Raw genomic sequence first — 57,671 nt, forward strand, 5'->3', positions numbered from 1 at the left:
CCCATGCCCGGCCTCGCGGCCCAGCGTCGCAATCGTTGTGGCAAGCGCATCGCCGCAGCCAAATGCACTGCGCAGGACAGCCAGCGGATCGGGCCGATCAGTCATCCTTGGCCGCCCGTGCCACACCTGCTCGCCGGCCGGCATATCCTGTGAGTGCCCAAGTGTGACATTGGTTCGATTTCCTCGCGCCGTCAGACCGATAGCCGTCGGCCCAAACTGGTGCCACGCAACACCGGGATCGGCAATCGGCAATCGCGCGGCCAGCCGCGAGAAGCAATCTCCACCTGACGTTGTTGATACTTATCAATTACACAGCGCCCAAATCACCTATCCATGCGGCATGAATCAAGCCAAACTCAAGTTCGCCCTGTTTCTCGCCACCGCTCTTGGCGCCGCTGGTGCTGCCCAGGCTGACACGGCCAAGCCGCTGACCCCTTATGCCGATATCCGTTACCGGCTTGAGATTGTCGATCAGGCGGGCCTGCCCAATGATGCCACCGCATCGACCCTCAGGCTGCGTGCCGGGGTTCGAACCGCCGAATGGAACGGGCTTTCGGCCGTGGTTGAGGGCGAGGCGATCGCGGTGCTGGGCGCCGCGAGTTACAACGACACCGTCAACGGCAAGGTGGCCTATCCGATCGTCGCCGATCGCGGCGATGTGGTGCTCAACCAGGCCTTCCTGCGCTGGCGCCCGGTCAAGCAGGTCGAACTGACCGGAGGACGGCAGGCGATCAACCTCGATAACCAGCGCTGGGTCGGTTCGGTCGGCTGGCGCCAGAACGACCAGACCTTTGACGCCGGACGCCTGGTGATGAAGCCGGTCAAGGACCTGTCGATCGACTATTTCTATGCCTGGCGGGTCAACCGGGTGTTCGGCCCGGATTCGGCCCAGGGCATCTGGCGCAACACCGATATCCATTCGGTGCGCGCCGCCTATGCGATCAAGGACGTCGGCACGCTGTCGGCCTATGGACTGTGGCTGGATATTCCCTCCTCTCCGGCCAACTCGTCACGGACCCTGGGCGTGCGGATGGCTGGCGAGCGTAAGGTCGGCAAGCAGGCCAAGCTGCTCTATGCCGTCGAATATGCTCGTCAGCAGGACTTCGGAGTCAATCCGGCCAGCTACGACCTCTCGTACTTCCTAGCCGAACCAGGTCTGGGTTATGGACCCTTCACCCTGAAGGGCGGGTTCGAGCGGCTGGAAGGCAACGGCAGCGCGGCGGTGCAGAGCCCGCTCGCCACGCTGCACGCCTTCAACGGCTGGGCCGACAAGTTCCTGACCACGCCGACGCGCGGCCTGCGCGATATCTACCTCGATGCCAGCTGGAAGGCTGCCAAGGGACCGTTCAAGGGACTGGGGCTGCGCGCCGCCTGGCACGATTACAATTCGACAGTCGGCAGCCTCAACTATGGCCAGGAATGGAACGGCCAGATCAGCTATCCGATCGGCAAGCACCTGACCGTGCTGGGCAAGGTCGCGCGCTATGACGCAGATGCCTTCGCCACCGATACGACCAAGTTCTGGTTCAGCCTTGAGGCGAAGTTCTAGTCCATATCATCGCGGACCGGATCGGGCCGCGAGAATGCTTCGAGCGCGGCGCGGTCGGTGATTGCCACTGTCGCGCCGTCAACCTCCAGCCCATGCCCGCCCAGCACAGCAAAAGCGCGCGACAGGTTTTCGGGCGTCATGCCCAGCAGCGATGCCAGCAAGCGCTTTTCGGCCTTGAGCTGAACCCGCCCGGTTCCGCCCTGGCGGATCTCCTGCTGCAACAGCAGGTTGCCCAGCCGCTCGGCCGATTGGCGCAGCTTCATGTCGGTCAAGGCCCGGACCAGGTCGCGATAGGCCAGCGCCAGTTCGCGCATGGTCGCCTGCATCAGCGCGCAGTCTTCCTTCACCACTTCGCGCACCAGCGCGGCCGGAACCAGCAGGATCCGAGAAGAGGCCAGCGTGCGCGCCGACATCAGATAGGGCATGTCGGTAACCACCGCGGCCAGGATGAAGCTGGTGACCGGCTCGACGATCCGCATCGTCGTGTCGCGGCCCGCGCTGGTGGCATAGAGTTCAGCCAGACCATCGACCAGCACGTGCAGGAAATCCGGCCGCTGGCCCATTTCGAACAGTGTCAACTGGGGCGGAAAGACCTGCAGGAACGATCCTGAAAAGATCCGTTCGCGCTGGGCATCCTCCATTTCGCGAAACAGCGGAAGATGAGCAATTTCAGGCTTTTCACCGGGACGCACGACTGGCTTGGCTCCTTGAACAGAATGGCCTCTTAGCGCCTGACTTGATGTTCATCAATCGAACTCTTGATCTCCATCGCGGCGGGCGATGCGCCAGATCATGCCAGTTGCAGATTGGTCTAACTGCCCCGGGCAATTTGATCCCGATCAAGCCTATCGTCACCGCACGGTTCATGCCGGTGCCAGACACATGCAACAGGCGGGGAATTGCCATGCCACTTCAGCAGACAGTCAGCACCGGACAGCAGAACCGGGCGCTCGGACTTAGTACATTCGCTTTCACGATCTGCTTCGCGGTCTGGACGATCTTTGCGATCATCGGGATCGAGATAAAGACGGAGCTGGGGCTCAACGATACCCAGTTCGGGCTGCTGGTCGGCACCCCGATCCTGACCGGATCGCTGGTCCGCCTGTTCCTGGGGGTCTGGACTGACCAGTACGGTGGGCGGATCGTCTTCGCCCTGACCATGCTGGCCTCGGCGATCTCAACCGTGCTGCTGAGCCAGGCGACGACCTACCCGATGATGTTGCTGGCGGCGCTCGGACTGGGCCTGGCCGGCGGCGGTTTCGCGGTCGGCATTGCCTATGTTTCCAAGTGGTACCCGCAGGAAAAGCAGGGTTCCGCGCTCGGCTTCTTCGGGATGGGCAATGTCGGTGCGGCGATGACCAAGTTCGTCGCCCCCTGGGTGATGGTGGCCTATGGCTGGACCATGGTCGCCCAGATCTGGGCCGTCGCGCTGGCCGCAACCGCGGTGCTGTTCTTCCTGTTCGCCAAGGACGATCCCGATCTTACCGCCCGCAAGATCAGCGGGGAAAAGCCCAAGGGCCTGAAGGAACAGCTTGAACCGCTCAAGAACGAGCAGGTCTGGCGCTTTTCGCTCTATTACTTCTTCGTGTTCGGCGCCTTCGTTGCGCTGGCGCTGTGGCTGCCCAAGTACCTGATCGGCGTCTATGGCGTAGATGTGAAGGTTGCCGGCATGCTGGCTGCCACCTTCTCGCTCTCGGCCTCGATCTTCCGGGCCTATGGCGGCGTCCTGTCGGACCGCTATGGCGCGCGCAAGATCATGTACGCCACCTTCGGCGTCTCGATGCTGCTGCTGTTCATGCTGTCCTACCCGGCGACCGACTATGTGATCCACGGGGTCAAGGGTGACATCCACTTCTCGACCTCGATGAGCCTGGTGCCCTTCGTACTTGCGATCTTCGTGCTGGGCTTCTTCATGAGCCTGGGCAAGGCCGCAGTCTACAAGCACATCCCGGTCTACTATCCCGAACACGTCGGTTCGGTTGGCGGGCTGGTGGGCCTGGTCGGCGGGCTCGGCGGTTTCGTGCTGCCGATCGTGTTCGGTGCGGTCAGCGATCTGACCGGGATCTGGACCAGCTGCTTCATGGTGCTGTTCGCGCTGGTCGCGGTGGCGCTGGGCTGGATGCACCTAGCAATCCGCCAGATGGAACAGAAGGCTGCGGGCATCGATACCCGTTCGCTACCGCAGTTCCCCGAAATGGCCGACATCCACGACGCCGAAGTTCATGCCGCCCATGCGGTCAAGGACAAGGTTCTGACCGACTGGCGGCCTGAAGACTCCGCCTTCTGGGAGGAAACCGGCCAGAAGATCGCCAATCGCAACCTCTACATCTCGATCCCCGCGCTGTTGCTGGCCTTCAGCGTGTGGATGGTCTGGTCGGTGGTGGTCGCCAAGCTCCCCCTCATTGGCTTCGACTATACCACCGACCAGCTGTTCTGGCTGGCCGCACTGCCCGGTCTGTCGGGCGCGACCTTCCGGATCTTCTATAGCTTCATGGTGCCGATCTTCGGCGGGCGGCTGTGGACCACGCTCAGCACCGCTTCGCTGCTGATCCCCGCTTTCGGGATCGGCTATGCAGTGCAGAACCCGGATACGCCCTACTTCATCTTCCTGGTGCTGGCGCTGCTGTGCGGCTTTGGCGGCGGCAACTTTGCCTCGTCGATGTCGAACATCGGGTTCTTCTTCCCCAAGGCGAAGAAGGGCCACGCGCTGGCGATCAACGCGGGCCTGGGCAACCTGGGCGTCTCGGTGATGCAGTATGTGGTGCCGCTGGTGATCACCGCAGGCGTGTTCGGTGCGCTGGGCGGCGAAGCGCAGGCAACCAAGGAAGGCGGCGCGCTGTGGCTGCAGAACGCCGGCTTCATCTGGGTGCCGTTCATCATCGTCAGCACGCTGCTGGCCTGGTTCGGGATGAACGACATCGCCGATGCCAAGGCGAGCTTTGCCGAACAGTCGGTGATCTTCCAGCGCAAGCACAACTGGCTGATGTGCTGGCTCTACACCGGAACCTTCGGTTCGTTCATCGGCTTCTCGGCCGGGCTGCCCTTGCTCGCCAAGAGCCAGTTCCCTGATGTCAACGTGCTCAAGTACGTGTTCCTCGGGCCGCTGGTTGGTGCGATCAGTCGGGCTGCGACTGGTTGGGTGTCCGACCGCTGGGGCGGTGCGCGGGTGACCTTCTGGGTGTTCCTGGGCATGATCGTGGGTGCGATCAGTGTGGTCCACTTCCTCAACACCAAGGACTTCATGGGCTTCCTCGGCAGCTTCGTGTTCATGTTCTTCGTGACCGGGGTGGGCAATGCCTCGACCTTCCAGATGATCCCGAACATCATGCGTCAGGAAGTGCCGCGGCTGATGCCCGAACTCGATGCGGCCCAGCGCACCCGCCAGGCTGAAAAGGAATCGGCGGCAATCGTCGGCTTCACTTCGGCCATCGCCGCCTACGGCGCCTTCTTCATCCCCCGTGCCTTCGGGATGTCGATCAGCGCCACCGGCACGCCGCACGCCGCGCTCTATGGCTTCATCGCCTTCTACGCGAGCTGCGCCGCGCTGACCTGGTGGGCCTACACCCGCAAGGGTGGCCTGCTGCACGATGTTGAACGCGGCACCGCCGCAGTTGCCCCCACTGCCCAAGGAGCTACCGCATGAGCCACCTCCTCGACCGCCTGACCTTTTTCACCCAGAAAAAGGAGCAGTTCTCCGACGGTCACGGTGTTACCACCGCCGAAGCCCGCGATTGGGAGGACGGTTACCGCAAGCGCTGGCAGCACGACAAGATCGTGCGCAGCACGCACGGGGTCAACTGCACCGGATCGTGTTCGTGGAAGATCTACGTCAAGGGCGGGATCATCACCTGGGAAACCCAGCAGACCGACTATCCCAGGACCCGCCCCGAACTTCCCAACCACGAACCGCGCGGCTGTCCGCGCGGGGCGAGCTACAGCTGGTACATCTATTCGGCGCAGCGGCTGAAATACCCGCTGATCAGGAAGCGGCTGGTCAAGCTGTGGCGCGAGGCGCGCAAGGGTCTGCCGCCGATTGCCGCCTGGGCCTCGATCCAGGCCGATCCGGACAAGCGCAAGAGCTATACCGCGATCCGCGGCCATGGCGGCTTCGTCCGCTCGACCTGGGACGAGGTGAACGAGATCATCGCCGCCGCCAATGCCTATACCGCCAAGGAATGGGGACCGGACCGGGTGATCGGGTTCAGCCCGATCCCGGCGATGTCGATGGTCTCCTATGCCGCAGGCTCGCGCTATCTATCGCTGCTCGGCGGGACCTGCATGAGCTTCTACGACTGGTACTGCGACCTGCCGCCCTCCAGTCCGATGACCTGGGGTGAGCAGACCGACGTTCCCGAAAGCGCCGACTGGTACAATTCGGGCTTCCTGATGATGTGGGGTTCGAACGTGCCGCAGACGCGCACGCCCGACGCCCACTTCATGACCGAGGCGCGCTATCGCGGCACCAAGGTCGCGGTGGTCAGCCCCGACTATGCCGAAGCGACCAAGTTCGCCGACCTGTGGCTCAACCCCAAGCAGGGGACCGACGCGGCGCTGGCCATGGCGATGGGCCACGTGATCCTGCGCGAATTCCACCTCGACCGGCAGGTGCCTTATTTCGAGGACTACTGCCGCAAGTATTCGGACATGCCGATGCTGGTCCGGCTGGTCGAAAAGGACGGCCAGCTGGTGCCGGAACGCCTGCTGCGCGCCAGCGATTTCAAGGACGAGCTGGGAGAAAAGAACAACCCCGAATGGAAATGCGTGGCGATCGACGAGGCGAGCGACGAAGTCGTCACGCCTACGGGCAGTGCCGGCTTCCGCTGGGGTGAAAAGGGCAAGTGGAACCTCGAGGAGAAGGACGGCAAGGGCAGCGACGTCAAGCTGCGGATGACCGCGATCCTCGACAAGGACCACGACGAAGTAGTGGATGTCGCCTTCCCCTATTTCGGCAACCGCGAGCATGATCATTTCCAGGGCACCGACCATCCCGACGTGCTGCTGAAGCGCGTGCCGGTGCGCGAAATGGAGCTGAAGGACGGCCGTGCCTTTGTCGCCACGGTGTTCGACTTGTTCTGTGCCAACTATGGTCTCGACCGGGGCCTTGGCGGTGAACACGTCGCCCGCGATTTCAACGATTCCGCGCCCTACACCCCGGCCTGGGCCGAAAAGATCACCGGCGTCCCTGCCGATACGATCGTCACCGTGGCGCGCGAATTTGCCAGCAATGCCGAAAAGACCAACGGCAAGTCGATGGTTATCCTGGGGGCCGGGCTCAACCACTGGTACCACATGGACATGAATTACCGGGGGATCATCAATCTCCTGGTGATGTGCGGCTGCGTCGGCCAGTCGGGCGGGGGCTGGTCGCACTATGTCGGCCAGGAAAAGCTGCGCCCGCAGACCGGCTGGCTGCCGCTGGCCTTCGCGCTCGACTGGAATCGTCCGCCGCGCCAGATGAATTCGACCAGCTTCTTCTACGCGCACACCGACCAGTGGCGCTACGAGACGCTGGGCGTGGGCGAAATCCTGTCGCCGACTGCGCCCGACGGCGATTGGGATGCCAGCCTGATCGATTACAACGCGCGGGCCGAACGGATGGGCTGGCTGCCTTCTGCGCCGCAGCTCAAGACCAATCCGCTGGAAGTGGGCAAGGCGGCCAAGGCCTCGGGCATGGAGCCCAAGGACTATGTCGCCCAGGCGCTCAAGGCCGGCGATCTGGAGCTGTCGTGCTTCGATCCCGACGATCCGGCCAACTGGCCGCGCAACCTGTTCGTCTGGCGCTCAAACCTGCTGGGCAGCTCGGGCAAGGGGCATGAATACTTCCTCAAGCACCTGCTGGGCACCGCGCACGGCGTACAGGGCAAGGACCTGGGCGCCACCGACGGGCAAAAGCCCAAGGAAGTGAAGTGGCACGACGAGGCACCGCAAGGAAAACTGGACCTGCTGGTCACGCTCGACTTCCGGATGTCGACCACCTGCGTCTATTCGGACATCGTCCTGCCGACCGCCAGCTGGTACGAAAAGGACGACCTCAACACCTCTGACATGCACCCCTTCATCCACCCGCTGTCGGCCGCGGTCGATCCGGTGTGGGAATCGAAGAGCGACTGGGAAATCTACAAGGGGATCGCCAAGACCTTCTCCGAAGTGGCACCCGAAGTGCTGGGGGTGGAGCAGGACCTGGTGCTGGTCCCGATCCAGCATGACAGCCCCAACGAGATCGCCCAGCCGTTCGACGTGGCCGACTGGGGCCAGGGCCAGGTTGAGCCGATCCCCGGCAAGACAATGGCCAATGTTGCACTGGTTGAGCGGGATTATCCGAACCTTTACAAGCGCTTCACCGCGCTTGGGCCGCTGATGGACAAGCTTGGCAACGGCGGCAAGGGGATCGCCTGGAACACCGCGCACGAGGTGGAGAACCTGCGCAAGCTCAACGGCACGGTGCTGGAAGATGGCCCGACCAAGGGCATGCCCCGGATCGAGAGCGCGATCGATGCGGCCGAGGTGCTGCTGATGCTGGCGCCGGAAACCAACGGCGAAGTCGCGGTCAAGGCCTGGGAGGCGCTTTCGGCCAACACCGGGCGCGATCACACGCACCTGGCAAGGCCCAAGGAAGAGGAAAAGATCCGCTTCCGCGACATCCAGGCCCAGCCGAGGAAGATCATCTCCTCACCCACCTGGTCGGGGCTGGAAAGCGAACATGTGTGCTACAACGCAGGCTACACCAACGTCCATGAACTGATACCCTGGCGTACCCTGACGGGTAGACAACAGCTCTACCAGGATCACAAATGGATGCGCGCCTTTGGCGAAGCGTTCTGCGTCTATCGCCCGCCGATCGATACCAAGGCGGTCAAGCCGATGCTCGACCAGGCCGATGGCCAGCCGCACGTCATTCTCAACTTCATCACCCCGCACCAGAAGTGGGGGATCCATTCGACCTACACCGACAACCAGCTGATGCTGACCCTGTCGCGCGGCGGGCCGATCGTATGGATGAGCGAGAAGGACGCCGCCAAGGCCGGGCTGGTCGATAACGACTGGGTCGAGACCTTCAATTCGAACGGCGCGCTGGTCGCCCGCGTGGTGGTTTCGCAGCGGATGAAAGAGGGCACCCTGTTCATGTACCATGCCCAGGAAAAGCACGTGAACGTGCCGGGCTCGCCGCTTACCGGCCAGCGCGGAGGGATCCACAATTCGGTGACCCGCGCGATCCTGAAACCCACCCACATGATCGGCGGTTACGTACAGCAGGCCTATGGCTTCAACTACTACGGCACCGTCGGTTCCAACCGCGACGAATATGTCATCGTCCGCAAGCTCAGCAAGGTTGACTGGCTCGAAGGCGAGCTGGCCAGCGGGGAGACCGCAGCATGAAGGTCCGTGCGCAAATCGGCAAAGTCCTCAACCTCGACAAGTGCATCGGCTGCCATACCTGCTCGATCACCTGCAAGAACGTCTGGACCAGCCGCGAGGGCGTTGAATACGCCTGGTTCAACAATGTCGAAAGCAAGCCCGGTGTCGGCTTTCCCAAGGACTGGGAAAACCAGCAGCGCTGGAACGGCGGGTGGGAACGCACTCCGTCCGGCTCGATCCGGCCCCGGATGGGCGGCAAGTGGCGGCTGCTGGCGAAGATCTTCGCCAATCCCGACCTGCCCGAGATCGACGACTACTACGAACCCTTCACTTTCGATTACGGCCACCTGCAATCGGCGCCTGAATCGAAGGCCTTCCCCACCGCGCGGCCGCGCAGCCTGATCACCGGCGAGCGGATCGAGAAGATCGAGAACGGGCCGAACTGGGAGGAAATCCTGGGCGGCGAGTTTTCGAAGCGTTCGCAGGACTACAACTTTGAAGGGGTCCAGAAGGAGATCTACGGCGAGTTCGAGAACACCTTCATGATGTACCTGCCAAGGCTGTGCGAGCACTGCCTCAACCCGACCTGTGTCGCGGCCTGCCCCTCAGGCTCGATCTACAAGCGCGAGGAAGACGGCATCGTCCTGATCGACCAGGAGAAATGCCGCGGCTGGCGGATGTGCGTATCGGGCTGCCCCTACAAGAAGATCTACTTCAACTGGAAGACCGGCAAGAGCGAGAAGTGCATCTTCTGCTATCCCCGGATCGAGGCCGGCGAGCCGACCGTCTGCAGCGAAACCTGCGTCGGGCGGATCCGCTATCTGGGCGTCATGCTCTATGACGCCGACAGGATCGAGGCGGCGGCCAGCACCGAGAATGTCGAGGACCTCTATCAGGAACAGCTCGACATCTTCCTGGATCCCAACGATCCCGAAGTGATCGCGCAGGCCCGCAAGGATGGCGTGCCCGAAAGCTGGCTGGAAGCCGCGCGGCAATCGCCGGTTTGGAAGATGGCGATGGAATGGAAGGTCGCCTTCCCGCTCCACCCTGAATACCGCACCCTGCCGATGGTCTGGTACGTGCCGCCGCTTTCGCCGATCAATTCGGCGGCCAGCGCCGGCAAGATTGCCGCGCACAACGGCATGCCCGATGTCCGCAGCTTGCGCATCCCGGTGAAGTACCTCGCCAACCTGCTGACCGCAGGCAAGGAGGCCCCGGTGATCGAGGCGCTGGAACGGATGCTGGCGATGCGCGCCTACATGCGCGGCAAGACCGTGGACGGCGTGATCGGTGAGGAGATCGCCCGCGAGGTTGGCCTGACCCCGGCCCAGATCGAAGAGATGTACCACGTGATGGCAATCGCCAATTACGAGGACCGCTTCGTGATCCCCAGCGGTCACCGCGAGGATGTGGAAGACATGTACGCCGAAAAGGGCGGCTGCGGCTTCTCGCTGGGCAATGGCTGCTCGGGCGGAACCAGCAGCGCCAACCTGTTCGGCGCACCGGCCCGCAAGAAGCTCCAGACTCCGACGCCCCAAATTTCCGGGGAGGTTTTCTGATGCGCCTGACCCTACGCGTCCTATCCGCACTGCTGCGCTATCCCGACGAGGGTGTGCACGGCGGAACCGCCGAACTGGCCCAGGCGCTGGCCGCCGATGGGCTGATCTCACCCGATCAGCGCGCCAGCCTGACCCCGCTGTTCGAACGCCTTGCCGCGTCCGACCTGCTTGATGCGCAGGAAGACTATGTCGTGCTGTTCGATCGCGGACGGGCGGTATCGCTGCACCTGTTCGAACACGTCCACGGCGAAAGCCGCGACCGCGGCCAGGCGATGGTCGATCTGCGTGATCGCTATGAAGCGCAGGGGCTGGAAATCACGGCCAGGGAACTGCCCGATTACCTGCCGCTGTTCCTGGAATACCTCTCGATCCTGCCGCCGGAACAGGCGCTGGAGGAACTGGCCCAGCCGGGCGTGATCCTGTCTGCGCTGGCCGAGCGGCTGGAGGAAAAGGGCACGCCCTATGCCGCGCCGCTGCGGATCCTGGCCGACCTGGCCGGCGCCGGGGGCGAGGCCTTCGAGATCGCCCCCGCCGACGATCCGGACAACCTCGCCCAGCTCGATGCCGCCTGGGAGGAAGAGCAGGTCCGCTTCGACGCGCCGCTCGCGCCAGGAACCGCCGATTGCCCTCAGGTCACCGCAATGGTTGACCGCATGCTTAGCCAAGAACCTGTCAGGAGCCCGATCCATGGCTGATTTCCTTCACCACCTGTTGTTCGGGATCTATCCCTATCTTGCGCTGGCCGTGCTGGCGGTCGGATCGGTAATCCGGTACGATCGCGAACCCTATTCCTGGCGTGCCGGATCCAGCCAGCTGCTGCGCCGCAAGCAGCTGATCGTCGGGTCGGTGCTATTCCATGTGGGCGCGCTGGTGATCTTCCTGGGGCATGTCGGCGGGCTGCTGACCCCGATCGCGATCTGGGATGCGCTGGGCGTGCCGCACGGGGCCAAGCAATTGCTGGCAATGGTTGCCGGCGGGGTGGCCGGGGTGATGGCGATCATCGGTGCCACCTTGTTGATCCATCGCCGCTTCTTCGATTCCCGGGTACGCGCCGCTTCCAGCTTCAGCGACAACATGGTGATCGTGCTGCTGTGGTGCCAGCTGGCACTGGGGCTGGCGACGATCCCGGTATCGGCCCAGCACCTTGACGGCCATGAAATGGTCAAGTTCATGGAATGGGCGCAGGGCATCTTCACCTTCCGCGCCGGCGCATCAGACCTGATCCGTGATGTCGCCCCGGTGTTCAAGCTGCACCTGTTCCTGGGCTTGACGATCCTGCTGCTGTTCCCGTTCACCCGGCTGGTTCACATGCTGAGCGCGCCGGTGCGCTATATCTGGCGGCCCGGCTATCAGGTGGTCCGTTCGCGCAGGCTCGCCTCGTGAACGCCGAGCCGATCCTGGTCGGCGGGCACGAGATCCCGGCCGAGGCCATCGCCGCCGAGGCGCAGAACCATCCCGCGCCCAGCGCCGAAGCGGCCTGGGCCGCGGCTGCCGAGGCACTGGCGGTGCGCCAGTTGCTGCTGGACGAAGCCGAGCGGCTGGAGCTGGAGCCGGGCGATCTGCGTGATGCGGCCGGACAGGCCCTGACCCGCGAGGACGCGCTGATCGATGCGCTGCTGGCCCAGACGATCCAGACCCCCAAGGCCGATGAGGAAAGCTGCCGCCGGTTCTATGCCAGCCATCCCGAACGCTTCACCACGCCGCTGCTGGTCGAAGCCGCGCACATCCTGATCGAGGCCGATCCGGCTGATGAGTTCGCGATGGGGCTGGCCACCGGCGATGCCCGCACGCTGATCCGCCAGCTCCAGACCGATCCGGCCCGCTTTGGCGAACTGGCGCGCGAGCATTCGGCCTGCCCATCGCGGCAGCAGGGCGGGATGATCGGCCAGGTCCAGGCCGGGCAGATGGTCAAGCCGTTCGAACAGGCACTGTTCGAACTGCCCGCCGATACCCTGTGCCCCAATCCGGTCCGCACCCGCTTTGGCGTCCACGTCATCCGCAGCGGCCACCGCACCGAAGCCCGGCAATTGCCGTTCGAGGCAGTGCAGGCGCTGATCGGCGAATATCTGGAAGAGGCCAGCTATCGCCACGCAGTGGCGCAATACATCGCGATCCTGGCCGAACAGGCCGGGGTCAGCGGGGTTGAACTGGCGAACTGATCTGCCGGCTCGTCGCCGGCAGCCAGCGCATGCGCAACCAGCTGGGTGCAAGATATCCTTGCCATCCTGAGGCCTGGCGTCATCTAATTGCGGCGCGTCCTGTTCTCGCAGGATTCTCTCGCCGCTGATCCAGGAACCGATCCGATGACCGCGCATGCCAAGTACCCGCACGTATTCTCTCCGCTCAAGGTGGCCGGGACCACGCTCAAGAACCGGATCCTGATGGGATCAATGCATACGGGCCTGGAAGACCTGCCCGATGCGGCCGAGCGGCTGTCGGCCTATTTCGTCGATCGCGCCCGGGGCGGCGTAGGGATGATCATAACCGGCGGGATCGGCCCACACCCCACCGCCGGGCATGGCGCCAAGCTGCTGAACGACGAAGACGCGGCAATGCACAGGCAGGTGACCGACGCGGTTCATGCCGCCGCGCCCGACGTGAAGATCGTGATGCAGATCCTGCACACCGGGCCACTGGCCGGGACGCCCGATTGCGTTGCGCCATCGCCGGTCAAATCCCGGATCGGACGGTTCGCGCCCAACGAACTGACCGAAGAAGGGATCGAGGAGCAGATTGCCGCCTTTGCCAATTGCGCGCGGCTGGCCAGGCAGGCCGGCTATGACGGGGTCGAGATCATCGGTTCGGCGGGCTATCTGATTTCGACCTTCCTGGTCGAAAAGACCAATCAGCGCAGCGACCAGTGGGGCGGATCGTGGGAAAGCCGGATGCGTTTTCCGGTCGAAGTGGTGCGCCGGGTCCGTGCGGCCGTTGGTCCGGACTTCATCTTCGTGTTCCGTATCTCGGCGATGGACATGCTGCAGGGCGGGCTTGCCTGGGATGAGGTGGTCAGCCTCGCCAAGGCGCTCGAGGCCGAAGGGGTGGACGTGATCTCCACGCATTTCTGCTGGCACGAAAGTTTCGTCCCGACGATCGCCACCATGGTCCCGCGGGCGGCCTTTGCCCAGGTCACCGGGCGGCTGCGCAAGGAGCTGACCATCCCGCTGATCACCAGCAACCGGATCAACATGCCCGATGTGGCCGAAGAGGTGCTGGCGCAAGGCCACGCCGATCTGGTTTCGATGGCCCGGCCGATGCTGGCCGATGCCGATCTGGTCAACAAGGCCTTCGAAGGCCGCGAGGACGAGATCAACACCTGCATCGCCTGCAACCAGGCCTGCCTTGACCACACCTTCACCGGCAAGCTGACCAGCTGCCTGGTCAACGCCCGCGCCTGCCGCGAGGTGGACATTGCAATCACGCCCGCCGCCACGGCGAAGACCATCGCCGTGGTCGGCGCCGGGCCAGCCGGGCTGGCCTACGCCACGATCGCAGCCGAACGCGGCCACCGGGTGACACTGTACGACGCGGCCCAGGAAATCGGCGGACAGTTCAACCTTGCCAAGCGGATTCCCGGCAAGGAGGAATTCCACGAAACGCTGCGCTATTTTGCCCGGATGATCCAGCTGCGCGGGGTGACTCTGCGGTTGGGAACGCGGGTCGATGTAGCCTTGCTCAAGCAAGCCGGTTTTGACGAGGTCGTGGTCGCGACCGGGATCAATCCGCGCACGCCGGCGATCGAAGGGATCGGTCATCCCAAGGTGGTCCGCTACATTGATGTGATCGCTGGCCGGGCCGAAGTGGGGCAGAAGGTTGCGATCATGGGTGCGGGCGGGATCGGGTTCGATGTGGCCGAACTGATCACCCACGCCGGGATCAGCGCCTCGCTCGATGTGGATACCTTCGCGAAGGAATGGGGGATCGATTTCAGGAACCACCCGCGCGGCGGCGTGACCGGGATCGAACCGCAGGTTGCCAGCAACGGCCGCGAGGTTACGCTGTTGCAGCGCAAGGCCACCCCGGTCGGCCAGGGCCTGGGCCGCACCACCGGCTGGACCCACCGCCTGACCTTGCAGCGCCGCGGCGTGAAGATGGTTTCGGGGGTCGAATACCACAGCATCGACGATCAGGGCCTGCACTGCACGATCGGCGGCGAACCCCAGCTGCTCGATGTCGATACGGTGATCCTGTGCGCCGGGCAGGAAAGCGAACGCAGCCTTTATGACGCGCTGCTCGCCGAAGGAATCAAGGCCCAACTGATCGGCGGCGCCTTTGAAGCCAGCGAACTCGACGCCAAGCGTGCGATCCAGCAGGCGACCGAACTGGCGGCGGCGGCATGAGCAGCGACCACGCTTCGCCGCCGCTCCTCAGGCACGATCGGGACGGGGTTGTAACCCTCGAAATGAACCGGCCGCAGCAATACAACGCCTTGTCAAATGCGTTGCTGGAGGCGCTGCAGGGCGAGCTGGACGCACTTCGCGCGGATGCAACCGTCCGCTGCGTGGTCCTTGCCGGCGCAGGCAAGGCCTTCTGCGCGGGGCACGATCTGCGTGAAATGCGGCAACAAGCCGGGATTGACGATCATCGCGCCCTGTTCGCGCGCTGCAGCAAGGTCATGGAAGCAATCCGGACCCTTCCGGTGCCGGTCATCGCGCGCGTTCACGGCACCGCGACCGCCGCGGGTTGCCAGCTGGTGGCAAGCTGCGATCTGGCGATTGCCGCGCAGTCGGCCCGGTTCGCGGTTTCGGGCATCAATCTGGGACTGTTCTGCTCAACCCCAGCTGTCGCCCTGTCGCGCAACGTCCTGGCCAAGCGGGCGTTCGATATGCTGGTGACAGGCCGGTTCATCGATGCCCCCACCGCCGCCGAATGGGGTCTGATCAACGAGGCCGTCGCCGACAGCGACCTTGACGCCGCAGTGGGCCGGCTGACCGCCCAGATCACCGCCAAAAGCATGGCCGCAATCCGCCACGGAAAGGCCTTGTTCTACAGACAGCTGCCGATGGACCTGAGCGAAGCCTATACCTGCGCCGGAGAGGTCATGGCCCAGAACATGCTGGAGCCCGACGCCTGTGAGGGAATAGACGCCTTCATCGAGAAACGCCCACCGAACCAGACGCGCTAGAGCATCAAGTCTGGGGAGGGAAAACGCGAAACGCCCCCAATCAAGGCCACCGCAACAAACCAGGAAAAGCGCCAAAGCAACACACGCACAACTTTATCGCTCAGAAACCAAACGATAAAGTTGAAGTATGGTGCCCAGAAGAGGACTCGAACCTCCACGCCGTTTCCAGCGCCGCCACCTGAAGACGGTGCGTCTACCAATTCCGCCATCTGGGCACGGAGGCAGCGGGCCATGTCGCCTGCTGCCGGGGTAGGAGCGCGCCACTAGCCGGGCGATGCGGGGGTGTCAACGCCCTCTTGAGCATTGGGGCGCAGATTGTTGCTGCCAGCCCGCTCAGGCGTTGAGATCGGCGTAGTGGCTGGGCGGCTGGATTACTTCCATGCGCTCGGCCAGCAGCGGACGGAAGCTGGGGCGGCTCTTGAACACGGCATACCAGGCCGCAGCCTGTTCGTGCCCTGACCAGTCGAGCCCGCCAAGGTAATCCGCAACCGAGATCTGGGCGGCGGCGGCGAGGTCGGCCAGGCTCATCGTTGCGCCGGCCAGCCACTGGCGGTGATCGACCAGATGATCGATGTAATAGAGATGCTCGTGCGCCAGCTTCATTGCTTCGCGCAGCACGCGGCTGTCAGGCGACATCCGCCAGACCAGCCGCTTCTTCATCCGTTCGTGCAGCAGCGGCGCGGTGACATCGCCGAAAAAGTTCTCATCGAACAGCGCGACCAGCCGGCGGATTTCCGCGCGGTTGGCCGCGGTGCCGTTGATCAACGGCTGCTTGTCGACCGTTTCCTCGAAATATTCGCAGATCGCGCGGCTATCGACCAGGGTCAGCCCCTTGGACGGATCGTGCAGCACCGGGGTGCGCCCGGCTGGATTGAGTGCCAGGAATTCGTCGCGGGCTTCCCACGGGTTTTCGCGCCACAATTCATAGGGCACGCCCTTTTCGCTCATCAGCAGGCGAACCTTGCGGCTGAAGGGGCACAGGGGAAACTGGTAGAGCTGCCACATGACACCGCCATGACGCAGCGCGAATCGGGGTTCAACCCGCTGCAAGACCGGGCGGGAAATTAATCAGGTGGAAAACTGTGCTCAGCGGTTAGCCAGCAGACCTTCACGCAGCCCCGCACGGGTCACGCTGAGACTGGCGGGCTGCAGTTCGCCGACCAGCGCCACCAGCAGGGCCGCGGCATGTTCGAGCTGTGCGGCGCGCGCAGCGTCGATCCCGGGCAGTGCAGCCAGCCGCTCCGGTCCCATCCGGCGGGTATAGGTTTTGAGCCGCCGCGCCTCTTCAGGCGCGAAGGCGGCAGCCGGATCATGCTTGCCCAGCCTGGCCTCGATCTTGGCCAGGCACCGCCACGAACCGCCAACCAGATAGAGTTCCTGACCCTGGGCCGGCGGGATCCAGTCGAGCGGGGCGAGCAACTTCTTCACCGCCTTGCGCAAACGCCCGCGACCTTCGGCGCGGATCGCCGCGACCCGCATCACGCCCAGCGGGAACGAGACGCATTCGTGCACCGCGCCGCCCGCAACCCTGGCCAGTTCGAGACTGCCGCCGCCCAGATCGGCAACGATCCCTTGCGCCTTGGGGAAATGCGCCAGCACCCCCCGAGCCGAGGCGCGCGCCTCATTCTCGCCCGAAAGCAGCTCGGCTGGCAGGCCCAATGCACTGACCGCCTTGAGGAACTCACGACCGTTAGCGGCCTCGCGCACAGCCGCAGTGGCAACGACACGCAAATGTTGGGGCTTGATCAGGGCGACCAGCGCTGCGAAGCGCTTGAGCGTAGCGAGTGCCAAAGCGCGCGCCTCACGGTCGATTCGACCGGTAGCCACGACACCTCGGCCCAGCCCGGCCAGGACCTTGTCGTTGTACAGCACCTCGCGATCCGGGCCGAACACGACCAGCCGGACCGAATTGGAACCGATATCAATGATCGCTTGACGAAAAGGCGCCCTGGACATGCCAGAGCGCCTAATCCGAAACTGCCGCGATGGCCAGTGTCAGTCGAGCCGGCGGAAATCGCGTTCCATCTGTTCGCTGATCGCTTCAAGCTGGGGCATCATTTCATCGAGCATGCCGGTCATCGATGCCATCGCCGTCATCATGCCGGGAACCCGGCGCTTGATTTCGCGGGGCATCTGCCGCGCTTCGGGGCCAGCCAGATCGCCCAGCGTAGCGCCGCGCGGAATGCGCCGCGCAGCATCCGACTCGCCCATCGCCTCCATTGCCTTGGCCAGCGGTGCGGCCTTCATGTTGAGCATCATCCCGAACATGGCGCCCATGGCATTGGCGACAGCCTGCTGGTTGCGGGGATCTTCCAGCTGGCGCGCCATCTCCGCGCCTTCATGCGATTGCTCGCGGGCCATGGCCGGAGCCGGCACCAGCGCGAGTGCAACGAGCGGCGTCAGGGCCGCAGAGACGAAACGCTTGGACATCGAATCAACCCTCCAACCCGAAAGCGGGTGCGCATGGGGCAATAGAGCGCCCGCGCTTGCGCGCGGCTGAACAGGGCGTGCAGCCTGCGCTAAGCCGTGGCTGTCTGACGGCCGAACAAAATCGCGCCCGCGCGCGGTGCGGGGACGCGCTCGGCCAGCTTGGCTTCGATGCCGCTGTACAAACGCTGAAGTGCGCGCGCGGCATCGCTGAGCGGCGCAAAGGTCCCAAGCGGTGCGCGTTGGACCGCCACCTGTTCCAGTTGGGTCGCATGAGGCACAATCGGCCAGCTTGCAGCCTGGCCTTGCCGCACGGCACGGTGCAACGGCCTCCGCCCGTTATAGAGCGAAAGCACCGGCAACAACGGTGGATGGCGATGGTGGTGTCTGGCCAGTTCGCTTCGCAGCATATCCAGTGCACGAGCAGAAAGCGGACTGGGGGGCAGCGGTACAATCAGCAGATCCGCTGCCGCGATCACCTGGTCCGACACTTCGTTCAGCCCGGCCGGGCAATCAAGCACGATCCGTTCATGTTCACGCCCGAGCAAAGTCGCCATCTGAGCCAGCCGCTTGCGCTGGCCAAGCCGGGCCAGCTGTCCTGGCAAATGGCGCAGGCTTTCGTCCGACGGCAACAGCGAGAGGCGTTTGTAGGCGGTTGGCTCGATCAGCTGGCGTGGCTTGCCTTCGCGTTGGAAGATTGCTGCGGCCCGCCCGCCCGGTACCGGTTCGCGCCCCAACAGGAACCCCGCCCCGCCTTGCGGGTCAAGGTCCCACAACAGGGTATTGCGCCCGCCAAGCGCGGCAAACCGCCAGGCAAGATCCACTGCCAAGGTGGTTTTGCCGACACCGCCCTTCATGCTGTAAATGGCGACAACCGCCATGTGCGCGACCCCAGACCCCTTTTCGAAGTTGGGTTCAGAATGCAGCAATCCATCCGATTCGCAATCAGGGCAATTGCGCTACCCCCAGTCCAGAATTGAACCAGTCTCGGGTCATATCTCGAGAGGGTCGGTGGAAGATTATTTGACCTGGCTGGCCGAAGGATCAGCCAGATAGTGACGGCAAGCCTTGAAGGCGGCATCAAAATGAGCCTTCGGATCCTTCGCTTCGATAATTTCGCGCTGAAATTCGCTGACCTGGACCTTGAACATTGCGCGCATGGCGGGCTCATCCAATTTACGCTCTGCGAACAGTCGCTGCCCGGTTGCAACGAAAAACGCCCTGCCTGGCCCCTCCATTGAAGGATAGGCATCGGCCCCCGGTTGCTTCGTAAGCTGATCGCGCGCCAGCACCGAAAAGACCGCCGCGCAGCGAACCCGCGTGTCGAGATCGTCGCTCTGTGCTTCATCGGCCAGCACGGCGGCGGGGCTGGCAGCGACGGCCAGGGCGAACAGGCATATCGAGCTTTTGCGCATGAGCTGCCTTTTAAGGTCGCGGAGCTGAACCGCAACTACCGCGCACGATTGACCCGACGCGACCAGGCGATACACGTAGCGAATCGCAACTGATGGAGAGAGCGGCATGTACAGTCACAACATGGTCGGGTCGAACGACCTGGCCAAATCGAAAGCCTTCTATGACGCCACATTCAAGGCGATCGGCGGCAACGAAGCGATCCAGGATGACAAGGGTCGTCTGATCTACATGCACAATGGCGGGATTTTCCTGGTCACTGCTCCGATCGATGGCCAGCCGGCCTCTGCCGGCAATGGTTGCACGATCGGCTTTGCGATGGACAGCCCTGAACAGGCCGATGCCTGGCACGCGGCCGGCGTCGCCAATGGCGGCACTGCGATCGAAGATCCGCCGGGCGTTCGCGAAGGCGGGATGGGCGCGCTCTACCTCGCCTACCTGCGCGATCCCGACGGGAACAAGCTCTGCGCGCTCAAGCGGATGTGAGCGAGACCTTTGAAGTAAAGCCGGACGGCACCCGCCGCGCAATCACGCGCGCGTGGGTGCCCGAGGCACCGGTGGCGCTGGAATTCAACGGTCTGTCCTATGCCGTGATGATGGCCAGCCCCTCCGATCTGGAGGATTTCGCCACCGGCTTTGCCCTGAACGAAGGGCTGGCAGCCGCACCTGCTGACATTTCCCACATTGCCGTGGCCGAGGTCGAGAACGGCTGGATCGTGCGCGCGCACCTTTCGGGCCTGGGGATCGACAAGCTGACCGAACGGGTCCGCAGCCGCGTCGCGGAATCGAGCTGCGGCCTGTGCGGGATCGACAACCTGGCCGAAGTGGCCCGCGCGCTGCCGACAGTCGCTCCGCATGCGGCGATCGAGCCTACAGCGGTATTTGCGGCGCTTGGCGCGATGCGCCCCCTGCAACACCTCACCCACCAGACCGGTGCGGCCCATGCCGCAGCCTGGGCCAGTGAGGCCGGCGCAATCGGCCTGCTGCGCGAAGACGTGGGACGGCACAATGCACTCGACAAGCTGGTTGGTGCCATGGCCCGGGCCGATCGGCCGCTGTCACCCGGCTTCGTGCTGTCGACCGCGCGTTGCAGCTATGAAATCGTCGAAAAAGCGGTGCGCGCCGGAGCGACAACGCTGGTCTGCGTTTCGCTGCCCACCTCGCTTGCAGTGGATCGCGCCCGAACGGCAGGACTCAGTCTGTGGGCACTGGCGCGCGATGACAGCGCCTTGCTGGTGAACGACGCCTCAGCGTGACAGCAGGAACACCGCGTGTTCGGCGCGCCAGGCGGCAGCAGCAGGGCCGATCCGCTTGTCACCCGAGAGGAACCATTCGCCTTCAACGCGGTAGCCCTTGTCGGCCACCAGCAGCCGGAAATCGCGCACCGTGACGTGATGGATATTGGGGGTTTCATACCAGGCGATCGGCAGCAAGCGCGTCACCGGCATCCGCCCGTTCCACAGCAGACTGGCGCGGACTTTCCAGTGCGCGAAATTGGGGAACGAGACAAAGGCCTTGCGCCCGACCCGCAGCAATTCGTCGAGCACCATGTCGGGACGCTTGGTGGTCTGCAGCGTCTGGCTGAGGATCGCATAGTCAAACGCCGCGTCGGGATAATCGGCCAGGTCGGTATCGGCATCGCCCTGCATCACCGACAGGCCTTTGGCGACGCATTCCGCAACCCCGTGCGGATCGAGTTCCATCCCCCGCGCATCAACCTGCCGCCCATCGCGCAGCACCGCCATCAGCGCACCGTCGCCGCAGCCGACATCGAGCACGCGAGAACCGGCCGCGACGTTTTCGGCGATAATCGCCAGGTCGGGACGCAGCGCGGTCATTGCGAGAGGAACCCCTGGATCACCCGGTCAAGCGCGGGAACATCGAGCAGGAAACTGTCGTGGCCGAACGGCGCAGAGAGTTCGACGAAGCTGACCGGTGCACCCGCGGCGTTGAGCGCGTGAGCGATCGTGCGGCTTTCACTGGTCGGATAGAGCCAGTCGGTATCGAAGCTCACCAGGCAGAACCGCGCCTTGCTGGCACGGAACGCATCGGCAAGCCGCCCGCCGTGTTCTTCGGCGAGGTCGAAATAGTCCATCGCGCGGGTGATGTAGAGGTAACTGTTGGCATCGAACCGGTCGGTAAAACTCAATCCCTGATGGCGCAGGTAGCTCTCGACCTGGAAATCGGCGTCGAAGCCGAAGGTCTTTTCGGTCCGGTCCTGCAACTTGCGACCGAATTTCTCGTGCATGCCCTCTTCGGACAGGTACGTGATGTGCGCCGCCATCCGCGCGACGGCCAGCCCGTTTTCGGGGCCCTTGCCCGATGGGTAATAGTCGCCGCCCTGCCACTTCGGATCGGCCATGATTGCCTGGCGGCCAACTTCGTGGAAGGCGATGTTCTGCGCGGAATGGCGCGCGGTGCTGGCGATCACCAGCACGGCACGGGTCCGTTCGGGCCAGTTGGCGGCAAAGCTCAGCGCCTGCATTCCGCCCATCGATCCGCCGACCACGGCATGCAATTGCTCGATCCCCAGCGCATCGAGCACCGCCACCTGCGCGCGGACCATGTCGCGGATCGTGATCACCGGAAAACGCATGGCATAGGGCCGGCCATCGCCGTCGCTGCTGGCCGGGCCGGTCGAACCATAGCAGCCGCCCAGCACATTGGCGCAGATCACGAAGAACCGGTCGGTGTCGATCGGCAGGCCCGGTCCGACCATCCGGATCCACCAGCCAGGCTTGCCGGTGATCGGGTGCGGGCTGGCGACGCATTGATCGCCGGTCAGCGCATGGAAGATCACCAGCGCGTTCGACTTGTCGGCGTTGAGCGTACCATAGGTCTCATAGGCCACCCGTACACCCGACAGGCTCTGCCCACCGTCGAGCGGCAGCGGAGCGGACAGTTCCAGCACCTGGCTGGCTGTGGTGATCGCCGGTTTGGCCATGGGCCGCGATTGGGGGACTACAAGCGGGCTGTCAATCGGCGAAAGGCCTGCTAAGGGCAGGCCCGCAATGGCCAGCAAGCCCACCCCCAAGCCGTGGATCGCAGGAATTCACGCCTATGTCCCCGGCAAGTCCGGTGGTGATGGTATGCCCACGGTCAAGCTGTCCGCCAACGAGAACCCGCTGGGCTGCAGTCCGCAGGCGCTCGACGCGCGGGCCAGCGCGGTCCATCCCTCACGCTATCCCGATGGTGACAGCACTGCGCTGCGCGCCGCACTGGGCAAGTTGCACGGGATCGATCCGGCTCGGATCATCATGGGGGCGGGATCGGGCGAGCTGCTGTACCTCGCCGCCAGTGCCTACGCCGGGCCGGGCGACGAAGTGCTGTTCTCTGAGTTCGCCTTTTCGCTCTATGACATTGTCGCGCGCCGCGCCGGTGCCGTTCCGGTCGAGGCTCCGGCCCGGGACTACGGCACCGATGTCGATGCACTGCTGGCCGCCGTCACCGAGCGGACCAGGGTGGTGCTGGTCGCCAATCCCAACAATCCGACCGGCACCTATTTGCCGAAGAGCGAGATCGCGCGGCTCCATGCCGGTCTGCCGGCCGACGTGCTGCTGGTGATCGACCTGGCCTATGTCGAATATGTCGATCCGGCGGACGATGACGGATCGATGGCGCTGGCCGCCACTGCCCCCAACGTGCTCGCCACCCGGACCTTCTCCAAGGCCTACGGCCTGGCAGGCGAACGGGTTGGCTGGGGCACCGGCAGCACCGAGTTAATCGAGGTGCTCAACCGCCTGCGCGGCGCCTTCAATGTCTCGAACGAGGCCCAGGCCATGGCCTTGGCCGCGCTGGAGGACCAGGCGTTTGTCGAACAGTCGCGCGGGCACAATGCCGCGGTGCGCGCGCGTTTCGTCGAACAGGTCGAGGCGTTGGGCAACCATGGCCTGCGCACGGTGCCGAGCGAGGCCAACTTCGTGCTGGTGCTCTTCGAAGGCAAGCTGACCGGCAGGGCCGCCTATGACGGGCTGGCCAGCGCCGGATACATGACCCGCTGGTTTTCTGTGCCGGGCTTAGATCGCGGGGTGCGGATCACGATCGGCACGCAGGACGATATGGACGCGGTTGCCCGGATCCTGCGCGAACTGGCGGAGACTGCGTGATGGGCTTCGAACGGGTTGCGATCATCGGCCTTGGCCTGCTTGGCGGCTCGATCGGGCTGGCCGTCAAGGAATTCCTGCCCGGTGCTATCACCACCGGCTACGACGCCGATCCCGCCGCGCGCCTACGCGCTGCAGAGCGCGGGCTGGTGAGCCGGGTCTGCGACGATCCCGCCGAAACCGTGCGCAATGCCCAGTTGGTGATCCTTTGCGTGCCGGTCGGCGCGATGGGCGCGGCAGCACGCGAGATCGCTCCGCACCTGCCTTCAGGTGTGGTGATCAGCGATGTCGGCTCGTCGAAGGAAAGCGTCGCCAAGGCCCTGGCCGAAGCGCTACCCGGCCATGCGGTGATCCCCGCGCACCCGGTTGCCGGGACCGAGCGCAGCGGGCCGGATGCGGGCTTTGCCAGCCTGTTCCAGCAGCGCTGGTGCATCATCACCCCGCCCGAGGGGGCTGACCCGGAAAAGGTCGCAGCACTATCTGCCTTCTGGGAAGCGCTGGGGGCCAGGGTCGAGGTGATGGATGCGGCCCACCACGATCTGGTGTTGGCGGTAACCAGCCACCTGCCACACCTGATTGCCTATACCATCGTCGGCACCGCATCCGACCTTGAAGGGGTGACCGAAAGCGAAGTCATCAAGTATTCCGCCGGCGGTTTCCGCGATTTTACCCGGATTGCCGCGAGCGATCCGACCATGTGGCGCGACGTGTTCCTGTCGAACAAGGACGCGGTGCTGGAAATGCTGCAGCGCTTCACCGAAGACCTGACCGCGCTGCAGCGCGCAATCCGGGTCGGCGATGGCGAACAGTTGTTCGATCATTTCACCCGCACCCGCGCGATCCGGCGTTCGATCATCGAACTGGGCCAGGACGACGCGCGGCCGGACTTTGGCCGCAGCGATCACCAGGGCTAGGACAGCAGGAATACCCCTGCGACCAGCCACATCACCGCAGTCGAAATCCAGCCACCAATCTCAAGTCTGCTTGAGATTGCAAATTCTCCCATGATTTTCCGGTTCTTGGCGATCAGCATCGTCACCACCATCAGCGGCGGGGCAAGCAGGCCATTGACCACGGCGGCCCAGTAGAGCGCTTTCATCGGATCGATCTGGACGAGGTTGAGCGCGATTCCAGCCAGCGTTGCAGCGGCGATCGCGCCGTAAAACGCCTTGGCTTCGCGCGGTTTGCGGTCGAGTCCCTCGGTCCAGCCAAAGGTCTCGCTCACCGCGTAGGCCGCACTCCCTGCCAGGATCGGGACCGCCAGCAGGCCGGTGCCGATGATCCCCAAAGCGAACAGCGCAAAGGCGAAATCACCCGCAATCGGGCGCAGTGCCTCGGCCGCCTGGGCGGCGCTTTCGATATTGGTCACCCCGTTGGCGTGGAGCGTGGCAGCTGTGGCGATGATGATGAACAGTGCGGTGAGGTGGGAAAAGCCCATGCCGACCAGAGTGTCGGTGCGAATTCGCCGCAGTTCCGCGCCGGCGCGGCGCGGCGAGACGTGCAAGGGCTTGATATGGCGGCGATGTTGTTCTTCGACTTCCTGTCCTGCCTGCCAGAAAAACAGGTAGGGGCTGATCGTGGTGCCGAAGATCGCGACCAGCGCCATGGCATGTTCGCGGTCAAAGGTGAACTGCGGGATCAGGATGTCCAAAATGGCGGTTTTCCAGGGCACATCGGCCACGAAAACCACCCCGATATAGGCGAACAGCGACAAAGTGGTCCACTTGAGGATCCGCTCATATCGAGCGTAACTCAAGAACACCTCAAGCAGCACTGAAAGCACCCCAAAGGCGATGGTAAAAGCCAGCACAGGGCCCGGAACAACCAGGGCCAGCACCGCCCCCATCGCACCCAGATCCGCCCCCAGGTTGATCACGTTCGCGACCAGCAGCATCACCACCACCACCCTGAGCAACCACGGCGGATAGTGCTGGCGCAGGTTCTGGGCGATCCCCTTGCCGGTGGTCGCGCCGATCCGCGCACAGATCGCCTGGATCGAGGCGAGCAGCGGGTAGCCGAAGAACATCGTCCAGCCCAAAGTAAAGCCGAACTGCGCGCCGACCTGGCTGTAGGTCCCGATGCCCGAGGGATCATCGTCGGCCGCGCCCGTCACCAGCCCGGGCCCCAGCACCTCAAGCGGTGACCGGCGAGGCTGCTTGCCGCTCACACCGGGTTCTGGGCGTTGATCGCGGCGTGCACCCGTTCCTCGACCTCGCCCCTTGGCAGGCCGGGTGGCAGCGGATCATGGATCCGGTAGGTGATCGTGCCCGATCGCTTGAGCCAATGATGGTAGAGCGGCCCGGCATCGACCGAGATCGGCACCACCGGCAGCCCCAGCAGCTTGTAGATCCCGGCAAAGCCCGATTGCAGCGGCGGACAGGTGCCGTGCGGCACGCGGGTGCCTTCGGGGAAGATCATCAGCGAGCGCCCCTCCCCGGTAATCCGCTTGGCTGCAGCCATCATGTGCCGCAAGGCCTTGGCGCCCTGATCGCGCTGAACCTCGACCAGGCCATAACGATCGCCGACCATGCCCCACAGCGGGATCCGCATCAGCTCCGCCTTGGCGAAGACCCCGGGGAACGGCACCACCTGCGGGATGTCGATCGCCTCGAAAAAGCTCTCATGCTTCATCGCCACGAAGACGGGTCCTTCGGGCAGCCTACCTTCAACCCTGATCCGGATCCCCAGCAGGTTGCGCATGCACCAGCGGTGATAGAGCGACCACGAATGGACCGCCTTCACAAAGGTCTGGCGCGAAGCAAGCAGCAGCGTCGCAACGCAGGCCAGCACCACGAAGACGCTGCCGATATAGAAGGCCGCATAAAAGGCCAGGTTGCGCAGCAGCCGCATGTCAGAGCTCCGCCAACCGCGCGATGAACCGCGCGACCAGCTTGTGATATTCGACGAACAGCGTCCGCCAGCTGGGCTTGGTCGCCACGGCATCCTCGATCACCGCAACGCCGTCAGGCAGTTCGCTGCGCAGTTCACCGGCCGCGCGGCGCATGTGCCAGTCGCTGGTCACCAGCCGGATCGACTGGACCCGCTGCTTGCGCACCCATTCGGCGGTTTCGCGGGCATTGGACACCGTATCGGTGGCAGAATAGCCCAGCATGACGCAGCACGCCATCTGCGTGGACGAAACATGGAACTGCGCGGCGAATTCGCCCGACTTGACCTCGCGGTAGACCCCCGAAACGAACATTCGCGGGGCCCAGTGGTTGTCGAGCACGGCCAGCCCGCGCTCAACCCGGCCGGCCGCGCCGGTCAGCACCACCACCGCATCGCTGCGCTCGGTTCCCGCCGGCTGCGGCAGAACCACCGCGAACCAGACAAAGCCCAGCGCCCAGGCCAGCAGGATCAATGAAAGCAAGCGGCGCAGCATCGGGCCCTCAAAGCATCGTCTTGAGTGCGCGCAGCACGGTCTGGCGCGCGGTAAACATGGCCAGGGCGACCCCCGCGACCGGCACCAGCGCCAGCAGGATCCAGTCGCTCCAGCCCAGCGCTCCCGAACTGACCAGCCCGGCCCCCAGCCCGCCGAACTGCCGCCCCAGCAACAGCACCACGACCAGCCCCAGCGCCAGCCCGATCGCCCCGCCGCCCGCGGCATCGAACCCGATCGAACGCTGGAACACCCGGGCAATCTGCCGGTCGGTCCCGCCCAGCAGGTGCACGATCTCGATCGTCTCGCGATTGGCACCCAGCGCATTGCGCACCGCCAGCAGCACCGCTGCGGCCAGGGCAAAGCCCAGCACACCGACCAAGGCCAGGGTCAGCCAGCGCAGCGTACCGATCGCCCCGAACACCGGTTCCAGCCAGGTCGATTGCGCATCGACCCGCGCCGATGGCGCCACCGTGCGCAGCGAGCGGCGCAGCGCCCCCAGCGTTTCGCCGGTCACCGGATCGCGCATCCGCGCATCGATCAGCGCCGGAACCGGAATGGCGGCATCACCGCCGGCCGGGGCACCCAGCCAGGGTTCGATCAACCGGTCGATCTCGTGCTGCGAAACCAGGCTGGCTTCGGCCACGCCGGGGGTGGTGCGCAGCGCCCGCAGCGCGGCCTGGGCCTGGCGGTCGCGCTCGCCAGCCTGGGCATTGACGATCTGCACCGTCACCCCGCCGGTCAGCGCATCAGAGGCATTGCGCACGGTGTTGCTGAAGGCCAGCCCGGCCGCGGCGGCAATCACCGTCAGCGCCACCATGATCGCGATCACCCACAGCATCGGGCCCGACAGGCGACCCTGCGGGATCAGTTCGGCTTCGGACTTGCCGAACGGCAGGCTGGGCAGCTTGAAGGCCATCAATCCAGCTCCGCCCGGGTCCGCGGTACGCGCGGCGGATAGCGCAGCGCGCCGGTCGGGTCAGACAGGCGCCCCTTGTCGAGCCGCATGATCAGCGAATCCGGAACCCGCTTGAGCAAGTGGACATCGTGGGTTGCCACCACCACGGTGGTGCCCAGCCGGTTGAGCGCTTCGAACAGCCGCAGCAGCTTGACCGCCATGTCGGGATCGACGTTGCCGGTCGGTTCGTCCGCCACCAGCATTTCGGGGCGATGGATCACCGCGCGGGCAATCGCCACGCGCTGCTGTTCACCGCCCGAAAGCTGCGCGGGCAAGGCGTGCATCCGGTCGGCCAGGCCGACCCATTCGAGCATATCGGCCACCGGCTTGGCGATCTCGCGTTCGGCCACGCCAGAAACGCGCAGCGGCAAGGCAACATTATCGAAGGCCGAAAGATGCTGCACCAGCCGGAATTCCTGAAACACCACCCCGATCCGCCGTCGCAGCAGCGGCAGGTGTTCGCGCGGCATGGTGATCGCATCGGCGCCGAACATCCGGATTGCCCCGCGCGATGGCCGCTGGGCCAGGTACAGCAGCTTCAACAGCGAGGTCTTGCCGGCACCGCTGGCCCCGGTGAGGAAGTAAAATCCACCCAGGAACAGCGTGAAGGAAACATTGCTCAGCACCTCGCGATCGGTGCCATAGCGCAGCCCGACATTGTCGAACTGGACGATTTCCCCTTCGGTGGAACTACTCATGATGATCGGGGCCGGTCCAGTTGGTGCGCGTCTGCGCCGGGCTATAGCGGCCAATCCATGTGGAAAAAAGGGCATTGCCGCGCCCAGCTGTGCTTCGTGCCCTTGCCCGGGGCCTTGTCCACATGCTTAACACCATTCCACCATGATTATCTGCTGTCCTGCCTGCTCCACGCGCTATGTCGTGCCCGACAGTGCCATCGGCGTGGACGGACGCACGGTGCGCTGCGCCAAATGCCGCCACTCGTGGTTCCAGGACGGGCCCAGCCTGACCCCGCCGGCTCCGGCTCCGCAGCCCGAGCCTGCACCGCCCCCGCAGGCCGAACCTGCGCCGCCGGTGGCGGAGCAGCCCGACCCGCCGCCGCCGGCAGCCGAACCCGCAGCGCCAGAGCCTGCGCCCGAACCGGCAGCGCCGATCGAGGCCGAGGCCGAGCCGGCTCCCGCTCCGGTGGCTGAGCCTGCGCCAGAACCTCAGCCTGTAGAGCCTCAGTCTGAAGAGCCCCAGCCTGAACGCGGCGCACCGGCCGAACAGTGGGAAGAGGCTCCGCCGCCACCGCCCGCGCCTTCGCTCAGCTTTGCGGAAGATTCGCTGCCCGCCCCGCCCCCGCCCAGCGTCGCACCGCTGTCAGCCGACAGCCATGACGCGGAAGAGGACTATTCGCGCTTCGCCCACGAGCCGCTGTTCCGCCCGCGCCGCAATCCGGCCAAGGTCTGGATGATCGCGGCGGTGCTGTTCGCGGTCGTCGCAATGGGATCGGTTGCGGCGGCGGCCTGGTATGGCCTGCCCGACTGGATGCCGTTTGCCCAGCAGCAGTTTGCCGAGGACCAGCCCGGGCTGAAGCTCAACTTCCCCGAAAAGCAGCAGGGCCCGCGTCCGCTGGCCGATGGCAGTTTCTTCTTCGAAACCAACGGCACGATCACCAACGTGTCGCAAAGCTCACGCAGCGTACCGGCACTGCTGGTGGTGCTGTTCAACGCGCGCGGATCGCAGGTCTATGTCCAGGAGGTGCGCTCGCCCAAGCGGGTGCTGGCACCGGGCGAAAGCGTTGCCGTGACCGAGGCGCTGATCAACGTGCCCAAAGGTGCGGTCAAGGCCAGAATCGGCTGGAAGCCGGGCAGCTGAACCCTATTCGAAGTTGATGGTAACCCGGCCCGGCTCGCGCCGGTCAACCTGGCGGGCAAGGCCGCCCTCGCCCGCACGCTCGCTGGCCACTTCACCGCGCAGGATCTCCACAGTCGCGCTGGCCACAACCCGCACGCCGCGTGGCTGCGGCTGATCCGGGAGCGGGGCCTGGGTGACCAGGGCAGCAAGGACAAAGGGTAACGCGATCGTCATCGACTGTGGTGAACGCGCTGTTCACCTTTTGCGCAACGCCGCAGTTTGCGCCGTCCCCCGCCGGGACAGCGCCACGCAGAAGATTAACGCTGCGAACAGCGCTTGCACCCCCCAAGTGCCTTTGCTAAGGGCGCGCTCCTACCCCCCCGGGGCGGCCCGAATCCCTTGCTGGAATGGCCTGCTCCGATGATTTAGCGGTCGTGGCGGAACTGGTAGACGCGCAACGTTGAGGTCGTTGTGGGCGAAAGCCCGTGGAAGTTCGAGTCTTCTCGACCGCACCAATCAGTCAGATCGAAGGAAAATTCTTCGCCTGCGGGCGAAGCTCCCGCATTGCACCGGGTGGTGCATCATGCCAGCAAGGCGCTGCACGCAGGGAGCGCATGGGCATGGCCGAAAGACTGATCGGGGCAATCGAGGCCGGGGGGACCAAGTTCGTGGTCGCACTGGCGCGGACCGACGGCACGATCCTGGCCCAGGCGCGGATCGCCACGCGCACTCCGGCTGAATGTTTTCCCGAAGTGGTCGCGTTCTTCGAACAGTCCGCGGCGGCACACGGTGCGATCGGCGGCTTTGGCGTGGCCAGCTTCGGGCCGATCGATATCGACCCGGCCTCCCCCGCTTATGGCACGATCACCACAACCACCAAGCCGGGGTGGCGCGGTTCGCGCTATCACCACGCGCTGGGCCGGTTCGGCGTACCGATCGTGGTCGATAGCGACGTCAACGGCGCAGCGCTGGGCGAATGGACGCTGGGGGCCGGACGCGGCTGCACGACGCTGGCCTACACCACTGTCGGCACCGGAGTGGGCAGCGGGGTGGTGCGCGCCGGCAAGCCGCTGATGGGATTTTCGCATTTCGAAACCGGGCACATCCCGATCCGGCGCGATCCGGCAGTCGATCCGTTTGCCGGGCACTGCCCCTTTCACGGGGACTGCCTGGAAGGCCTGGCGGCAGGTCCGGCGATCCTGGCCCGCTGGGGGCACAGCCTGTCCGATCAGCCTGACCCTGCGCGGATCGACCTGATCGGCGGCTATATCGCCCAGCTGGCGGTCAGCCTGGTGCTGCTGCACATGCCCGACCGACTGGTGTTCGGCGGCGGCGTGATGAAAAGCCCGGGGCTGATCGAGGCGGTGCGGCGTCACACCGAAGCGTGGCTGGCGGGTTATATCCAGGCACCACAGCTCGATGCCGGGCTGGAAAGCTATATCGTTGCACCCGGGCTGGGCGACCAGGCCGGGATCACCGGCGCGATCGCGCTGGGCCGGCAAGCGCTGGCAGAAGGGAAGTGAAGTCATGACTGCAGGCTCGTTCGAACGCATTCCCTATCTGATCGTCTATGACGAGGAGAGCGCCTTCAAGGACACCTACGGCGGGGCGATCGGCAAGGTGGCGGTCGAAGCGATGCACCTCAAGCCTGCCGCCCCATCCGACAGCGTGGTGATCTTCTCGCACCCGATCGGCGGCGGATCGTGGCTGCCGCTAGTTTCGAACCTGGCGCGGATGGGGGTGCATACGATCTATTGCAACACCCGCTATCGCGGCAACGAAACCGCGCTGATCATGGAACGCGCGGTGATGGATTTCGGCGCCTGCATCCGCCACGCCAGAGAGAAGCTGGGCTATGCCAAGGTCTACCTCGGCGGCTGGTCGGGCGGCGGGGCGCAGAGCCTGTTCTATCAGGCCGAGGCGCAGGACCCGCGCGTTACCCACACGCCCGCAGGCGATCCCTATGATCTGACCGCAGCGAAATTCGAACCCGCCGATGGCGTGCTGCTGCTCGCCGCGCACCTGTCGCGCAACCTGACGCTGACCGAATGGCTCGACGCCTCGATCGAGGATGAAAGCCGTCCGTTCGATCGCAATCCCAAATGGAACCTCTATGCTTCGGATGGCCCCAAGCCGCCCTACTCGGCCGATTTTCTGGCCGAGTACCGCCAGCGCCAGATCGCCCGCAACCGGCGGATCACCGCCTGGGTCCAGGACGAGCTGGCCGCACTGAAGCGCGCCGGGCTGGAAGACCACGAACGCTGCTTCACCGTGCAGGGCACCATGGCCGATCCGCGCTGGCTCGATCCCGCAGTCGATCCCAACGACCGCCCGCCCAACCACTGCATGCTGGGCGATCCCTTTGTGGTCAACGATGGTCCGGTGGGCCTCGCGCGGTTTACCACGCTGCGCTCGTGGCTGTCGCAATGGTCGTATGACCTGTCGAACGGCGACGGCCTGAAATGTGCGGCGCGGATCAGCACGCCGATGCTGGTGATCGAGAACAGCGCCGATGATGCCTGCACCCCCAGCCATGCTGCGCGGCTGATGGCGGCGGCGGACAAGTGCACGATCGATCATCATGTGATCCAGGGCGCCAACCACTATTACTTCGGCCAGGCCGCACAGGTGAATGAGGCGACGCAACTGGTCCGTGACTGGATCGCTCGGCAGTGACGCGCGCAATCGAACTGGTTGAAGTCGGCCCGCGCGACGGGCTGCAGAATGAAAGCCTGATCGTCTCCACCGACGACAAGGTCGAACTGATCCGCCGCTGTGTGGCCGCCGGTGCGCGGCGGATCGAGGTGGCGAGCTTCGTCAATCCGCGCAAGGTGCCGCAGATGGCCGATGCCGAGGCGGTGGTCGAGGCATTGGGCGAGGTTGAGGGGGTGACCCGGATCGGGCTGGTACTGAACCTGCGCGGGGCGGAACGCGCGCTGGCCTGCGCGATCGACCAGCTGGGCGCGGTGGCGGTCGCCTCGGACGCGTTCGGGATCCGCAATCAGGGGCAGACCTCGGCCCAGTCGGCCCAGGAAGCGGCGCGGATCGTAGCCCTGGCCCGCAGCGCTGGGCGCACCGCGCAAGTCACCATCGCCACCGCGTTCGGCTGCCCGTTTCAGGGCGCGGTCGATCCGGCGCATGTGGTGGCAATGGCGAAGGCACTCGCAGCGTCAGGCCCGGTCGAAATCGCGCTGGCCGATACCATCGGCGTAGCGGTTCCGGCCGAGGTCACGCGGCTGGTCGGCGCTGTGCAGGCAGTAATCGCGCCGCTTCCGGTCAGGGTGCACTTCCATGACACCCGCAATACCGGGCTCGCCAATGTCTGGGCCGCGGTCGAGGCGGGGGCGGCGACGGTCGATGCTTCACTGGGCGGGCTGGGCGGCTGTCCCTTCGCGCCCGGCGCGGCCGGCAATGTCGGGACCGAGGATGTCGCCTATCTGCTCGATCGCTCGGGGATCGCCACCGGGCTCGACCTTGACCGGCTGATCGCGGCATCGCAGTGGCTGTCCGGCGTCATGGGCAAGCCGCTTCCCGCCAGCGTCTCGCGCGCGGGCGGCTTCCCGGCTGGAGAGCATGCATGAGCGAGAATACCGGCGCGCTTGCCGGGATCAGGGTGATCGAATTCGGGCAGCTGATTGCCGGGCCGTTCTGCGGCCAATTGCTGGGCGACATGGGCGCCGACGTGGTCAAGATCGAGCCGCCCGGTGCCGGTGACCCGATGCGCACCTGGGGGAACGGAGACCACAAGCTGTGGTGGGACGTGATCGCGCGCAACAAGCGCTCGGTCAGCCTCAACCTGCGGGTTCCCGAAGGGCAGGACCTGGCCTGTCAGCTCCTGGCCCAGGCCGATATCATGATCGAGAATTTCAAGCCCGGCACGATCGAGAAATGGGGGCTGGGACCAGAGGCGCTGCACGAGATCAACCCGCGGCTGATCGTGGTGCGGATGTCGGGCTATGGCCAGACCGGCCCCTATGCGACCCGCGCCGGCTATGGCGGGATCGGCGAGGCGATGGGCGGCTGGCGCGCGATCGTCGGCGATCCGGATCGCCCGCCCAGCCGGATGGGCGTATCGATCGGCGATACCCTGGCGGCGACCTATGGCTGCATGGGCGCGCTCGCCGCGCTGCATGCGCGCGCGGTCAGCGGCAAGGGCCAGGTGGTCGATTCCGCGCTTTACGAAGCGGTGCTGCAGGTGATGGAAAGCGTGCTGCCCGAATATGATGCGATGGGGCTGGTGCGCCAGCGCTCGGGTTCGATCCTGCCCGGGATCGCGCCGTCGAACGTCTATCCCTGCAAGGACGGCGAATACATGATCGGCGGCAACGGTGACACGGTGTTCGCCCGGCTGGCCGAGGCGATGGGTCGGCCCGAGTTGGCCAGCGATCTGCGCTATGCCACCCATGTGGCGCGCGGTGAGCGGCAGCAGGAACTGGACGCGCTGATTGCCGACTGGACCCGCACCATGACAGTGGATCAGCTCGAAGCGCTGATGATCGCCCACTCGGTCCCGGCGGGCCGGGTCTATACCGGCAAGGAGATGCTGGCTGATCCGCACTTTGCCGCACGCGGGGCGATTGCCGAAGTGCCGCATCCGGTGCTGGGCAATGTCAGGATGCAGGCGCCGATGCCCAAGCTGTCCGCCACCCCCAGCGCAATCCGCCGCGCCGCACCGCGTGTGCCGGGCGAACACAATGCCGAAGTGCTGGGCGAAGAGCTGGGGCTGGACGCGAATGCGCTGGCGGAGCTTGCCGCGCGCGGGGTGCTCTAGACCCTGTACAGGGTCTAGAGCAACGCCTCGACCAGCGGCACATCCTCGGGATTGTTGACTTCCCACAGCCCGCCCTCAGGCAGATCGACCTTGACCAGATGCACTGGCAGCCCTGCTTCGAGCAGGCGCAGCTGCTCCAGCCCTTCCTGTTCCTCAAGTGCAGCAGGCGCCAGCGCGGCATAGGCCGCGAGCGCCGAAGGGCGATAGGCGTAGAGCCCGATGTGCAGGTCGAGCAGCGGCGCGCCATGCGGAATCGGCGCCTTGCTGAAATAGAGCGCGGTGCCATCACCGCGCGCCACCACGCAGGTGCCGCCGATCCGCCCCCGGGCATAGTCTGCGCGCAACTGCGCGCTCATCGCCGTGTCGCAGCGCACATAGGGCGTTGCGACCTGGACCAGCGGATCGGCAAATGCGCCGACCAGTGCCGCAATGTAATGCGGCGGAACCAGCGGATTATCGCCCTGCAGATTGACCACCAGATCGGCCTGATGCCCCAGCCGGGCATAGGCTTCAGCACAGCGTTCGGTGCCATTGCGCGCATCTGGCGAAGTCATCACCGCAGCGCCGCCGAAGGCCGCAACCGCATCGGCGATCCGGGCGCTGTCAGTTGCCACCACCACATCGGCCGGATCGGCAGCAGCCGTGGCCGCGCGCCAGACCCATTCGATCAGACTGCGGCTCTGGCCCGACCGTGCCGTCAGCATGGCCATCGGCTTGCCGGGGAAACGCAGCGAGCCTTCCCGCGCGGGGATAATGATCAGGCTGCGCGCAGACTCCCGGACCGGTTGGTCCGCGGCGGCGAGATCAGATCCATCCGGATCGAAGTTTCGGGTAAGCCCATCCATAGTTGAAGTTTGCTCTAACCGCCTCTGTCTGAACCACAACTTGCCGGATCAGACGATCCAGGGTTCGGCCCAATAACCATGGCCCGGCGCCGCCGGATCGGCCAGCAGCGGCTCATCCTGCCACGCCGGGGCTTCCATCACCGCCAGCCCCTTGGGTGCAGCCTCGCCTGCCGGGGCGAAGATGAAGTCGCCGGCGGTCAGTGTGGACATGGTCGTGCCCAGCAGCACGATCAGGTTACCCCCGCCCAGATCGATCGCGCCATCATTGCCAACCTGGATGAAGTGCGATTGCAGGCTGGCGAAATCGGCATAGATCCCGTTCAGCTGGATCTTGTCGGTCCCGTGCAGGAAATCGCCGATCACGTCGGCACCGCTGCCCGCGCCGAACACGAAGGTATCCGCACCGCCCTCGCCGAACAGCACGTCGTTGCCGGCCATGCCGTTGATCGTATCGGCACCCAGCCCGCCCAGCAGCCAGTTGCCGCTGGCGCTGCCGGTCAGCTGGTTGTCGAGCTCGTTGCCGACGCCAAAGGCAGTCGTGCCTTCCAGCACCAGATTCTCGACATTGGCGTAGAGATAGACCCCGGCATTGGCGACCGTGACATCGGCATGGACCGTGTCCACCCCGCCGCCGACCGCCTCGAAGGTCAGGTCATTGCCGGTATCGACCCAGTAGACATCGTCATCCGCGCCGCCATCCATCAGATCGTAATCGGGATTGGCCTGGCCCGACACGCCGTCAAGCGTATCGTTGCCCGCCCCGCCGACCAGAATGTCGGTATCGAAACTGTCCCCGCCATCAAGCGTATCGTCGCCATCCTCGCCATAGAGCGCATCGGCATCGGCCCCGCCGTGCAGCACATCGTTGCCCAGCCCGCCAACCAGGTAATCGACCCCGGCATCGCCGTTCAGCGTATCGACGCCGTCCTGGCCGAACAGGCTATCAACCCCGTCGCCGCCGCTGAGCACATCATCGCCCAGCCCGCCGAGCAGCAGGTTTGATCCGCTGTTGCCGGTGATCGTGTTGGCCAGAACGTTGCCCACCCCGAAATTGCCTGCCGTGCCGGTCAGCGTCAGGTTCTCGATGTTGGCGAACAGATAATAGCCGGCACTGGCGACGACCGTATCGACACCCTCGCCGCTGTTCTCGAACACCAGATCAGCCGCACTGTCGGCATAGTAGGTATCGTTGCCGGCACCGCCAAAGAGCATATCGGTGCCAAGGCCGCCGTCCATGGAATCGTCACCGGCCAACCCCATGATCGTGTCGGGCCCAAGTGCCCCGACCAGCACATCGCTGTTGGCCGTCCCGACGATTGGCAGGTAGGTCAATCCTGCCGGAGCAGTCTGCGCAGGCGGGCTTGGCGGCGCGGGGGGGGCGACTGGCGGTGCCTGGATCGTGTTGGCAGCGATCGCCGCCGCACCAAGACGAAGCGCTGCGCTGACATCGGCGACCAGAGCGCTGCGAACCAGCAGCGTATCGCTGGCCGAGAAGGTGATCAGCACGTCACTGCCTTGCTGAACGATCGACTGATAGGCCGAATAATCGCCGACATCTATCCAGTCATGGCTGGCTCCGGCCTGGAAGTCTTCGACAATGTCAGCCCCGAAACCAGCCCCGAACCGGAACGTATCGACCCCTGCACCGCCAATCAGGTTGTCGGCGCCGGCGCCGCCCGATAGCAAGTCATCACCAAACCCGCCGCGGATGGTCTGGCTTCCGGCGCCGGTCAGTAACCGATCGTTACCATCATACCCGTCCAGGGTGCCGGTCAGCGTTCCCAGCCGCCCGTCGAACACATCGTCGCCGCCGGCCAGATTGACATCGCCGTTGATCGCATTGGTGTTGACCAGCAGATCATTGTAATTGCTGAGCAATACCTGCCCGTTGAGCGTTCCGGAGTTGTAAAAGTCAAGGCTGTATGAACTGATCGAGCTGGCACTATACGTGACAATCGGAACACATTTCACGGCATAGTCGGCGGTGACTGTCCCGCTGTTCCAGACTGTCCCATGGCTTGCGATGCCGATCACCAGGCCCGCGCTATCCAGATCCGCGGTTTCATCGGTGACATTGATCGTCCCGCTGTTGACCAGGCGCGGGGCAGCATTGCCGACGCCGGCCAGATAGTCCTCGATGCCCGAGCTGGCCGAGCCGCCATGAACCGTGATCTGGCCCGAGTTGAAGATCAGTTCGGCGCTTATGCTGTTTCCGACCAGTTGCTGCATGCCGCGCGCCGCGCCGACGGCGTTCACGGTGATGCTGCCCTGGTTGAGCACCACGCTTTGATAGGAAGCGGTGCCGCTAGAACCGATATAGCCGCCGGACCTGACCCCGCTGGCATCGCCGGTCGCGCTGGACACGACGATCGCGCCATAGTTGAAACTGACATTGAATGAGACGCCAAGGGCATCCGATTGCGCGGCATCGACTTGCAGCAGCGCACCGGCCTGATTGACGAATACTGACTCGCTGCCGGCAACCCCGCGCGACAGGTCAACCGCATCACTCGTCGAATAGCGGATCGTACCGCTGTTCCATATCCCGAACCCGGTGGGATAATAAGGGGGGGAAAGCACCACTGCGGTTGAAGTTGTGGCGCCGTTGTACAGCCGCGTCGGGGCGGTGTCGGTAAAGTCCAGGACAGTTCCCGCCACGACCACGTAATTGCGATCGGTGCGAATGGTCTCATCTGGCACCTGCGGAACGACAAGTCCGGTTGGCCCGGAATCGAACAGCAAGTTCTTGGGAGTAAAGCTGCTGGCGGTAGCATTGCGGACCAGCACGCTGTCGCTGGCCGAAAGCACGATCCGCAGATCCGCGCCTTCCTGCACCAGCGACTGATATGTCGCATAGCCATAGATTTCGATCGTATCGCCGGCATTCAAATCGGTGATCACGTCGGAACCATCGCCAGCATCGAAAATGAAGCGGTCTGCTCCGGCTCCGCCGGTCAGCACATCGGCGCCAGTTCCACCCCAGATTACATCGTCGCCGCCGCGTCCGTCGATCGCGTCGTTTCCGCCGATCCCCAGCAGGAAATCCGCCGCCGCCGCACCGGCTATCGTATCGCCACCGCGCGATCCGACCACTTCCTCGAAATTGCGGACACCGTCGCGGTCCTGCGTCGTCGCCGCGATGCCGGTGCCCAGATCGACGTTGACGGCCAGGGTCGAGCCGAGGAACGAGAGCACATCGAATCCGTCACCCCCGTCGAGCATGTCGAAGCCTGCGCCGCCCTCGACAAAGTCGTCTCCGCCGCCTGCCGAAATGACGTCTTCGCCCTGGCCGCCAAACAGATCTTCCGAACCGCTGCCGCCGATCAGGGTATCGTTGCCATCCTCACCTTCGACCGATCCGGTATGCTGGCCGAGAGCACCGTCATAACGGTCATTGCCACTGCCCAGCAGCAAACGGCTGTCCATCGAGCCGGTATTGATCACCACATCATCGCCGCGCCCGGTCAACACCGCACCGTGAATCTGGCCCGAGTTAATCAACTGCTCGGCATAACCATCGGTGCCTTCAAGCGCATAGAAGGCGATATCGGCGGTGATCGTGCCGGAATTGTTGAAGGTCGAAGCGATCGTCGAACTGTTGATCTGCAGCAGCGAATTCATCAACACCCCGATCGAGGCGTAGGGCGAAGACAGCGGCGTTACCGCCGTGATCGTGCCCTGGTTGTTGAGCTGCTGATAGGAACTGGCATTGACATAGATGCCAACGGCAAATTCATCGCTGGTCGCCAGGATACTGCCGGAATTGTTGGTGTCCGATCCCGGTCCGAGTGAGAGGCCATAGACTTCGGTTCCGCCCGAAACGCTGATCGATCCCGAATTGGTGACAGGCCCGTCGGAGTAGCCGGACAAGACCGCGATCTGGACACCGGTGGGGCCATGCAGGCCGCTGGAGCGAACCGTGAACTCACCCGCATTCACGAACGGGATCGTCGCGCCAAACCCATAGAAGCCGACGACATAGCCGGCATCGGAAGTTACCGTAAAATGCCCGTCCGCTGCGTTGTTGAACAGGCTTTGCGCTGAGATCGGATAGCGCCCATCGATCCAGATCCCGGCAACGCGGGAGCTGGGATAGGGCACGCCGGTGGCGATGTTGACCGTGCCGTGATTGACGAACTGCGAATTGCCGTCACTCGATCGATAGATATAGCCCGAGCCAATGTTGTCGCGGAGCAACGGATCGATCAGCGAAACCGTGCTTCCCGCCGCGACTGTCAGGTCATTCGAAACATCGATCGGCACCGAACCAGCGAAGGGAACCAGGGGAATTCCATCAAAATTGTGGGCCGTGAACTGCGCCAGTGTGGTGTTCTGAAACCGGACTGGCGTTGTGTTGAACAGATGGATTGCGAAGGCAACCTCGGCATCGAAGGTCAGGACCACATCGGCGCCATCCTGCACCAATCTTGCGGCCCCCACGGCGAACGGGTTGTAGTAGGCCGCAAGGCCGTACTGCATAGAGAGGACATCGCCGCCATCGCCAACCTGAAAATCGGTGATGACCAGTTCGTTGTGCGATGCGCCCAGCTCTACCCGGTCGTTGCCCGCGCCCAGGGTCAACGATCCGCCCCAGGCGTTGGTCAGAATCCGGTCATTGCCGGCGCCAAGATCGATAACCAGACTGCTGGGCCCCGAGCTTCCCCCCGATGCATCAACGACGACGAGATCGTCACCGTCGCCGCCTTGGATCGAGCCGGACGCTCCCGCAATGGTGCGCAGCGTGATCGTGTCGTTTCCGGCCCCGCCCGCAACCGTATCACCCGAGGACATGCGGATGGTATCATGGCCGTCACCGCCATCCAGCAGGCTGCTTCCACCCAGCCCGACGATGTAGTCATCCCCGCTGCCGCCAGAAACCGTGTTGGCCCCCGCTCCGCCAGCCAGCCAGTCATTGCCATCGCCGCCGTCCAGCACATCGTCGCCGTCGCCGCCGTTCAGGACATCGTCACCGCCAAGACCGGCCAGTTGATCATCTCCGGCGCTCGCCAGTGCCACATCGGAACCGGCGGTGCCTGCGAATGTGTCAGCACCGCCACTGACCGTAACATTTTCAACCAGGGGATTGAACCCCAGGTTGTCTGCGGTGAAGTCGTGGATGTCGGTGTTGAGAAAGGTGACCAGTGTGGAGAATTCGCCGCCATAGTCGCCCGCGTCACTGGAGAATTGCAGCAATGTATCCGAACCCGACTGCACCAGCCGCGCCCGGCCTTCAGCAAAGGGATTGTAGTTGATGCTGCCATCTTCGCGGTAAAAATACCCGAACTGCCAGCTCGTGCGCGAGTTGCGGACAAACTCTACCCAATCCAGCACATCGCCGCCGGCGCCAGTCTGAAAATCACTGATGGTAATCGCGAAATCGGGTTGAATGGTCAGCCCACGATCAAGCGTCACGACATCACTGCCTGCGCCCAGCGAAAAGACAGCCCCCGACACGTTGGCATCGTAAACGATCGCCCGATCGTTTCCGTCACCCAGGTCGAACGACAGCCCCGTCCCGGCGAAGCCGCTGAATTCAACCAGATCGCCCCCAGCGCCGCCCAGCACAGTGCCAATGGCGCCATCGAGCAAGCGAATATTGACGATCAGGTGGTCATTGCCATCGCCGCCGTCGATGCTGGCCGCCCCAAATCCCTCATCGCGGATGGTATCATCGCCTGCACCGCCGTTGATCGTATCGCCGCCTGCACCGCCCTCGATCAGGTCATTGCCGATGCCGCCAGCAATCTGGTCGTTGCCGGCTCCGCCGAACAGCCGGTCATTGCCATCAAGCCCATCCAGACTGTCGTTGCCGTCCCCGCCGTGGATCGTGTCGGCGCCTGCGGTTCCCGCAAGGACGGCGTTGACGGTTGCAGCCATCGAAGGCGAATTGCCGGCGAAATTTTCGGCAGTCAGGGTGCTGGCCGAAACACCGCGCAGCAGGATCAGCCGATCCACGCTGTCGCTGCCGCCAGCCCCGTCCAGATCCCAGCCGACAATCGTATCGTTGCCCTGCGCCAGCAACCGCAAATGGCCACTGGCGAAGGGATTTGCACCAGCAACCCAATTATCGCTGAGCGCAAGCAGGGCGTTGAGATCGAGCACGTCGCCGCCGGTGCCGCCCTGAAAATCCTCAATCGTCACCGAGATCGGATCCGCCAGATCGAAGCTGTTGTAACGGTACAGATCGTACAATAAGCCAAGCGTGACCCGGTCTGTTCCGCCGCCCAGGGTCAGGTTGGCTGAACTGCGCGAATTGTCGATATAGACATCGTCGTTGCCCGCACCGAGATCGGCGGTAAGCCGCATGGGAACAGACGAAGTTTGACTGGCGAACTCGACCGTTACCCGCAGGGTATCATTGCCATCACCTGCCAGGACAGAGACAGTGTCAGCAAGGGCGGGCAACCATCGTTCTCGTACCGGTCGGACCAGGGTAATCGTGTCGTTGCCGCTGCCGCCATCGATCACATCGTTGCCGAACTCCGAATCCGAAATCAGATCATCGCCGTTTCCGCCAACCAGGTGATCGCTGCCTTCTCCGCCCTCGATCGTATCATTGCCTTCACCGCCATCGATTGCATCGTTGCCGAAACTGCCGCTGATGGTGTCATTGCCGTCGCCGCCGGACAGGCTGTCCGCCCCGGCCGTACCGTGCAGCCAATCATCCCCGCCAAGGCCATTGACGCTGCCGCCACCTGCCAGCGCCTGCAGCAGATCGTTGCCGCTTGTCCCGCCAACCGCAACGGCAGCCGCACTGCCGCCGGCCGGATCGAACCCGCCGAAATTGTATGCGGTCAGCTGGCTGACCGAAACATTGCGCAAGATCAGCAGTTCATCGTCGTAGGCAGGCGTATCAGGGCTGCGATCATAGACCAGCACGGTATCGGCGCCCTGTTGAACCAGGCGGAGGATTCCGGCCGCGAACGGATTCGCGCTGGTGAACTGCGCAAGCGGGTCGTCGCTGGATAGCAGCCCACCAAGCATGCGCCCCAGCTCAATCGAATCTCCACCTGCCCCGGCTTCGAAGTCGGTGATGTCGACCGGGCCGACATTGAAGCCACTCTGACCGGCCCCGAAGCCCCAGCCAAGCACCAGCCGATCGGCTCCTGTGCCAAGCGAGATCGTGACGGACTGGTAGAACAGATTGCTGATGAGCCGCTCATCGTCGAGAACCAACACATCGCTTCCCGAGCCCAGGTCAATCGCTGTCGCCCCGCGAAGTCCGGTGTCGCATGTGACAAGATCATTGCCGGCACCTGCATCGATCAGGGTGCTGGCAATATACTCCCCCATAACCGAGCTATAATTGATCGCACGGAATGTAATCCGGTCATCGCCATTGCCGGCATGGATCGTATCATGCAGCCATCCGGAATCGACGATGACATCATTGCCATCGCCCGATTCGATGGTGTCGCTGCCACCGCCCGCCTCGATCGTGTCATCGCCCGCAGTGCCGGTAATCGCGTTGTCACCGCTGGTGCCCAGGAAATCCGTCATTTCTTCACCCAATCCAGCGGTTTGATTGACCAAGGCCAGTACGTTGCAGGATCACCGCAATCAGCGACGGACTCGGCCAATGTAAGGTATGCATGACACGTAAATCTGACAAGCATTTGATCTTGACCCGAAACTCAGCAGGCCACCTGCCTTCGCTCACCCAGCGCCGCGCGCGAAAACCAGCATGTGATCGACATCCCTGGGGCCGTTCAGCAGGTCCTCGCGCCCGATCGGCACCACGCCCTGATTGTGCGAAACGATCGCCAGACTGAAGCCGTGGCTCATGATCTCGTCGAGGAACCCGGCCGGGTCTGGCAGACGCCCGACGGTGAATTCCATGAAGATCGTCAGCGGCAGGTCGCGGCGCGCAAGCCGGCCGGTCATCCCCTTCCAGACTTCGGGTTCGAAACCTTCGACGTCCATCTTGATGAATTCAACGTCGAGTGCGTGGGGGATTTCATCGAACCGGCCCATCCGCACACTGCCTGCACCCTCGCCCGTTGCAACGGTGCGGCCACCGCCGGGTTGATCAAGACTGGCCTCGATCCCGGCGGTCCCGCTCGATCCGCCCAGCGCCATTTCATGGAAATGGGTATAGCCGCCAAACCCGTTCACTTCGATGCTCTTGCGCAGCAGCCGCGCCAGATTGGGCTGCGGCTCGAACGACAGCACATGCCCTTCCGCCCCGGTCAGATCAGCCAGCAGCAAGGTGAAATAGCCCAGGTTGGCGCCGATATCGGCCACCACCGATCCGCGCCGGACCATCCGCATCATCGCCTGGGTGACCCACATTTCCCAGAACCCGTCGAGCATCAGGTGACTGGCGATCCCGACATCGCGGGTATCGACGTAGATCTTGTAACGCCCCAGCAGCCGCGCCAGCGCCTCATGATCGCCCAGATAGGCGGTGTGGCACAATGCGCGAATCTCGGCCTCGGCTTCGTCGCGAGGCTGGCTGAGAATGCGCCAGATATCGTAGATCGGTTTGCGGTTCATGGCTGGTTCCGTGATTTGACCGGGTGAGGGCGAGCGGCGTCGCCAGTTGAAACGGATCATTGTGCCTGCTCCTGCCCAGGCAGGGCCGCGCGCCGCGCCAGCGCTGATGCCAGCTTGCTGCGCAGCCCGGATGGACTGGCAACATTGCCCAGCTGCGCCAAATGACCAACCAGGTCTTCCACTTCGCAGCAACGCCCTTCGGCAGGGTGGAAGTAGTGCGGGTAGGCGATCAGGGCCCCTGCCACCAACTGGTCCAGGCTGAGCGCACGGCCGCGCCGATCGGGCGGACGAAGATCGCGGGTCAGGCCCCAGCCGGCGTAGAACGGCTGGCCGTGAACCGTGACCGGGCGATCCCGCAGCAAGGCTTCGAACCCGGCCTGCGAGGTCAGCACATGAACCATGTCGGCGCGTGCGAGCAGCGCGTCGAGATCGCTGTCTGCGACCACCAGATCGGCATCGGCGCGCACAACGCCCTGGCGAATACCGGCCACCACGTCTGGGTGCGGCTTATAGACCAGAAAGGCATCGGGTTCTTCGGTGCGGACCCGCGCGAGCATGCCCGCCACACTCTCGCCCTGCCCGCCCAGCAGGACCGAACGGTCATCATCGACCTGCCCCAGCACCAGCACCACCCGGCGCCCGGCAGGCAAGACCGGAACGCGGCCAGCAAGGTTGTATTTGGTAATTCCCGCAGCGCGGATCTGCCTGATCAAGCGCCTGGCACGCGCAAGCTCTTCGGCATTGAAACGATAGTTGGCCAGCAGCACTTCCAGATCTGATGGCCGGGTGCTGTCGTAGTGCGCACCGCGGCTGTCGAGGACCAGCGAACACGGCTGAACCAGCGCTGCACCCAGACCGGCCGAGCGGATGAAGCCGTCCTCGACCGACCAGATCGGAACCCCGGCCTGCGCCGCGAGTTCTGCCAGTCCGGCCGGCTGGCGCGAGGCCCAGCAGGCAATCGCCCCACCGCGCTCAAGCGCCAGATCCACCGCCTGCCGCGCGGTGCGGGCATGCGGCAATTCGCGCCCGGCAGACAGCATCGCGCGCACCCGTTTGCGTTTCCACGGGGCAATCCCGGCCAGGCACGCGATCTGCTCCAGCCGGGCGGCCATGGCTCAGATCCCGCCCACAACCTTGGCCGTCACCACCGGCGAAGCGATCTGATTGACCATCTCGATGAATTTCTTGAGATTGTTGGTCTTGGCATTGGCCACCAGCATGATGTCGCGCTCACGCATCTGGAACCGCTGCGCGGCGAAATAGCCCGAAGGCGCAAGCAGGTTAAGCCGGTAGATCACCGGTCGCTCAACCCATTGCCCGGCTTCTTCGCGGCGTTCGATCCGGAAGATGAACACCCCGGTGGGATCGGCCTTGTCGTCATTGAGCCCGCCAGCCCGGGCCAGCGCCTGATCCAGCGTCAGTTCGCTGCGATCGAAGGCGATCTCAGACACCGAACGCGCCGCGCCCAGCACGGTGACCGAGCGGACTTCCTTGCTGAGTTCGACATGATCGCCCGGCGTCAGCACAACATTGCGCGGATCGGCCGCACCGATCTCGCCCAGCCGGGCCATGCCAACATTGCCGCCGCGGGTCAGCTTGACCACGGTATCAGCGCCGCGCGCCTTCGATCCCCCGGCCAGCGCAATCACGTCGAGCAGCCGCTCACCCGCTTCGCTCAGCTGGACCCGGCCCGGCTTGTCCACCTCACCGTCGATCACCACGCTGTGCCCGGCGCCGGGTTCGAAAGCGATCACCACTTGCGGGAACTGCGATTTGCCCCGCAGCCCGCGCTCAACCCGCCCGGCAGCGGCCACCGGGGTCAGCCCCGCAACGCCAATCCGCCCGGCATAGGGAAAATCGATCTGGCCGCTTTCGGGCACCCGGATCGGCGGAAAGGTGCGGGTGCTGCCTCTGGCCCGCCCGGTTTCACCGGGACTGCCGTCGCTTCCGCCGAACAGCGAATAGCCGACTTCAAACACGGTCACCGTCAGCAGGTCGCCAGGCAGGATCACGCCGGCTGCGGGCGCGCCATCGGCGATCGTCCAGGGCTGCGGCTCGCTTTGGCGCGCAGCGGCGCCCGATGGCGTACCGGGAACGATGTCGATCACCGTGATGTTGTCAGCCTGGGCCGGCCCGACCACCTGCGAGGCGGTGGGCGCCGAACTGGGCAGGCCCGCACAGGCCCCCAGTGCCAGCGACAGGCCCATGGTCAGGGCTAAGGTGCGGATCGCCGGTTTCATTTGCCCAGGACCTTTTCGTACATCCCCGCCAGCCGAGTCTGATAGGCCTGCATATCGTATTTCGCTGCCTGCTTCATGCCTGCCGCCGACAGTCTGGCGCGCAGATCGGCCTGCTGGTCAAGCGCCGAAAGACCCGCGGCAATCGCGCCGACATCATAGGGATCGACCGTCAGCGCGGCATCGCCAACCACTTCGGGCAGCGAGCTGGTATCGGTGGTCAGCACCGGGGTACCCAGCATCATGGCTTCCAGCGCGGGCAGGCCGAAGCCTTCGTACAGCGAAGGAAAGGCCACCGCCTTGGCGCCGCGCACCAGCCGCATCAGCAGGGGGCGCGGCAGATAGTCGATCCGGCGGATGTTGCGGAAGGTGGCCTTGAGCGGCTGGATCTCGTCCTTCTGCAGCAGCCGCAGTTCGGCATCGCTGCCCCAGGCCCGCGCACCGACGATCACCAGCGGAGTCTTGAGCGAGAGCGAGAGATAGGCTTCGATCAGGCGGTTGACGTTCTTCTTGGGCTCCACCGCACCAAAGAACATGAAATAGCCCTTGTAAGGCAGGTTGAAGATCGAGCGGACCGAATCCTCAACCTCCTGTTCGGTGGTTTCGAGCACCGCCTTCGAAAAACGCACCGCCTGGTAGGTGTTGGTTACCCGTTCGGGATTGGTCGGGAACATCCGCAGGATATCGTTGCGGCTCGCCTCTGATACCGTGCAGATGTGATCGCCCTTGCGAATGCAGGCCCGCATCAGCTTGTAATACAGCCGCTTGTTATCAAGGCTGGCGAAGGGCAGCCGCAGCGGCACCAGATCGTGCAGGGTGTAGATGTTCTTCGCGCCGTCCAGCTTGATCGGGAACGGATAGGTCCAGTGCATGATCGCGGGCGGATCGGGCACCCGGACATGCATGAACAGGCCGTAGCGGCGAAAATGCCGCCCGGCCATCTCGAACAGATCGGGCGAGGTGAACAGGCGGTCGAAGCTGGGCAGGCGATAGGCGAACTGTTCAACTTCTACCTGTCCGCTGCCCGGTGCGGGCAAGGCCCGGGCCAGCTTCGGCCGGACCAGCAGCGACAGTTCGCGCATTCCCCTGAACTGCCAGCGTTTGACCTTGGTCGATGCTTCACCGCCCAGCGCTTCGTAGAAGACGATTTCGCGCAGTTTGGGATTGAACGGGGCGCGCAGGCCATAAAGCCCGTCCACCTTGAACCCCATCCCCTGTGCCGCCAGAGCCAGGTTGTAGCCATAGGTCGCCACCCCGGTCCCGCGCGGCAGGGACAGGTTGAAACCATCGATCATGATACGGCTGGGCGCGACCAAGTAATCACCTTTACGGAACGATTTGCATGAATAGCCGGGCGGTCCCATATTGGCAACGCACGGCTATTGCCGAATAAATCGATCGAGGGCGCGTGATCCGGTTCGAAAATGTCAGTAAGCGATTTCGCACGCGTTCGGGCAGCCATACGGTGCTCGACGGGGTCTCGTTCACGCTGGATCGCGGCGATGCGCTGGGCATCTGCGGGCACAATGGCGCGGGCAAATCGACCCTGCTCAAGCTGATCGCCGGGGTCGAGCAGCCCAGCGATGGCAGGATTGTCCGCACCGGCAGCGTTTCCTGGCCGATCGGCTATGCCAGTGCGTTCCAGTCCAGCCTGACCGGGGCCGACAACGTCCGCTTCATTGCCCGGATCTATGAACGCCCGATCCGGGAAACGCTGGAATTCGTCGATTCCTTTGCCGAGCTGGGTCAATACATGGCCATGCCGATCCGGACCTATTCAGCCGGCATGCTGGCGCGGCTGGCGTTCGCTGCCTCGCTGGCGGTCGATTTCGACTGCTATCTGGTTGACGAGATCACTGCGGCGGGTGACGCCCGCTTTCGCCAACGCTGCGAGGATGCCCTGATGGCCCGGCGCGAAAGCGGCACATTGGTGATGGTCTCGCACGATCCCCACACACTGCGGCAGTATTGCACATCCGGCGCGACGGTCGGCGAGGGACGGATGGACCTGTTCGCGACGATCGACGAAGCGATCGAGCGGCATTTCCCGGTAGCGGCCTAATCGGCCATGTGCTCGCGCACGCCCGCCAGCAGCAGCCAGCCAATCGCGAATGCCGTCGCCAGTGCCAGCAGGGTCGCCAGGCTATAAACCAATGGGCGCGGCTGGGCCGGCTTTTCGGGCAAGTTGGCCGATACCACCGGAACCAGGAACAACCGTTCGCGCGCGGCCTGATCATTGGCCCGCGACAGACGCATGCGGGCATCGTCATAGCGCTTGACCGCCAGTTCCTGCTTGAGCTTGAGCTCTTCATAAGCGGCCAGCCGGTTGTTGACCGCATTGGTGCCGCCGGTGAGCTTTCCGCGCAGTTCGGCTGCGGTCCGCTCAAGCGTGCGGACCCGGGCGCTGGCCGATACCACCAGCGGGCTCGATGCGGACAGGCTGGCGCGCATCCCCGCCAGATTGGCGCGCTCCTCAACCAGCTGGGCCTCGGCCTTCTCCAGCTGGGTCTGCGTGCCTTCGCCATATCTGGCCGGATCGATATCACGCGTCAGGTCGCGAAAGGCGGTCAGCTTGCCCTGGATCGCCGCGATCTCAACTTCGGCGCCGGCCATGTTGGCCTGGGCATCCTGCTGGGCCGCCGCAACCGCGCGCTGGTTGAAGGTGTTGACCCGCTCTTCACCCAGCGCAATCAGCGCCACCGCAATCCGCTGGGCCTCGCGCGGCTGGAAGGCGCGAACCGCAATCTTGGTGATGTTCGATCGTTCATCGAATTCGACCCGCACATGATCGCGATAGTATTCGAGCAGTTCCTCGGCCCGCGGCTGGGCCGGGGTCAACCGCGATAGCCAGTCGGCCCCGTCGTTGGTGTAAAGTGCCTCGATATCGATGCCGCGCTGCTTGAGTGCGGCGATTGCATCGCTCGATTGCATGAAATTGCGCACGGCCAGCGATTCGCCCTGCGCCGGAGAGCCTGTTCCCTGCGCAACCATGCTGGCCAGCAGACCGCCTTCATTGCGCTGCTGTTCGACCCCGCGGATCATGTATTCGGCGCGCGAAACATATTGCGGACTGGCGATCAGCCAGGTGTAAAGCAGCACCAGCACGGTCGGCAGCAGCACCAGCAGGCCGAACCAGCCGCGCCGCGACAGGCGCCGCGCTGCGGGCGCTTCACTTGCGGTTTCGGTTTCAACCTGGGCGACCGGCATATCCATCGTCTCGCGCTAAACCTGTTGCAAGGGCTTGTCAGCCTTCAATTGATTTCGATCCTTGGCCGCACCGCCCGTAACCCTGCCAGACCGAGCAGCGTGAGCAGCGCGCAGCAAGTGACCGGCCAGGCGAGTTCCGCATGATCGGCCGGATAACCCGCGAACAGTCCCATCCGCAGCAGTTCGAAAATCGGCACCGTTGGCACCCAGCCCAGCGCTGCCTGAACCCCCGGCGAAAACCACTGCACCGAAAAGAACGCACCCGATAGCGGCATCGACAGATAGAGCAGGGGATGGACCAGCCGTCCGGCAAAGGCGCTTTCATGGCTGACCGCCATGACCACCATCGAAAGCGCGAAGGAAAACCAGCCGATCAGCACCGTCGCCGCCAGCACCAGCAGTGGCTGTTCAGGCAGATCGGCATAGCCCACCAGCCAGGCCAGCGGCAGCAACAATGCCAGCACCGCGATGGTGCTGCCCAGATCCAGCAAGGCCCGCGCCAGCAGCATGTCGAACAGCGTCACAAAGCGATGGTTCAGCAGCGGACGGTTCGCCTCAAGCAGCGTTTCCGCGCGCGAGACCATCGATCGGAACATGATGAACAGCGCATAGCCGCCAATCGCGAAGGGGACAGACCGGGCCGCCCCGGTCAGCGGCAACTGCTGCGCCGAATGCAGCGCGCCGACGGCAATTGCCAGCAGCAGCGGTTCGCCGAAGATCCACAGGAAGCCGATGTTGGCACGGCCGAACCGGGTGTGCAGCTCGCGCAGGATCAATGCGCCAACCACATTGGCTTCGACCCGGAAGCCGCGCGCCAGGCTGGTGCCGCTCATCCCGTCAACCCCGCCAGCATGGCATCGACCGGCGCGAAATGCTGCGTCCAGCCAGGGGGCTGCCAGCCAGCCAGGCGGGCGAGCTGTGCGGCGCGTTGGGGTGAGTCCGGCTGGGCATAGGCCAGCACTGTGCGCTCCCAGCCGGGTCCGTCAAGCGGATCGAGATAGTCCGGGATCGCGCCGGCCGTTTCGCGATAGACCGCAAGGTCGGCCGCGATCACCGGCACACCCTGGCTCAGCGCCTCGTTGACCGGCATCCCGAACCCTTCGGCAAAGCTGGGCATCAGCAGGGCGGCAGCCCCGCCCAGCAGGCTGGACAGCGCGCGGTCGCCCAGTCCGCCCAGTTCGGTCACATGCCGCCGCACCGCCGGATTGCGATCGAGCAGGTCAAGGATCTGCTCATTTTCCCAGCCGCGCCGCCCGACGATCACCAGGCCGGGGATCGCATCGCCATGCCGCTCGGCCATGGCCCGCCAGGCGTGCAGCAGCAGCAGGTGGTTCTTGCGCGGCTCGATCGTGCCCAGCGCAACGAAATATGGCTGCTGCGGCAGTGCGAAGGCCGGATCGGGTTCGGCAGGGCGCTGGGTTCCGAGCGGAGCGACCAGCACCTGCGCACGCAGCGCGCGCGCGCCGGCAAAGCGCACCAGCGCCTGCTGCGTCGCGGCCGAATTGACCACGACCACGTCGGCCAGGTCGAGCGCGTTGTCCAGCCGCTGGGCATGCCGCGCCGCGCCGCCCGCCCTGGCATATTCGGGATGATCGACCGGGATCGTATCGTGCAGGAACAGCACCAGCTTGCCGCCGGGACCGGCCAGTCTGCGCAACCAGTCCGGGCGATGCCAGTTCTGGTGCGAGGGGATCAGTCCAAGCGCAGGGCCGGCCGGCATCCGCCGCGATCCGGCGAGCAGCGCGGCAGTGCCGCTGAGCGATCCTTCACCGCCGGCCAGCCAGCTCGCCTCAAGCCAGTCAAGGAACCGCGCCAGCACCGCAGGCGTCAGCACGCGTCCGCCCAGCGCCCCGGCGCGAACGACGAATTGCGTGTTCGCCCGGCCCAGAAAATGCCGGGCATAGGCCAGCTCGACCCGGTCGATCCCGCTTGGCGTGGGATGCCGCGCCCGCCAGACCAGGCGCGACAGATCGAGGCGCAGCGGCAGGCTCATGCCAGCTTCGCCAGGATGCGATCGGCTGCCAGGGGCGCGAGCCGGGCCAGCCCTTCGCGGCTGTGAAACCCGGCATTGAGCAGGCATTCGCTCCACAGCATGGCGGCAAAGCAATCATAGGCCCCGGGCTGGGGCGGCTGCGGATCGTGCCAGAACCGCGCCAGGGGCGCCGTATCGCTCAGCCCCTTGAGGCCGTAGATCGCACGCCCCAGCACATGCACCGGGCGCCCCCGCGCCAGCGCCAGTGTGCCCACAGTCGAATTGACAGTCACCACCCCGGCGCAGCTTTCCAGCAGCTGATCAAGGTCGCCATGTTCGATGAAGTGAATCCGCCCCAGCGGATCGCGCGCCGCCAGCCGCTCGGTAATCCGTCGCCAACCGGCGAGGTCGGGATCGAGCGGATGGCGCTTGACCAGCAGGTGGCAGTCCCGCGGAGCGTGAGCGACGAAATCGGTGATCGCCGCCTCAAGCGCCTCCACCATTCCGCCAAAGGGCGAGCGATGAACAAGCTGGGCATCGCCATCGATCTGCAGTGGCAACAGGAAGAAGCGCGCGCCCTTCACCCGGTCCAGCGCCTGCCGGCTCTTGCGACGCTCAGCGAATGCGCGCGCCCAGCGCCGGTTCCAGGCGAGCATTTCGAAAAACGAGTGGTGCGGGCGGTGGCTGCGATAATGCCGGAACTGCGGCTTCAGCGGCACCGCCGCCAGCCAATAGGTGATCGATTGCCGCATGCGCGGGAAGAAATGCCCGGGGATCGCCACTTCTGCTGGCCGAGCAGTTTCGGCAGCCCTTGTCCGGCACTCATCCAGGCTGGCCGGCCAGGCCCAGGCCACGCCGCGCGGCCAATGCTCCAGCGTCACACTGTTGGGCCGCAGGTAGCCTTCTTCCAGCACGAACAGATCGATGCCCTGACCGCGCGCCGCCGTGCTGGCCGCGCGGTGATGCGGTCGCTCGGCGCCGAACAGGACGATTGCCCTGATCTTTTCGGCTATCAGCAGCCGGGCAAGCCAGTCCCCGAATTGCTCAAGCGGCCCGCGATAGCAGCGGCCGCCGCCGCGCCAGTCAAACCAGTCCCCGCCATTGCAGTTGATCCGCAGCACCCGCGCACCGCGGCGCTGCAACTCGCCCGCGATCAGGCGGGAGCTGGGGCCCGGCAGGCCTTGCAGGAACAGGATTGTCGGGTCTGGCACGTTCAGGCTGTCCGGCGCCCTTGCAGCGGCGGCAGCGGAATCGTGCGCTTGGCAGGCCCCGTCACGGCATCAATCGCCAGCAGGTTTTCAAGCAGCCCGCCCAGCTCTCCGCTCGGCCAGACAGTAGCCGCGTCGGATAGCGCCTTGCCGGGTTCGGGATGGGTCTCGATGAACAGTCCATCCACGCCTGCCGCCACAGCGGCCCGCGCCAGTGCCGGGATCAGGTGGCGCTGCCCCCCGCTGCTGCTACCCGCAGCCGACGGCTGCTGCAGCGAATGGGTGCAATCGTAGATCACCGGGCAGCCGAATTCGCGCATCTGCGCCAGCCCGCGCATATCGACCACCAGATCGTGATGACCAAAGCTGGTGCCCCGCTCGCACAGCAGCAGGTGCCGGGTTACGTCCTGGCCCCCGGCAAGGCCGCTGGCCGCCTTGGTGACTACCTGTGCCATATCGCCCGGGGCCATGAATTGCCCCTTCTTCACCAGCACCGGCTTTCCGCTGCGCATTGCGGCAAGCAGCAGGTCAGTCTGGCGCGAGAGGAACGCGGGGATCTGCAGTACATCGGCAACCTCAGCCACTGCTGCGACCTGGGCAGTTTCGTGCACATCGGTGATCACCGGCAGGCCGAATTCGTCGCGCACCCGGGCCAGGATCTTTAGCCCTTCATCCAGCCCCACCCCGCGCGGCGAATTGACCGACGTGCGGTTGGCCTTGTCGAACGAGCTTTTGTAGATCGCCGTAATCGGCAGGCGCGCGGCAAGCGTGGCGATCGTCTCCGCCACGTTCAGCGCAAGTGCTTCGCTTTCGATCGCGCAGGGGCCTGAAATAACCAGCATGAATTGGGTGCGTCCCTTTCGGGCACGGTATTAGCCTTCGCCCTGCAAGGCGAGCAAGGCGAAAGAGGCGAGCCAGTGTTCGCCCATGTAATTACCGGCGATATGCGGCATGGCGGAATCGAGGTGCCACTTGACCGTTGCGTCGATCAGCGGTTTGAGCCCGCTGGGATCAAGCCTTTGCCCGATCCGCCGCCAGCACCACGCGCGCGACAGGTTCAAGCCATCCAGGTGGGCGATCTTGCCGTCACTGCGGTCTGAAACGAAGGCTGGTTCGAACAGGGCCGTCGGCCGGGCCGATGCCGCTTCGGGCATGAATGCGCCAAACCACGCGGCAAAATCGTCTTTCCCCAGCACACGGCTCATCAGCATGGCGATGGAGAGGGCTGGCGAGAGGAACTCGTCCCCGCCCGGTTCCCAGGCCTGACCGATCCGGGCATGGGTAAACCAATCCCGTGCGCGCTGCTCGATCAGCAGCAGCAATTCGGGATCGTGGTTCATCGCCCAGACGTGCGCCAAGGTCAGGGCAAAGGCCGAGTTGTAATGGGTGCCGGTGTAGATCGGATAGGTCTGCAGCGGCAGGAATGCCTTGAACCGGCTCGCGAAAGCTCGGGCAAAGTGATCGGCATGGTGAGCCCAGGGTGCATCATGCCGCACCATCTCGCCGTGCAGCGCCAAGGCCCAGGCCCAGCCATAGGGCCGCTCAAACCCGCGCGTGGTAGGCCGGGCGAGGTAGGCGGTCTCGGCCGCGAAATTGGCCTCGGTCAGCATTTGGGAGGCGCGCTGGCGGACCGCTTCGGCATCGGGCAAGTCGGGATACAGGCGGGCCAACCGCAGCACCTGCCACCAGCCGTGGACGCAGCTGTGCCAGTCAAAACTGCCGTGGAAGATCGGATGGAGCGCAGAGGGTGTCTGCGCGTCGTCAGGTCCATCGAGCACATGGTCAAGCTTGTGCGGGTATTCGCGCCCCACGTGGCCCAGGGTGAGCGCCATGAACCGCGCGGCAAGGGCCGGATCGAGCGCGGTCATGGGAAGGCGGCCCACCAGATCAGCGCGACATTGAAGGCGAGCAACGGCAGCGCGGTGCCGACCTGCGCCTTGACCACCGCGTTGCGATCCCTGAGTTCGAGCAGTGCGGCCGGAACCACGTTGAAATTGGCCGCCATGGGGGTCATCAGCGTACCACAAAAGCCACACAACATGCCCACCGCCGCGACCACAGCGGGCGATCCGTGGTACTGCTGGATCAGCAAGGGTAATCCGATCGCCGCCGCCATCACCGGGAAGGCGGCAAAGGCATTGCCCATCACCATCGTGAACAGGGCCATGCCCAGACCATAGGCGATCACCGCGCCCACCAGCGAGCCAGCAGGGATTACCTCGCTCATCAATCCGCCCACCACTTGCCCGACCCCGGCCAGCGCGAAGACCGCGCCCAGGCTGGCCAGCATCTGCGGCAGCACCGCCGCCCAGCCGACCGCGTCCATCAGCCGCCGTCCTTCCTGGAACGGCACCACCGGGCTTTCGCGCAGCCAGGCAAGGCCCACCGCCAGCCCCAGCAGCGCACCCAGCGCCAGGCTAACCAAGGTGACCTGCTTGGGATCGATCCAGTGGGGCACCTGCTTGAACAGGAAAGTCCCAGCCAGCGCAGTCAGCGGGATCACCAGCGCGAGCAGGAACAGCCGGTTGCCATGGCGTGCGGCGCGCTCGGCGCGGGCCGCCTGGTCATCACCCGCTGCCCCGCGTCCCATCCCGCCCAGACCGGCAATGCCGACCAGCGCCAGCACCAGCACGCCGTTGCCCAGATCGCCCAGCCGGTCACCCGCCAGCATCGACAGCGCCAGCAGCGCCCAGAAGGCGGCATTGCTCCAGCGCCGGGGATTGCTGGCATCGCGCGCTGACAGCACCGCGAAGATGCCAAAGACCAGTCCCGCCAGCAGATAGACCTGCGCCAGCCCGATCATCCGCGCCTCCGCCCGAAGCGCCACAGGCGCAAACTGTGGATCGCGAAGGCGGCGATGGCCGTGGGGATCGCCCAGACCGACAGGTCGAACGGCGCCAGCACGATCCCCTGCTGCTCCATGAAACCCTTCATCAAGAGGATCGAGCCGATCGCGATGAAAATGTCCTCGCCAAAGAACAGCCCGACATTGTCGGTTGCGGCGGCCATGGCCTTGATCTGATCGGCTTCGTCCTGATCCTGTGGCTGGGCAGCGGCTTCGGCCATCGGCGCCACCAGCGGGCGGACGGTCTGCGCATGCCCGGCGATCGAGGTCAGCCCCAGTGCGGCGGTGGCCTGGCGCAGCAGCAGATAGCCGGTCAGCAGGCGCGGCAGCGTCGCCCCCTTCAGGCCCGAAACCAGCGTACGGGCGCGCTCCTGCAGTCCCTGGCGTTCCATCAGCCCGATCACCGGCAGGACGATCCAGACCACGCTGACATAGCGGGTATCGTTGAAGGCCTTGCCAAAGGCGGCGATCACCGCGAGCAGGTCCATCCCCGCCGCCAGCCCGGTGGCCAGTGCGGCGGCCAGCACCACCACCAGCGGGTTCACCCGCAGCACAAAGCCGCCGACCATTACCGCGATGCCGATCAGGACCCACAGGTTCATGGCTGGCCGTACCCTCCCCCGCCGGGCGTTTCGATCACCATGACATCGCCGGGGGCGACTGTCACGCCGGCGGTGGCGGGAAGCACCTCCACCTCGCCCGAGCTGCGTTCGACCCGGTTGATCCCGGGCAGGGCATCACCACCGCCAGCCAGCCCGAATGGACGGTTGACCCGCCGCCCCGCCAGGATCCCGGCCTCCATCGCTTCGAGGAACCGCACCCGCCGTACCGCGCCATCGCCGCCGTTCCAGCGCCCCGCCCCGCCCGAACCGCGGCGGATGTGAAAGTCTTCCAGCAGCACCGGAAAGCGGCTTTCCAGCACTTCGGGATCGGTCAGCCGGCTGTTGGTCATATGCGTCTGCACCGCATCGGCCCCGGCAAAGCCCGGCCCGGCGCCCGATCCCCCGGCGATCGTCTCGTAATACTGGTAGCGCGCATTGCCGAAGGTGAAGTTGTTCATCGTTCCCTGGCTGGCGGCCATCGCGCCAAATGCGCCGAACAGCGCATCGGTTACCGCCTGGCTGGTTTCGACATTGCCGGCCACCACCGCAGCCGGATGGCGCGGGCGCAGCATGGTGCCTTCGGGAACCACGATCGTCACCGGGGCCAGGCAGCCCTCGTTCATCGGAATCGGATCGTCGATCATCGTGCGCAGCACATACATCGTCGCGGCGCGGACCACGCTGAACGGCGCGTTGAAATTGTTCGGCAGCTGCGCGCTGGTGCCGGTGAAATCGACCGTCACGTGGCGCGCCGCCTTGTCGATCCGCACCGCCACCGCGATCGTGGCGCCGCAATCCATGTCGAGGCTGAACTGGCCATCCTCCAGCCGCGAGACCAGCCGCCGCACCGCTTCCTCGGCATTGGCATGGACGTGCTGCATATAGGCCACCACCACGTCGCGGCCATGTTCGGCGCAGGCCGCGCCAAGCCCCTGGGCACCGCGCGCACAGGCCGCGACCTGCGCGGCGAGATCGGCCAGGTTCTGATCCGGATTGCGCGCGGGATGCCCGCCCGCGGCCAGCAGCGCGCGCATTTCAGCCTCGCGGATCCGGCCCTGCTCGACCAGCAGGAAATCCTCGATCAGTACACCTTCATCCATGATCGTCCGGCTGCCCGGCGGCATCGATCCGGGCGCGATCCCGCCGACATCGGCATGGTGCCCGCGCGCGGCGACGAAGAAGCTGGGGGCATCACCATCGCCGTCCACAAAAACCGGCGCGATTACGGTAATGTCGGGCAGATGGGTCCCGCCGGCATAGGGCGCGTTGAGCACATAGGCATCGCCGCGCCGGATTCCCCTGCCGTCATTGGGACCATCGCGGCCCGCCCCGCGCGAGCGCAGCACGGTGGCCACGCTTTCACCCATCGAACCCAGGTGCACCGGCATGTGCGGGGCATTGGCGACCAGCCGTCCAGCACCGTCGAACACCGCGCAGGAAAAATCGAGCCGCTCACGAATGTTCACCGAACTGGCCGAACGCGCCAGCGCAGTGCCCATTTCCTCGGCAATCGCCATGAACAGGCCGTTGAACACCTCTAGCCGGATCGGATCCACATCGGTCCCGCTGGCCGTGCTGCTGCGCGGCGCGGTGCGACCCAGCCGCAAGGTGCCATCGCCATCGACTGTCACCGCCCAGCCCGGTTCGACCACCGTAGTTGCCAGCGGATCGACCACGATCAGCGGACCTGCGGCGCTGAACCCGGCCGCCAGACCGGCCCGATCGTGCACCGGCACTGCATGCGCTGCGCCTTCCATCCAGCACCGCGCGGTCAGGATCGGCGGTGCGCTTTCAGCAGGCAGCGGCCAGGCCAGCGTGCCCGCGC

Annotated in this window: 48 protein-coding genes, 2 tRNA genes and 1 pseudogene (2 of these 51 only partly in view); 20 read left to right on the plus strand and 31 right to left on the minus strand. The window is 64.9% G+C overall.

Features of this window, described 5'->3' with window-relative positions:
• Window positions 1–105: the 5' end (the start) of a Crp/Fnr family transcriptional regulator gene (locus IT549_RS02130; RefSeq protein ID WP_292969626.1), read on the minus strand. It extends 561 nt beyond the left edge of the window; 105 of the gene's 666 nt are visible here — the first part of the coding sequence; the start codon lies at window positions 103–105; the stop codon falls past the left edge of the window.
• Window positions 106–340: 235 nt separating this feature from the next.
• Between IT549_RS02130 and IT549_RS02135 the strand changes: the two genes are divergently transcribed.
• On the plus strand, window positions 341–1,549 hold the full coding sequence (locus IT549_RS02135) for an alginate export family protein (RefSeq protein WP_292969627.1): 1,209 nt from the start codon (window positions 341–343) through the stop codon (window positions 1,547–1,549).
• On the opposite strand, the gene IT549_RS02140 is transcribed toward IT549_RS02135, so the two are convergent.
• Window positions 1,546–2,241: a cyclic nucleotide-binding domain-containing protein gene (locus IT549_RS02140; RefSeq protein ID WP_292969628.1), complete on the minus strand. Its 696-nt coding sequence runs from the start codon at window positions 2,239–2,241 to the stop codon at window positions 1,546–1,548. The genes IT549_RS02135 and IT549_RS02140 overlap by 4 nt on opposite strands.
• A 212-nt stretch (window positions 2,242–2,453) precedes the next feature.
• On the opposite strand from IT549_RS02140, the gene IT549_RS02145 reads away from it, so the two are divergent.
• The 8 genes from IT549_RS02145 (at window position 2,454) to IT549_RS02180 (ending at window position 15,586) form a co-directional block, all read left to right on the plus strand.
• Window positions 2,454–5,192, plus strand: coding sequence for an MFS transporter (locus tag IT549_RS02145; protein ID WP_292969629.1), 2,739 nt, complete (start codon window positions 2,454–2,456; stop codon window positions 5,190–5,192).
• Window positions 5,189–8,926, plus strand: a complete 3,738-nt coding sequence (locus IT549_RS02150; RefSeq protein WP_292969630.1) for a nitrate reductase subunit alpha — start codon at window positions 5,189–5,191, stop codon at window positions 8,924–8,926. The genes IT549_RS02145 and IT549_RS02150 overlap by 4 nt, the downstream gene beginning before the upstream one ends.
• On the plus strand, window positions 8,923–10,464 hold the full coding sequence (narH, locus tag IT549_RS02155; RefSeq protein WP_292969631.1) for a nitrate reductase subunit beta: 1,542 nt from the start codon (window positions 8,923–8,925) through the stop codon (window positions 10,462–10,464). Before IT549_RS02150 ends, narH begins: the two co-directional genes overlap by 4 nt.
• On the plus strand, window positions 10,464–11,159 hold the full coding sequence (gene narJ / locus IT549_RS02160) for a nitrate reductase molybdenum cofactor assembly chaperone (RefSeq protein ID WP_292969632.1): 696 nt from the start codon (window positions 10,464–10,466) through the stop codon (window positions 11,157–11,159). Before narH ends, narJ begins: the two co-directional genes overlap by 1 nt.
• Window positions 11,152–11,847, plus strand: coding sequence for a respiratory nitrate reductase subunit gamma (gene narI / locus IT549_RS02165; RefSeq protein WP_292969633.1), 696 nt, complete (start codon window positions 11,152–11,154; stop codon window positions 11,845–11,847). Before narJ ends, narI begins: the two co-directional genes overlap by 8 nt.
• Window positions 11,844–12,623 (plus strand): peptidylprolyl isomerase, encoded by a 780-nt coding sequence (locus IT549_RS02170; RefSeq protein ID WP_292969634.1) that lies wholly within the window; start codon window positions 11,844–11,846, stop codon window positions 12,621–12,623. Before narI ends, IT549_RS02170 begins: the two co-directional genes overlap by 4 nt.
• Before the next feature lie 144 nt (window positions 12,624–12,767).
• Window positions 12,768–14,801 carry an NADPH-dependent 2,4-dienoyl-CoA reductase gene (locus IT549_RS02175; protein WP_292969635.1) on the plus strand — a complete coding sequence of 678 codons (2,034 nt, stop codon included), beginning with the start codon at window positions 12,768–12,770 and terminating at the stop codon, window positions 14,799–14,801.
• On the plus strand, window positions 14,798–15,586 hold the full coding sequence (locus IT549_RS02180) for an enoyl-CoA hydratase (RefSeq protein WP_292969636.1): 789 nt from the start codon (window positions 14,798–14,800) through the stop codon (window positions 15,584–15,586). The genes IT549_RS02175 and IT549_RS02180 overlap by 4 nt, the downstream gene beginning before the upstream one ends.
• Window positions 15,587–15,714: 128 nt before the next feature.
• On the opposite strand, the gene IT549_RS02185 is transcribed toward IT549_RS02180, so the two are convergent.
• The 6 genes from IT549_RS02185 to IT549_RS02210 all read right to left on the minus strand — a co-directional run bounded on the left by IT549_RS02185 (window position 15,715) and on the right by IT549_RS02210 (window position 19,428).
• Window positions 15,715–15,801 (minus strand) — tRNA-Leu (locus IT549_RS02185).
• A gap of 118 nt (window positions 15,802–15,919) precedes the next feature.
• Window positions 15,920–16,591 (minus strand): glutathione S-transferase family protein, encoded by a 672-nt coding sequence (locus tag IT549_RS02190; RefSeq protein WP_292969637.1) that lies wholly within the window; start codon window positions 16,589–16,591, stop codon window positions 15,920–15,922.
• Window positions 16,592–16,672: 81 nt separating this feature from the next.
• Window positions 16,673–17,542, minus strand: coding sequence for a hypothetical protein (locus tag IT549_RS02195; protein WP_292969638.1), 870 nt, complete (start codon window positions 17,540–17,542; stop codon window positions 16,673–16,675).
• 39 nt (window positions 17,543–17,581) lie between these two features.
• Window positions 17,582–18,016 (minus strand): hypothetical protein, encoded by a 435-nt coding sequence (locus tag IT549_RS02200; RefSeq protein WP_292969639.1) that lies wholly within the window; start codon window positions 18,014–18,016, stop codon window positions 17,582–17,584.
• 89 nt (window positions 18,017–18,105) lie between these two features.
• A complete protein-coding gene (locus IT549_RS02205; RefSeq protein WP_292969641.1) occupies window positions 18,106–18,894 on the minus strand; it encodes a ParA family protein in 789 nt (262 codons plus the stop codon).
• A gap of 138 nt (window positions 18,895–19,032) precedes the next feature.
• Window positions 19,033–19,428, minus strand: coding sequence for a hypothetical protein (locus IT549_RS02210; protein ID WP_292969642.1), 396 nt, complete (start codon window positions 19,426–19,428; stop codon window positions 19,033–19,035).
• Between the two features lie 106 nt (window positions 19,429–19,534).
• Between IT549_RS02210 and IT549_RS02215 the strand changes: the two genes are divergently transcribed.
• Entirely contained in the window at window positions 19,535–19,912 is a 378-nt protein-coding gene (locus tag IT549_RS02215; protein ID WP_292969643.1) for a VOC family protein, read from the plus strand.
• Window positions 19,909–20,682: a formate dehydrogenase accessory sulfurtransferase FdhD gene (gene fdhD, locus IT549_RS02220; protein WP_292969645.1), complete on the plus strand. Its 774-nt coding sequence runs from the start codon at window positions 19,909–19,911 to the stop codon at window positions 20,680–20,682. The genes IT549_RS02215 and fdhD overlap by 4 nt, the downstream gene beginning before the upstream one ends.
• Here fdhD and metW read toward each other — a convergent pair.
• Entirely contained in the window at window positions 20,674–21,264 is a 591-nt protein-coding gene (gene metW, locus IT549_RS02225; protein ID WP_292969647.1) for a methionine biosynthesis protein MetW, read from the minus strand. The two genes, fdhD and metW, sit on opposite strands and share 9 nt — an antisense overlap.
• A complete protein-coding gene (locus IT549_RS02230; protein WP_292969648.1) occupies window positions 21,261–22,370 on the minus strand; it encodes a homoserine O-acetyltransferase in 1,110 nt (369 codons plus the stop codon). Before IT549_RS02230 ends, metW begins: the two co-directional genes overlap by 4 nt.
• A 67-nt stretch (window positions 22,371–22,437) precedes the next feature.
• Between IT549_RS02230 and IT549_RS02235 the strand changes: the two genes are divergently transcribed.
• Both IT549_RS02235 and IT549_RS02240 read left to right on the plus strand, forming a co-directional pair.
• On the plus strand, window positions 22,438–23,532 hold the full coding sequence (locus IT549_RS02235) for a histidinol-phosphate transaminase (protein WP_292969649.1): 1,095 nt from the start codon (window positions 22,438–22,440) through the stop codon (window positions 23,530–23,532).
• On the plus strand, window positions 23,532–24,443 hold the full coding sequence (locus IT549_RS02240; protein WP_292969650.1) for a prephenate/arogenate dehydrogenase family protein: 912 nt from the start codon (window positions 23,532–23,534) through the stop codon (window positions 24,441–24,443). The genes IT549_RS02235 and IT549_RS02240 overlap by 1 nt, the downstream gene beginning before the upstream one ends.
• On the opposite strand, the gene IT549_RS02245 is transcribed toward IT549_RS02240, so the two are convergent.
• From IT549_RS02245 to ftsE, 5 genes are read right to left on the minus strand one after another with little or no spacing between them, the layout of a single operon-like run.
• On the minus strand, window positions 24,440–25,696 hold the full coding sequence (locus tag IT549_RS02245; protein WP_292969651.1) for a divalent metal cation transporter: 1,257 nt from the start codon (window positions 25,694–25,696) through the stop codon (window positions 24,440–24,442). The genes IT549_RS02240 and IT549_RS02245 overlap by 4 nt on opposite strands.
• On the minus strand, window positions 25,693–26,379 hold the full coding sequence (locus tag IT549_RS02250) for a lysophospholipid acyltransferase family protein (RefSeq protein WP_292969653.1): 687 nt from the start codon (window positions 26,377–26,379) through the stop codon (window positions 25,693–25,695). The genes IT549_RS02245 and IT549_RS02250 overlap by 4 nt, the downstream gene beginning before the upstream one ends.
• Window position 26,380: 1 nt before the next feature.
• Window positions 26,381–26,911 (minus strand): YdcF family protein, encoded by a 531-nt coding sequence (locus IT549_RS02255; RefSeq protein ID WP_292969655.1) that lies wholly within the window; start codon window positions 26,909–26,911, stop codon window positions 26,381–26,383.
• 7 nt (window positions 26,912–26,918) lie between these two features.
• Complete coding sequence (locus IT549_RS02260) at window positions 26,919–27,827, minus strand: cell division protein (RefSeq protein WP_292969657.1); 909 nt, start codon at window positions 27,825–27,827, stop codon at window positions 26,919–26,921.
• Window positions 27,827–28,564, minus strand: a complete 738-nt coding sequence (gene ftsE, locus IT549_RS02265; RefSeq protein ID WP_292969658.1) for a cell division ATP-binding protein FtsE — start codon at window positions 28,562–28,564, stop codon at window positions 27,827–27,829. The genes IT549_RS02260 and ftsE overlap by 1 nt, the downstream gene beginning before the upstream one ends.
• 142 nt (window positions 28,565–28,706) lie before the next feature.
• Between ftsE and IT549_RS02270 the strand changes: the two genes are divergently transcribed.
• Window positions 28,707–29,684 carry a zinc-ribbon domain-containing protein gene (locus IT549_RS02270; RefSeq protein ID WP_292969660.1) on the plus strand — a complete coding sequence of 326 codons (978 nt, stop codon included), beginning with the start codon at window positions 28,707–28,709 and terminating at the stop codon, window positions 29,682–29,684.
• 3 nt (window positions 29,685–29,687) lie between these two features.
• Here IT549_RS02270 and IT549_RS02275 read toward each other — a convergent pair whose 3' ends face one another.
• Window positions 29,688–29,897 (minus strand): hypothetical protein, encoded by a 210-nt coding sequence (locus IT549_RS02275; RefSeq protein WP_292969662.1) that lies wholly within the window; start codon window positions 29,895–29,897, stop codon window positions 29,688–29,690.
• 194 nt (window positions 29,898–30,091) lie between these two features.
• Between IT549_RS02275 and IT549_RS02280 the strand changes: the two genes are divergently transcribed.
• The 5 genes from IT549_RS02280 to IT549_RS02300 all read left to right on the plus strand — a co-directional run bounded on the left by IT549_RS02280 (window position 30,092) and on the right by IT549_RS02300 (window position 34,434).
• A tRNA-Leu gene (locus tag IT549_RS02280) sits at window positions 30,092–30,178 on the plus strand.
• Between the two features lie 105 nt (window positions 30,179–30,283).
• Window positions 30,284–31,186 carry an ROK family protein gene (locus IT549_RS02285; RefSeq protein WP_292969663.1) on the plus strand — a complete coding sequence of 301 codons (903 nt, stop codon included), beginning with the start codon at window positions 30,284–30,286 and terminating at the stop codon, window positions 31,184–31,186.
• Between the two features lie 4 nt (window positions 31,187–31,190).
• On the plus strand, window positions 31,191–32,339 hold the full coding sequence (locus tag IT549_RS02290; protein WP_292969664.1) for an alpha/beta fold hydrolase: 1,149 nt from the start codon (window positions 31,191–31,193) through the stop codon (window positions 32,337–32,339).
• Window positions 32,336–33,244, plus strand: a complete 909-nt coding sequence (locus IT549_RS02295; RefSeq protein ID WP_292969665.1) for a hydroxymethylglutaryl-CoA lyase — start codon at window positions 32,336–32,338, stop codon at window positions 33,242–33,244. The genes IT549_RS02290 and IT549_RS02295 overlap by 4 nt, the downstream gene beginning before the upstream one ends.
• Window positions 33,241–34,434 carry a CoA transferase gene (locus IT549_RS02300; protein WP_292969667.1) on the plus strand — a complete coding sequence of 398 codons (1,194 nt, stop codon included), beginning with the start codon at window positions 33,241–33,243 and terminating at the stop codon, window positions 34,432–34,434. The genes IT549_RS02295 and IT549_RS02300 overlap by 4 nt, the downstream gene beginning before the upstream one ends.
• A gap of 14 nt (window positions 34,435–34,448) precedes the next feature.
• Here the strand turns inward: IT549_RS02300 and kdsB are convergent, their stop codons facing one another.
• The 6 genes from kdsB to IT549_RS02330 form a co-directional block, all read right to left on the minus strand.
• Window positions 34,449–35,195 carry a 3-deoxy-manno-octulosonate cytidylyltransferase gene (kdsB, locus tag IT549_RS02305; RefSeq protein ID WP_365776035.1) on the minus strand — a complete coding sequence of 249 codons (747 nt, stop codon included), beginning with the start codon at window positions 35,193–35,195 and terminating at the stop codon, window positions 34,449–34,451.
• 132 nt (window positions 35,196–35,327) lie between these two features.
• Window positions 35,328–42,779 carry a calcium-binding protein gene (locus tag IT549_RS02310; protein ID WP_292969669.1) on the minus strand — a complete coding sequence of 2,484 codons (7,452 nt, stop codon included), beginning with the start codon at window positions 42,777–42,779 and terminating at the stop codon, window positions 35,328–35,330.
• Between the two features lie 156 nt (window positions 42,780–42,935).
• Window positions 42,936–43,775, minus strand: coding sequence for an FkbM family methyltransferase (locus IT549_RS02315; protein WP_292969671.1), 840 nt, complete (start codon window positions 43,773–43,775; stop codon window positions 42,936–42,938).
• A 56-nt stretch (window positions 43,776–43,831) separates the two neighbouring features.
• Window positions 43,832–44,887: a hypothetical protein gene (locus IT549_RS02320; RefSeq protein ID WP_292969672.1), complete on the minus strand. Its 1,056-nt coding sequence runs from the start codon at window positions 44,885–44,887 to the stop codon at window positions 43,832–43,834.
• A 3-nt stretch (window positions 44,888–44,890) separates the two neighbouring features.
• Complete coding sequence (locus IT549_RS02325; protein WP_292969674.1) at window positions 44,891–46,015, minus strand: polysaccharide biosynthesis/export family protein; 1,125 nt, start codon at window positions 46,013–46,015, stop codon at window positions 44,891–44,893.
• Window positions 46,012–47,307 (minus strand): glycosyltransferase family 1 protein, encoded by a 1,296-nt coding sequence (locus tag IT549_RS02330; RefSeq protein ID WP_292969676.1) that lies wholly within the window; start codon window positions 47,305–47,307, stop codon window positions 46,012–46,014. Before IT549_RS02330 ends, IT549_RS02325 begins: the two co-directional genes overlap by 4 nt.
• A gap of 113 nt (window positions 47,308–47,420) precedes the next feature.
• Between IT549_RS02330 and IT549_RS02335 the strand changes: the two genes are divergently transcribed.
• Window positions 47,421–48,074, plus strand: coding sequence for an ABC transporter ATP-binding protein (locus tag IT549_RS02335; protein ID WP_292969677.1), 654 nt, complete (start codon window positions 47,421–47,423; stop codon window positions 48,072–48,074).
• Here the strand turns inward: IT549_RS02335 and IT549_RS02340 are convergent.
• The 9 genes and pseudogenes from IT549_RS02340 to IT549_RS02380 all read right to left on the minus strand — a co-directional run.
• A complete protein-coding gene (locus IT549_RS02340) occupies window positions 48,071–49,225 on the minus strand; it encodes a hypothetical protein (protein ID WP_292969678.1) in 1,155 nt (384 codons plus the stop codon). The two genes, IT549_RS02335 and IT549_RS02340, sit on opposite strands and share 4 nt — an antisense overlap.
• Before the next feature lie 38 nt (window positions 49,226–49,263).
• Window positions 49,264–50,052, minus strand: coding sequence for an ABC transporter permease (locus IT549_RS02345; RefSeq protein ID WP_292969679.1), 789 nt, complete (start codon window positions 50,050–50,052; stop codon window positions 49,264–49,266).
• Complete coding sequence (locus IT549_RS02350; protein ID WP_292969680.1) at window positions 50,049–51,212, minus strand: glycosyltransferase family 1 protein; 1,164 nt, start codon at window positions 51,210–51,212, stop codon at window positions 50,049–50,051. The genes IT549_RS02345 and IT549_RS02350 overlap by 4 nt, the downstream gene beginning before the upstream one ends.
• Window positions 51,209–52,402 carry a capsular biosynthesis protein gene (locus IT549_RS02355; protein WP_292969682.1) on the minus strand — a complete coding sequence of 398 codons (1,194 nt, stop codon included), beginning with the start codon at window positions 52,400–52,402 and terminating at the stop codon, window positions 51,209–51,211. The genes IT549_RS02350 and IT549_RS02355 overlap by 4 nt, the downstream gene beginning before the upstream one ends.
• Before the next feature lie 2 nt (window positions 52,403–52,404).
• Window positions 52,405–53,250 (minus strand): annotated as a pseudogene (gene kdsA, locus IT549_RS02360) (3-deoxy-8-phosphooctulonate synthase); the annotation flags it as partial.
• Between the two features lie 21 nt (window positions 53,251–53,271).
• On the minus strand, window positions 53,272–54,267 hold the full coding sequence (locus tag IT549_RS02365; RefSeq protein ID WP_292969683.1) for a DUF2891 domain-containing protein: 996 nt from the start codon (window positions 54,265–54,267) through the stop codon (window positions 53,272–53,274).
• Window positions 54,264–55,202 carry a DUF979 domain-containing protein gene (locus tag IT549_RS02370; protein WP_292969684.1) on the minus strand — a complete coding sequence of 313 codons (939 nt, stop codon included), beginning with the start codon at window positions 55,200–55,202 and terminating at the stop codon, window positions 54,264–54,266. Before IT549_RS02370 ends, IT549_RS02365 begins: the two co-directional genes overlap by 4 nt.
• Complete coding sequence (locus IT549_RS02375) at window positions 55,199–55,840, minus strand: DUF969 domain-containing protein (RefSeq protein WP_292969708.1); 642 nt, start codon at window positions 55,838–55,840, stop codon at window positions 55,199–55,201. Before IT549_RS02375 ends, IT549_RS02370 begins: the two co-directional genes overlap by 4 nt.
• A 2-nt stretch (window positions 55,841–55,842) precedes the next feature.
• On the minus strand, window positions 55,843–57,671 hold the 3' portion of the coding sequence (locus IT549_RS02380) for a hydantoinase B/oxoprolinase family protein (protein WP_292969685.1). It continues 1,768 nt past the right edge of the window; 1,829 of the gene's 3,597 nt are visible here — the last part of the coding sequence; its start codon lies off the right edge, out of view — the gene reads right to left on this strand; its stop codon occupies window positions 55,843–55,845.

This window comes from Novosphingobium sp., from assembly GCF_020852455.1.
Classification (GTDB): Bacteria; Pseudomonadota; Alphaproteobacteria; order Sphingomonadales; family Sphingomonadaceae; genus Novosphingobium.

Excerpts from the sequence above, each read along its gene's own strand:
- IT549_RS02135 (WP_292969627.1), top strand. The coding sequence starts at position 341 with ATGAATCAAGCCAAACTCAAGTTCGCCCTGTTTCTCGCCACCGCTCTT.
- IT549_RS02145 (WP_292969629.1), top strand. The coding sequence starts at position 2,454 with ATGCCACTTCAGCAGACAGTCAGCACCGGACAGCAGAACCGGGCGCTC.
- IT549_RS02150 (WP_292969630.1), top strand. The coding sequence starts at position 5,189 with ATGAGCCACCTCCTCGACCGCCTGACCTTTTTCACCCAGAAAAAGGAG.
- narH (WP_292969631.1), top strand. The coding sequence starts at position 8,923 with ATGAAGGTCCGTGCGCAAATCGGCAAAGTCCTCAACCTCGACAAGTGC.
- narJ (WP_292969632.1), top strand. The coding sequence starts at position 10,464 with ATGCGCCTGACCCTACGCGTCCTATCCGCACTGCTGCGCTATCCCGAC.
- narI (WP_292969633.1), top strand. The coding sequence starts at position 11,152 with ATGGCTGATTTCCTTCACCACCTGTTGTTCGGGATCTATCCCTATCTT.
- IT549_RS02175 (WP_292969635.1), top strand. The coding sequence starts at position 12,768 with ATGACCGCGCATGCCAAGTACCCGCACGTATTCTCTCCGCTCAAGGTG.
- IT549_RS02180 (WP_292969636.1), top strand. The coding sequence starts at position 14,798 with ATGAGCAGCGACCACGCTTCGCCGCCGCTCCTCAGGCACGATCGGGAC.
- IT549_RS02190 (WP_292969637.1), bottom strand. The coding sequence starts at position 16,591 with ATGTGGCAGCTCTACCAGTTTCCCCTGTGCCCCTTCAGCCGCAAGGTT.
- IT549_RS02195 (WP_292969638.1), bottom strand. The coding sequence starts at position 17,542 with ATGTCCAGGGCGCCTTTTCGTCAAGCGATCATTGATATCGGTTCCAAT.
- IT549_RS02200 (WP_292969639.1), bottom strand. The coding sequence starts at position 18,016 with ATGTCCAAGCGTTTCGTCTCTGCGGCCCTGACGCCGCTCGTTGCACTC.
- IT549_RS02205 (WP_292969641.1), bottom strand. The coding sequence starts at position 18,894 with ATGGCGGTTGTCGCCATTTACAGCATGAAGGGCGGTGTCGGCAAAACC.
- IT549_RS02210 (WP_292969642.1), bottom strand. The coding sequence starts at position 19,428 with ATGCGCAAAAGCTCGATATGCCTGTTCGCCCTGGCCGTCGCTGCCAGC.
- IT549_RS02215 (WP_292969643.1), top strand. The coding sequence starts at position 19,535 with ATGTACAGTCACAACATGGTCGGGTCGAACGACCTGGCCAAATCGAAA.
- metW (WP_292969647.1), bottom strand. The coding sequence starts at position 21,264 with ATGACCGCGCTGCGTCCCGACCTGGCGATTATCGCCGAAAACGTCGCG.
- IT549_RS02230 (WP_292969648.1), bottom strand. The coding sequence starts at position 22,370 with ATGGCCAAACCGGCGATCACCACAGCCAGCCAGGTGCTGGAACTGTCC.
- IT549_RS02235 (WP_292969649.1), top strand. The coding sequence starts at position 22,438 with ATGGCCAGCAAGCCCACCCCCAAGCCGTGGATCGCAGGAATTCACGCC.
- IT549_RS02240 (WP_292969650.1), top strand. The coding sequence starts at position 23,532 with ATGGGCTTCGAACGGGTTGCGATCATCGGCCTTGGCCTGCTTGGCGGC.
- IT549_RS02250 (WP_292969653.1), bottom strand. The coding sequence starts at position 26,379 with ATGCGGCTGCTGCGCAACCTGGCCTTTTATGCGGCCTTCTATATCGGC.
- IT549_RS02255 (WP_292969655.1), bottom strand. The coding sequence starts at position 26,911 with ATGCTGCGCCGCTTGCTTTCATTGATCCTGCTGGCCTGGGCGCTGGGC.
- IT549_RS02260 (WP_292969657.1), bottom strand. The coding sequence starts at position 27,827 with ATGGCCTTCAAGCTGCCCAGCCTGCCGTTCGGCAAGTCCGAAGCCGAA.
- ftsE (WP_292969658.1), bottom strand. The coding sequence starts at position 28,564 with ATGAGTAGTTCCACCGAAGGGGAAATCGTCCAGTTCGACAATGTCGGG.
- IT549_RS02270 (WP_292969660.1), top strand. The coding sequence starts at position 28,707 with ATGATTATCTGCTGTCCTGCCTGCTCCACGCGCTATGTCGTGCCCGAC.
- IT549_RS02275 (WP_292969662.1), bottom strand. The coding sequence starts at position 29,897 with ATGACGATCGCGTTACCCTTTGTCCTTGCTGCCCTGGTCACCCAGGCC.
- IT549_RS02285 (WP_292969663.1), top strand. The coding sequence starts at position 30,284 with ATGGCCGAAAGACTGATCGGGGCAATCGAGGCCGGGGGGACCAAGTTC.
- IT549_RS02290 (WP_292969664.1), top strand. The coding sequence starts at position 31,191 with ATGACTGCAGGCTCGTTCGAACGCATTCCCTATCTGATCGTCTATGAC.
- IT549_RS02300 (WP_292969667.1), top strand. The coding sequence starts at position 33,241 with ATGAGCGAGAATACCGGCGCGCTTGCCGGGATCAGGGTGATCGAATTC.
- IT549_RS02310 (WP_292969669.1), bottom strand. The coding sequence starts at position 42,779 with ATGACGGATTTCCTGGGCACCAGCGGTGACAACGCGATTACCGGCACT.
- IT549_RS02315 (WP_292969671.1), bottom strand. The coding sequence starts at position 43,775 with ATGAACCGCAAACCGATCTACGATATCTGGCGCATTCTCAGCCAGCCT.
- IT549_RS02320 (WP_292969672.1), bottom strand. The coding sequence starts at position 44,887 with ATGGCCGCCCGGCTGGAGCAGATCGCGTGCCTGGCCGGGATTGCCCCG.
- IT549_RS02325 (WP_292969674.1), bottom strand. The coding sequence starts at position 46,015 with ATGAAACCGGCGATCCGCACCTTAGCCCTGACCATGGGCCTGTCGCTG.
- IT549_RS02330 (WP_292969676.1), bottom strand. The coding sequence starts at position 47,307 with ATGATCGATGGTTTCAACCTGTCCCTGCCGCGCGGGACCGGGGTGGCG.
- IT549_RS02340 (WP_292969678.1), bottom strand. The coding sequence starts at position 49,225 with ATGGATATGCCGGTCGCCCAGGTTGAAACCGAAACCGCAAGTGAAGCG.
- IT549_RS02345 (WP_292969679.1), bottom strand. The coding sequence starts at position 50,052 with ATGAGCGGCACCAGCCTGGCGCGCGGCTTCCGGGTCGAAGCCAATGTG.
- IT549_RS02350 (WP_292969680.1), bottom strand. The coding sequence starts at position 51,212 with ATGAGCCTGCCGCTGCGCCTCGATCTGTCGCGCCTGGTCTGGCGGGCG.
- IT549_RS02365 (WP_292969683.1), bottom strand. The coding sequence starts at position 54,267 with ATGACCGCGCTCGATCCGGCCCTTGCCGCGCGGTTCATGGCGCTCACC.
- IT549_RS02370 (WP_292969684.1), bottom strand. The coding sequence starts at position 55,202 with ATGATCGGGCTGGCGCAGGTCTATCTGCTGGCGGGACTGGTCTTTGGC.